This is a genomic window from Halonotius terrestris (assembly GCF_006861665.1).
Taxonomy (GTDB): Archaea; Halobacteriota; Halobacteria; order Halobacteriales; family Haloferacaceae; genus Halonotius; species Halonotius terrestris.
The window spans coordinates 1-55,897 of the sequence record NZ_RKLU01000003.1; the positions used below are offsets into that span (position 1 = coordinate 1).

General features: G+C 64.2%; 57 protein-coding genes and 3 pseudogenes (1 of these 60 cut by a window edge). 11 read left to right on the plus strand and 49 right to left on the minus strand.

The window, feature by feature from the left end; translation table 11 throughout:
• Positions 1-53 precede the first annotated feature (53 nt).
• Together EGH24_RS06645 and EGH24_RS06650 are read left to right on the plus strand one after the other, a co-directional pair.
• The gene (locus tag EGH24_RS06645; RefSeq protein ID WP_142979395.1) at positions 54-521 is read left to right on the plus strand and encodes an NUDIX domain-containing protein; all 468 of its coding nucleotides are present in this window, start codon (positions 54-56) and stop codon (positions 519-521) included.
• Positions 484-633 (plus strand): annotated as a pseudogene (locus EGH24_RS06650) (IS6 family transposase); the annotation flags it as partial. The gene EGH24_RS06645 and the pseudogene EGH24_RS06650, both read left to right, overlap by 38 nt.
• A gap of 12 nt (positions 634-645) precedes the next feature.
• Here the strand turns inward: EGH24_RS06650 and EGH24_RS06655 are convergent.
• The 11 genes from EGH24_RS06655 to EGH24_RS06705 all read right to left on the minus strand — a co-directional run bounded on the left by EGH24_RS06655 (position 646) and on the right by EGH24_RS06705 (position 11,185).
• The gene (locus tag EGH24_RS06655; protein ID WP_142979396.1) at positions 646-2,439 is read right to left on the minus strand and encodes a Na(+)/H(+) antiporter subunit D; all 1,794 of its coding nucleotides are present in this window, start codon (positions 2,437-2,439) and stop codon (positions 646-648) included.
• Positions 2,439-4,124, minus strand: coding sequence for a cation:proton antiporter (locus tag EGH24_RS06660; protein ID WP_142979397.1), 1,686 nt, complete (start codon positions 4,122-4,124; stop codon positions 2,439-2,441). Before EGH24_RS06660 ends, EGH24_RS06655 begins: the two co-directional genes overlap by 1 nt.
• Positions 4,121-5,689, minus strand: a complete 1,569-nt coding sequence (locus EGH24_RS06665; RefSeq protein ID WP_142979398.1) for a monovalent cation/H+ antiporter subunit D family protein — start codon at positions 5,687-5,689, stop codon at positions 4,121-4,123. The genes EGH24_RS06660 and EGH24_RS06665 overlap by 4 nt, the downstream gene beginning before the upstream one ends.
• Positions 5,682-6,056 (minus strand): cation:proton antiporter subunit C, encoded by a 375-nt coding sequence (locus EGH24_RS06670; protein WP_142979399.1) that lies wholly within the window; start codon positions 6,054-6,056, stop codon positions 5,682-5,684. The genes EGH24_RS06665 and EGH24_RS06670 overlap by 8 nt, the downstream gene beginning before the upstream one ends.
• Positions 6,053-6,670: an MnhB domain-containing protein gene (locus EGH24_RS06675; protein WP_142979400.1), complete on the minus strand. Its 618-nt coding sequence runs from the start codon at positions 6,668-6,670 to the stop codon at positions 6,053-6,055. The genes EGH24_RS06670 and EGH24_RS06675 overlap by 4 nt, the downstream gene beginning before the upstream one ends.
• Positions 6,667-7,278 carry a DUF4040 domain-containing protein gene (locus EGH24_RS06680; protein WP_142979401.1) on the minus strand — a complete coding sequence of 204 codons (612 nt, stop codon included), beginning with the start codon at positions 7,276-7,278 and terminating at the stop codon, positions 6,667-6,669. Before EGH24_RS06680 ends, EGH24_RS06675 begins: the two co-directional genes overlap by 4 nt.
• The gene (mnhG, locus tag EGH24_RS06685) at positions 7,275-7,595 is read right to left on the minus strand and encodes a monovalent cation/H(+) antiporter subunit G (RefSeq protein WP_142979402.1); all 321 of its coding nucleotides are present in this window, start codon (positions 7,593-7,595) and stop codon (positions 7,275-7,277) included. Before mnhG ends, EGH24_RS06680 begins: the two co-directional genes overlap by 4 nt.
• Entirely contained in the window at positions 7,592-7,897 is a 306-nt protein-coding gene (locus EGH24_RS06690; protein WP_142979403.1) for a cation:proton antiporter, read from the minus strand. The genes mnhG and EGH24_RS06690 overlap by 4 nt, the downstream gene beginning before the upstream one ends.
• Positions 7,894-9,039 (minus strand): monovalent cation/H+ antiporter subunit E, encoded by a 1,146-nt coding sequence (locus EGH24_RS06695; RefSeq protein WP_142979404.1) that lies wholly within the window; start codon positions 9,037-9,039, stop codon positions 7,894-7,896. The genes EGH24_RS06690 and EGH24_RS06695 overlap by 4 nt, the downstream gene beginning before the upstream one ends.
• 230 nt (positions 9,040-9,269) lie before the next feature.
• Entirely contained in the window at positions 9,270-10,442 is a 1,173-nt protein-coding gene (gene coaBC / locus EGH24_RS06700) for a bifunctional phosphopantothenoylcysteine decarboxylase/phosphopantothenate--cysteine ligase CoaBC (RefSeq protein ID WP_142979405.1), read from the minus strand.
• Positions 10,443-10,516: 74 nt separating this feature from the next.
• Positions 10,517-11,185, minus strand: coding sequence for a hypothetical protein (locus tag EGH24_RS06705; protein WP_142979406.1), 669 nt, complete (start codon positions 11,183-11,185; stop codon positions 10,517-10,519).
• Positions 11,186-11,304: 119 nt separating this feature from the next.
• Between EGH24_RS06705 and EGH24_RS06710 the strand changes: the two genes are divergently transcribed.
• Positions 11,305-13,407 (plus strand): minichromosome maintenance protein MCM, encoded by a 2,103-nt coding sequence (locus EGH24_RS06710; RefSeq protein WP_142979407.1) that lies wholly within the window; start codon positions 11,305-11,307, stop codon positions 13,405-13,407.
• 110 nt (positions 13,408-13,517) lie between these two features.
• Here the strand turns inward: EGH24_RS06710 and EGH24_RS06715 are convergent, their stop codons facing one another.
• The 4 genes from EGH24_RS06715 to EGH24_RS06730 form a co-directional block, all read right to left on the minus strand.
• A complete protein-coding gene (locus EGH24_RS06715; RefSeq protein WP_142979408.1) occupies positions 13,518-13,835 on the minus strand; it encodes a DUF7853 family protein in 318 nt (105 codons plus the stop codon).
• 111 nt (positions 13,836-13,946) lie between these two features.
• A complete protein-coding gene (locus tag EGH24_RS06720) occupies positions 13,947-14,159 on the minus strand; it encodes a UPF0175 family protein (protein ID WP_142979409.1) in 213 nt (70 codons plus the stop codon).
• Positions 14,160-14,469: 310 nt separating this feature from the next.
• Complete coding sequence (locus EGH24_RS06725; protein ID WP_142979906.1) at positions 14,470-16,257, minus strand: helicase C-terminal domain-containing protein; 1,788 nt, start codon at positions 16,255-16,257, stop codon at positions 14,470-14,472.
• Positions 16,258-16,366: 109 nt separating this feature from the next.
• Positions 16,367-16,612, minus strand: a complete 246-nt coding sequence (locus EGH24_RS06730) for a DUF7561 family protein (protein WP_142979410.1) — start codon at positions 16,610-16,612, stop codon at positions 16,367-16,369.
• A 145-nt stretch (positions 16,613-16,757) separates the two neighbouring features.
• Between EGH24_RS06730 and EGH24_RS06735 the strand changes: the two genes are divergently transcribed.
• Positions 16,758-18,119, plus strand: coding sequence for a hemolysin family protein (locus EGH24_RS06735; RefSeq protein WP_142979411.1), 1,362 nt, complete (start codon positions 16,758-16,760; stop codon positions 18,117-18,119).
• Positions 18,120-18,132: 13 nt separating this feature from the next.
• Here the strand turns inward: EGH24_RS06735 and EGH24_RS06740 are convergent, their stop codons facing one another.
• The 4 genes from EGH24_RS06740 to EGH24_RS06750 form a co-directional block, all read right to left on the minus strand.
• Positions 18,133-19,329, minus strand: coding sequence for an inorganic phosphate transporter (locus EGH24_RS06740; RefSeq protein WP_142979412.1), 1,197 nt, complete (start codon positions 19,327-19,329; stop codon positions 18,133-18,135).
• A 27-nt stretch (positions 19,330-19,356) separates the two neighbouring features.
• Entirely contained in the window at positions 19,357-19,503 is a 147-nt protein-coding gene (locus EGH24_RS15280) for a DUF7859 family protein (RefSeq protein WP_185903260.1), read from the minus strand.
• Between the two features lie 52 nt (positions 19,504-19,555).
• Positions 19,556-20,074 carry a metallophosphoesterase gene (locus EGH24_RS06745; RefSeq protein ID WP_142979413.1) on the minus strand — a complete coding sequence of 173 codons (519 nt, stop codon included), beginning with the start codon at positions 20,072-20,074 and terminating at the stop codon, positions 19,556-19,558.
• A gap of 89 nt (positions 20,075-20,163) precedes the next feature.
• Positions 20,164-21,351 (minus strand): CBS domain-containing protein, encoded by a 1,188-nt coding sequence (locus EGH24_RS06750; RefSeq protein WP_142979414.1) that lies wholly within the window; start codon positions 21,349-21,351, stop codon positions 20,164-20,166.
• 104 nt (positions 21,352-21,455) lie between these two features.
• On the opposite strand from EGH24_RS06750, the pseudogene EGH24_RS06755 reads away from it, so the two are divergent.
• Positions 21,456-23,514: pseudogene (locus EGH24_RS06755) on the plus strand (DEAD/DEAH box helicase).
• Positions 23,515-23,548: 34 nt separating this feature from the next.
• On the plus strand, positions 23,549-23,833 hold the full coding sequence (locus EGH24_RS06760; protein ID WP_142979415.1) for a DUF357 domain-containing protein: 285 nt from the start codon (positions 23,549-23,551) through the stop codon (positions 23,831-23,833).
• 75 nt (positions 23,834-23,908) lie between these two features.
• On the opposite strand, the gene EGH24_RS06765 is transcribed toward EGH24_RS06760, so the two are convergent.
• Genes EGH24_RS06765 through EGH24_RS06780 form a run of 4 tightly spaced genes read right to left on the minus strand, consistent with a single transcriptional unit; the run spans position 23,909 to position 27,698 of the window.
• Positions 23,909-24,739 carry a hypothetical protein gene (locus EGH24_RS06765; RefSeq protein WP_142979416.1) on the minus strand — a complete coding sequence of 277 codons (831 nt, stop codon included), beginning with the start codon at positions 24,737-24,739 and terminating at the stop codon, positions 23,909-23,911.
• Between the two features lie 43 nt (positions 24,740-24,782).
• Positions 24,783-26,261: a cysteine--tRNA ligase gene (gene cysS, locus EGH24_RS06770; protein ID WP_142979417.1), complete on the minus strand. Its 1,479-nt coding sequence runs from the start codon at positions 26,259-26,261 to the stop codon at positions 24,783-24,785.
• 56 nt (positions 26,262-26,317) lie between these two features.
• A complete protein-coding gene (locus EGH24_RS06775) occupies positions 26,318-26,845 on the minus strand; it encodes a DUF7523 family protein (RefSeq protein ID WP_142979418.1) in 528 nt (175 codons plus the stop codon).
• Between the two features lie 58 nt (positions 26,846-26,903).
• Entirely contained in the window at positions 26,904-27,698 is a 795-nt protein-coding gene (locus EGH24_RS06780; protein WP_142979419.1) for a CBS domain-containing protein, read from the minus strand.
• Positions 27,699-27,915: 217 nt separating this feature from the next.
• On the opposite strand from EGH24_RS06780, the gene EGH24_RS15285 reads away from it, so the two are divergent.
• Positions 27,916-28,059 carry a hypothetical protein gene (locus EGH24_RS15285; protein ID WP_185903261.1) on the plus strand — a complete coding sequence of 48 codons (144 nt, stop codon included), beginning with the start codon at positions 27,916-27,918 and terminating at the stop codon, positions 28,057-28,059.
• A 39-nt stretch (positions 28,060-28,098) separates the two neighbouring features.
• On the opposite strand, the gene EGH24_RS06785 is transcribed toward EGH24_RS15285, so the two are convergent.
• From EGH24_RS06785 to purK, 15 genes are all read right to left on the minus strand, one after another.
• Positions 28,099-29,553, minus strand: coding sequence for a DHH family phosphoesterase (locus tag EGH24_RS06785; RefSeq protein WP_142979420.1), 1,455 nt, complete (start codon positions 29,551-29,553; stop codon positions 28,099-28,101).
• Positions 29,554-29,658: 105 nt separating this feature from the next.
• Complete coding sequence (locus tag EGH24_RS06790) at positions 29,659-31,188, minus strand: NADH-quinone oxidoreductase subunit N (RefSeq protein ID WP_142979421.1); 1,530 nt, start codon at positions 31,186-31,188, stop codon at positions 29,659-29,661.
• Complete coding sequence (locus EGH24_RS06795; RefSeq protein ID WP_142979422.1) at positions 31,185-32,714, minus strand: complex I subunit 4 family protein; 1,530 nt, start codon at positions 32,712-32,714, stop codon at positions 31,185-31,187. The genes EGH24_RS06790 and EGH24_RS06795 overlap by 4 nt, the downstream gene beginning before the upstream one ends.
• Positions 32,714-34,744 carry an NADH-quinone oxidoreductase subunit L gene (gene nuoL, locus EGH24_RS06800; protein ID WP_142979423.1) on the minus strand — a complete coding sequence of 677 codons (2,031 nt, stop codon included), beginning with the start codon at positions 34,742-34,744 and terminating at the stop codon, positions 32,714-32,716. Before nuoL ends, EGH24_RS06795 begins: the two co-directional genes overlap by 1 nt.
• Before the next feature lie 3 nt (positions 34,745-34,747).
• Positions 34,748-35,050 carry an NADH-quinone oxidoreductase subunit NuoK gene (gene nuoK, locus EGH24_RS06805; RefSeq protein WP_142979424.1) on the minus strand — a complete coding sequence of 101 codons (303 nt, stop codon included), beginning with the start codon at positions 35,048-35,050 and terminating at the stop codon, positions 34,748-34,750.
• Positions 35,051-35,464: a hypothetical protein gene (locus EGH24_RS06810; RefSeq protein WP_142979425.1), complete on the minus strand. Its 414-nt coding sequence runs from the start codon at positions 35,462-35,464 to the stop codon at positions 35,051-35,053. It abuts the gene before it with no gap.
• Positions 35,461-35,727 (minus strand): NADH-quinone oxidoreductase subunit J, encoded by a 267-nt coding sequence (locus tag EGH24_RS06815; RefSeq protein ID WP_142979426.1) that lies wholly within the window; start codon positions 35,725-35,727, stop codon positions 35,461-35,463. The genes EGH24_RS06810 and EGH24_RS06815 overlap by 4 nt, the downstream gene beginning before the upstream one ends.
• Before the next feature lie 60 nt (positions 35,728-35,787).
• Positions 35,788-36,249 carry an NADH-quinone oxidoreductase subunit I gene (locus EGH24_RS06820; protein WP_142979427.1) on the minus strand — a complete coding sequence of 154 codons (462 nt, stop codon included), beginning with the start codon at positions 36,247-36,249 and terminating at the stop codon, positions 35,788-35,790.
• Positions 36,249-37,322, minus strand: a complete 1,074-nt coding sequence (locus EGH24_RS06825; protein ID WP_142979428.1) for a complex I subunit 1/NuoH family protein — start codon at positions 37,320-37,322, stop codon at positions 36,249-36,251. Before EGH24_RS06825 ends, EGH24_RS06820 begins: the two co-directional genes overlap by 1 nt.
• Complete coding sequence (locus EGH24_RS06830; protein WP_142979429.1) at positions 37,322-38,983, minus strand: NADH-quinone oxidoreductase subunit D-related protein; 1,662 nt, start codon at positions 38,981-38,983, stop codon at positions 37,322-37,324. The genes EGH24_RS06825 and EGH24_RS06830 overlap by 1 nt, the downstream gene beginning before the upstream one ends.
• Positions 38,980-39,684: an NADH-quinone oxidoreductase subunit B gene (locus tag EGH24_RS06835; RefSeq protein WP_142979430.1), complete on the minus strand. Its 705-nt coding sequence runs from the start codon at positions 39,682-39,684 to the stop codon at positions 38,980-38,982. Before EGH24_RS06835 ends, EGH24_RS06830 begins: the two co-directional genes overlap by 4 nt.
• Complete coding sequence (locus EGH24_RS06840) at positions 39,681-40,094, minus strand: NADH-quinone oxidoreductase subunit A (protein WP_142979431.1); 414 nt, start codon at positions 40,092-40,094, stop codon at positions 39,681-39,683. Before EGH24_RS06840 ends, EGH24_RS06835 begins: the two co-directional genes overlap by 4 nt.
• A gap of 109 nt (positions 40,095-40,203) precedes the next feature.
• The gene (locus EGH24_RS06845; protein ID WP_142979432.1) at positions 40,204-40,605 is read right to left on the minus strand and encodes a hypothetical protein; all 402 of its coding nucleotides are present in this window, start codon (positions 40,603-40,605) and stop codon (positions 40,204-40,206) included.
• A 277-nt stretch (positions 40,606-40,882) separates the two neighbouring features.
• Positions 40,883-41,506: a 5-(carboxyamino)imidazole ribonucleotide mutase gene (gene purE / locus EGH24_RS06850; protein ID WP_142979433.1), complete on the minus strand. Its 624-nt coding sequence runs from the start codon at positions 41,504-41,506 to the stop codon at positions 40,883-40,885.
• 270 nt (positions 41,507-41,776) lie between these two features.
• Complete coding sequence (gene purK, locus EGH24_RS06855; protein WP_142979434.1) at positions 41,777-43,120, minus strand: 5-(carboxyamino)imidazole ribonucleotide synthase; 1,344 nt, start codon at positions 43,118-43,120, stop codon at positions 41,777-41,779.
• Between purK and EGH24_RS06860 the strand changes: the two genes are divergently transcribed.
• On the plus strand, positions 43,069-43,395 hold the full coding sequence (locus EGH24_RS06860) for a DUF4870 domain-containing protein (RefSeq protein WP_142979435.1): 327 nt from the start codon (positions 43,069-43,071) through the stop codon (positions 43,393-43,395). The genes purK and EGH24_RS06860 overlap by 52 nt on opposite strands.
• A gap of 33 nt (positions 43,396-43,428) precedes the next feature.
• On the opposite strand, the gene EGH24_RS06865 is transcribed toward EGH24_RS06860, so the two are convergent.
• A complete protein-coding gene (locus tag EGH24_RS06865) occupies positions 43,429-44,538 on the minus strand; it encodes a DUF7544 domain-containing protein (RefSeq protein ID WP_142979436.1) in 1,110 nt (369 codons plus the stop codon).
• Between the two features lie 67 nt (positions 44,539-44,605).
• Positions 44,606-45,730, minus strand: coding sequence for a M24 family metallopeptidase (locus EGH24_RS06870; protein ID WP_142979437.1), 1,125 nt, complete (start codon positions 45,728-45,730; stop codon positions 44,606-44,608).
• Positions 45,731-45,834: 104 nt separating this feature from the next.
• Here EGH24_RS06870 and EGH24_RS06875 point away from each other — a divergent pair, with 104 nt between their 5' ends.
• Entirely contained in the window at positions 45,835-46,707 is an 873-nt protein-coding gene (locus EGH24_RS06875; protein WP_142979438.1) for a COX15/CtaA family protein, read from the plus strand.
• A gap of 21 nt (positions 46,708-46,728) precedes the next feature.
• On the opposite strand, the gene EGH24_RS06880 is transcribed toward EGH24_RS06875, so the two are convergent.
• On the minus strand, positions 46,729-48,243 hold the full coding sequence (locus EGH24_RS06880; protein ID WP_142979439.1) for a replication factor C large subunit: 1,515 nt from the start codon (positions 48,241-48,243) through the stop codon (positions 46,729-46,731).
• A 52-nt stretch (positions 48,244-48,295) separates the two neighbouring features.
• On the minus strand, positions 48,296-48,472 hold the full coding sequence (locus tag EGH24_RS15290; protein ID WP_185903262.1) for a DUF7534 family protein: 177 nt from the start codon (positions 48,470-48,472) through the stop codon (positions 48,296-48,298).
• A gap of 123 nt (positions 48,473-48,595) precedes the next feature.
• Here EGH24_RS15290 and EGH24_RS06885 point away from each other — a divergent pair, with 123 nt between their 5' ends.
• Together EGH24_RS06885 and EGH24_RS06890 are read left to right on the plus strand one after the other, a co-directional pair.
• Complete coding sequence (locus tag EGH24_RS06885) at positions 48,596-49,033, plus strand: pyridoxamine 5'-phosphate oxidase family protein (RefSeq protein WP_142979440.1); 438 nt, start codon at positions 48,596-48,598, stop codon at positions 49,031-49,033.
• A gap of 87 nt (positions 49,034-49,120) precedes the next feature.
• On the plus strand, positions 49,121-49,828 hold the full coding sequence (locus EGH24_RS06890) for a helix-turn-helix domain-containing protein (protein WP_142979441.1): 708 nt from the start codon (positions 49,121-49,123) through the stop codon (positions 49,826-49,828).
• A gap of 19 nt (positions 49,829-49,847) precedes the next feature.
• Here the strand turns inward: EGH24_RS06890 and EGH24_RS15295 are convergent, their stop codons facing one another.
• From EGH24_RS15295 to truA, 7 genes and pseudogenes are all read right to left on the minus strand, one after another.
• On the minus strand, positions 49,848-50,018 hold the full coding sequence (locus EGH24_RS15295; RefSeq protein WP_185903263.1) for a hypothetical protein: 171 nt from the start codon (positions 50,016-50,018) through the stop codon (positions 49,848-49,850).
• Between the two features lie 66 nt (positions 50,019-50,084).
• The gene (locus EGH24_RS06895) at positions 50,085-51,560 is read right to left on the minus strand and encodes a lipase maturation factor family protein (protein ID WP_142979442.1); all 1,476 of its coding nucleotides are present in this window, start codon (positions 51,558-51,560) and stop codon (positions 50,085-50,087) included.
• A 74-nt stretch (positions 51,561-51,634) separates the two neighbouring features.
• Entirely contained in the window at positions 51,635-52,003 is a 369-nt protein-coding gene (locus EGH24_RS06900; RefSeq protein WP_142979443.1) for a DUF5811 family protein, read from the minus strand.
• A 73-nt stretch (positions 52,004-52,076) separates the two neighbouring features.
• Entirely contained in the window at positions 52,077-52,556 is a 480-nt protein-coding gene (locus EGH24_RS06905) for a pyruvoyl-dependent arginine decarboxylase (RefSeq protein WP_142979444.1), read from the minus strand.
• Between the two features lie 117 nt (positions 52,557-52,673).
• Entirely contained in the window at positions 52,674-53,897 is a 1,224-nt protein-coding gene (pan2, locus tag EGH24_RS06910; protein WP_142979445.1) for a proteasome-activating nucleotidase Pan2, read from the minus strand.
• 95 nt (positions 53,898-53,992) lie between these two features.
• Positions 53,993-55,807, minus strand: a pseudogene (gene pepF, locus EGH24_RS06915) (oligoendopeptidase F).
• Positions 55,808-55,831: 24 nt separating this feature from the next.
• Positions 55,832-55,897, minus strand: partial view of a tRNA pseudouridine(38-40) synthase TruA gene (gene truA, locus EGH24_RS06920; RefSeq protein ID WP_142979446.1) — the end only. It continues 834 nt past the right edge of the window; the window shows 66 of its 900 coding nt (coding positions 835-900); the start codon falls outside the window, past its right edge — the gene reads right to left on this strand; the stop codon is at positions 55,832-55,834.

The window sequence follows — 55,897 nt, forward strand, 5'->3', positions numbered from 1 at the left end:
CGGTCAAGGCCGCGAGCGAGCGAACCGGTGTCGACGTCGAACTCCCCTGAGGGATGGAGAGTCTCAGTGTCACTCCCGAGGAACTCGTCGCCCGCTACGGCGGGAACGTCCACCGGCTGTCGAAGCGACAGGAACTGCCCCCGGAGCGGTGGGAACGCGCGAACGACCGCGACGAAGGCGGCAACTGGGGCGTGGGCGCGTACGTCGAGCGCGACGGACAGCTCCTCCTCGTTCGACAGGACGGTCAGTGGTTCCTCCCCGGTGGGATGTTGGAGCCGGGCGAAACGCACGCGGCCGGCGCCGCGCGCGAAGTCCGCGAGGAGACAGGTGTCGATATCGAAGTCACGGAGCTGCTCGCGCTCTCCGAACAGACGTTCGTCAACGCCGCCGACGGCCGGACGTTCGAGTTCACCTTCGCAACGTTCCACGGCGCTCCGCAGGGGGCCGGGCTGAGTGACGACCCCGGTCTCGACGACGAGGAGNCGCCATGGAAATCGGAATGCTGTCGAACGTGTCTTTAGAGAAATAAAACGTCGAACGTCTTCGTTTAGCAATAGTTTCAGCCATGTCGATCCAGCAACCGCAGAAACGTGGCTGCAATCGTTCGCCGTCTGGTGGAATTCGCTTAACTAAACACGATGGGCCTCAGCCGACCAACAGAATCGCCACGGCGAGACTCACCAAGGCGAGCAACACGAAAACGCTCCGACCGATTCCCGATCGGAGCACCGGCGGGTGGTCGTCGCTGCCGAAGCCGAGCCGCCGGGCAGTCGCCTTTGGGTTGGTGCCGACGGCTTTGGTGCGGGCGATAGTGCCCATCACGGCGCGGTCGACGGCGGCGTAGAATTCCGTGACGCCGACGATGACGGCGCGGCCGCCGTAGAAGACGGCCGGGTTGTAGATGGAGTCGATATCGGGAACGCGGCCGAGTTTCGAGAGCGGTTTCTTCGTGATGGCGAAACCGATCAACCCGGCGACGGCCAGCGCAAGCCCTTCGACGAGGTGGTCGACCGTGTAGGTCACGTAGACTTTCGAGACCACGGCCTTGCTGGTCACGTCGAACGGGAGGATGGCGAACAGCGCGCCATCAACGATGCCGTAGAAGACACAGAGCGCGGCGACAGCGAGCATGGCGACGCTCTGGCCGCGGTTGGCGTCGGCGACGCTGCCGTCGTAGTCGCCGTGGAAGAAGGCGTAGTAGCCGAACTTGATGAACGACATGAACGTGCCGACGCCACCGATCATGAGCAGCCATTCCAGCGTCGTCCGGCCGCCAACGCCCAGCGGTCCCTTAGCGAAGTCGTAGTGGCTGCCGGCGATGACGATGCCCTTGCTGACGAAGCCGTTGAAGCCGGGGAAGCCAGCGATCGAGAGGGCGGCGATTGTGAACGCGGTCGCCGTGATCGGCATCTGGCGGGCCAGCCCGCCGAGTTTCTTCAGGTTCTCCTCGCCCGTCCGGTAGATGACGACGCCGGCAGTCATGAACAGCAGGCCCTTGTAGAGGATGTGGTTGAAGACGTGGGCGAACGCGCCGGCCTGGGCGAGTGCCGAGCCGATGCCGACGCCGGCGATCATGTAGCCGACCTGCGACTGAATATGGTAGGACAGCAGCCGGCGCATATCGTTTTGGAACAGCGCGAACGTCGCCCCGAAGACGGCCATCCCGCCGCCCATATAGGCGATAGCGAGGTGGCCCTCGGGGAACGCCCGATACATCCCGTAAACGCCGGTCTTGGTCGTAAACACACAGAGGAAGACGCTGGCGGCGATGTGTGGCCGCGGGTAGGTATCCGGCAGCCACGTGTGCAGTCCGATGAAGCCGACGTTGACGCCGATACCGATTGCCGCGAGCGCGGCCGGCAGGCCGGCAGCGATGCCCGCCACCTCGGGGCCGCCAGGCACCGATGCGAAGAGGAAGGTGCCCTTGGCGACGTAGGTCTGGAGAATCGCGGCCATCAGTAGCGTCCCGCCGATCCCGTGGAAAATGGCGTAGCGGTAGCCCGCCCGCACCGCCTTCCCGCGATAGTGCCAGACGAGCAGCGTGCTGGTGACGGCCATCAGCTCCCAGAAGAAAATGAGCGTCAGCCAGTCGCCGGCGAACACCGCACCAAAGCTGGTGGCGACATACGAGAGCGCGAAGGCAGTTTGCAAGCTCTTGGCCTCGCTAGCGTAGGAGTACAGCACGGCGACGACGCCGATAAGCGCGAAGATCAGTCCCATCAGTCGGGAGAACTGATCGACGTTGAACAGGACGGCCTCGAACCCGAGGAACGCGGTCTGGAGGTACGCGCCGGCCGGAACCGTCCACACCCACGCCAGCGTCGCCGCCGAGGCAGCGATGCCGAGCGCGTGGCCGGCGCGCCGCGGGAGCAGCGCGACGAGAACGGCGACCGCCAGCAGGACGACACCCGGCGGCACCGCAGTCAGCGCGGTCGTCATCAGCCCATCACCCCCGGCAGATTACCGACAATGGTCTCGACGATCCGCAGGAAGACGGCGGTATGAGGCACGATCCCCAAGATCAGCGACAGCGTGGCCGCGGTCAGAATCGGCCCAAGCATGAACCACGTACTCTCACCGCCGCGCCAGTTGCTGGCCGTCCAGCCGCCAGCCGGCGGACCGCCGTGATGGTGGTCGCCGTGGTCAGAATCGTGATCGTCGCTGTGGTGATCGTCGACAGCGTGATCGCCGGCGTCGCCGCCGTCAGCAACTACGCGATCACGACCACCGTAGGGCCCTTCGGCGAGGGGTTTCTCATCGTGGTCCTCAGGCGTCTCGAAGAACGCCTGGTAGACGATAGGCCAGAAGTACGCGATATTGAGAATCCCCGAGAGTAACAGCACGCCAGCGAAGATTCCATTGCCGCCTTCGAACGCGCCGATCACGATGTACCACTTGCTGACGAAGCCGGCGACCAGCGGAATCCCGGCCATCCCCGCAGCGGCGACACCGAAGGCGACCATGGTGAGCGGCATCCGCTTGCCGATGCCGGCCATCTCGCTGATGTAGTCGGTGTGGGTTTCGACGTGGATGATCCCCGCACAGAAGAACAGGGTGAGCTTCATGAAGGCGTGAGCGGGGATATGCAGCAGCCCGCCGATCAGCGCGTCGCCTTCCAGCAGCGCGAGGCCGAGCACGATGTAGGAGAGCTGGCTGATCGTCGAATAGGCCAGCCGGCGTTTGAGGTGATCCTTCCGGAGGGCGATGATGCTGGCGACGGTGAGCGTGATCGCCGCCAGCGCGGCCAGCGGCAGCGCGATCCCGAGGTCGCCGAAGCGGTCGGGGCCGAGGGCGGCCAGCGTTTCGGGACCGAACACGTCGAGGACGACGCGGGCGATCCCGAAGACGCCGCTTTTGACGACCGCGACCGCATGGAGAAGGCCCGAAACGGGCGTCGGTGCAACCATCGCCTCCGGCAGCCACTGGTGGAGCGGCATCAACCCGGCTTTGACGCCGAAGCCGACCGCGAGGACCATGAACGCCAGCGTCGCGGCCGTCGGGTCGGCGTTGGCGAGGGCGGCAATCCCGCCAGGCGTGAAGTCAACCGTGCCTGTGAGCCAGTAGACAAGCGTCGTACCGGCCAACACCAACACCCCGCCGCCGAAGAAGGTGTAGGCGAGATATTTGCGACCGGCCGCCCGCGCTTCCGGCGTCTCGTCGTGGGCGACGAGCGGGTACGTCGCCACCGACAGCACCTCGTAGAAGACGAAAATCGTCAGGAGATTGCCCGAGAAGGCGATGCCGACGGCGGCGGCGACCGAGACGGCGAAGGAGGCGAAGTAGCGAGTCTGGTTGTCCTCGTCGAGACCGCGCATGTAGCCGATGCTGTAGAAACTGGTGACGATCCACAACAGGCTCGCCAGTGAGGCGAACAGCACGCCGAGCGGGTCGGCCCGGAGGGCGAAGTCGATGCCGGGGACGATGGTACCGAGGTTGGTAACGAGGATGTCGCCGTCGAGGGCGGCCGGCACCATGCTGGCGACGAGGCCGAACATCGACACCGATGCAAGGATCGTCCACGCCTCTCTGAGGTTCGGCCGGCGGCCGGAGACGAGGATCAGCCCGGCAGCGATGAACGATACAAGGACGGCAGCCAGTGGTCGAACGGCGGCGATTTCAGTCATTGGAAGAACCTCCCGAAGACAGGGTCAAGGAACTCTGCAAACAGGCCGGCCGCACCGAACAGCGCGACCGTCGACAGCGCGAGGACGACGACGACCACGATCCGTTCGGTGGCGACGGGGGCAACGTCGTCGATGCCAGCGGTCGCTCGTTCTGTGTCGCCGCCGTCGGCGACAATCGAACCGTCGTCCGTCGCGTCGCCAGCGTCGCCAACGACACCGGTCTCGTCGTCAGTCGTCGCGGGCTGATTGAAGTACAGCGTTTCGAGCAGCCGGCCGATGTACGTCAGCGTCAACAGCGTGCTGATGAAAATCACGGCAGCGACGCCCCATGAGCCCTCTTCGACCGCACCGAGGGCGATGAACCACTTGCCGAGGGTGCCGATCGAGGGTGGAATCCCGACGAGGGCGAGGCCAGCGACCGCCATCATCCCCGACGTGATCGGGGCGCGCTTGGCGAGGCCGGCGTAGTCGGCGACGGTCTGGGCTCCGTAGGCTGACGCGAGCACACCCGCGCCCATGAACAGCGTGGCCTTCATCAGCCCGTGGCCGACGAGGTGGATGACCGCGCCGAACAGCGCAGTCTCGCTCTGGAGGCCGATCGCCGCGAGAATCATCCCGAACTGGGCGACCGACGAATACGCGAAGACGCGTTTGAGTTCAGTTTGCAGCAAGGCCAGCAGGCTGCCGACGACGATGCTGACCGAGGCGACCAACAGGACGGCGTCGGTGATCAGCGGGTTCGCCGCGAAGAAGTCCACGGTGAACACGTCGTAGGCGATTCGGATGAGCGCGTAGGCCGCCGTCGTCGAGACGAGCGCGGAGATGAACGCCGAGACGGTATCCGGCGCGTAGGTGTAGGCGTCGGGCTGCCACGTGTGCAGCGGGAAGATGGCGATCTTCAGCATGAAACCGATGAGGATGAAGCCGAAGGCTGCCTGCACGAGCGGATCGGTGTAGCCGACGGCGGCGAGTTCGGTTGCCATATCGCCCATGTTGAGCGTCCCCGTCGCCACGAGCGCGTAGCCGACGCCGATCAGGTACAGCGACGCGCCGGTCGTCCCGAGGAAGAGGTATTTGAGCGCGCCATAGGCTGCTCTACCATCGTCGCTGCTAGCGATCAGCGCGTAGCTCACCAGCCCGACGATTTCGAGGAAGACGAAGAGGTTGAACAGGTCGCCGGTGAGTGCCATCCCGAGCAGCCCGCCGGTCAACAGCAGGTAGCCGCTGTAGAAGGCATTGGTCTGCGGGCCGGTTGTCCGGCCGTAGATGAGAACCGCGACGGCGACAACGCTAATCAGCAGCGCGAGGATCGCTGACAGCCCGTCACCGACGAGTTCGATGCCGTACGGCGCGGGGTAGCCCGCGAGGTCGTGGACGAACCGCTGGGGGCCGCCGCTCCACGGCGAGACGGCCCACGCGAGCCATCCAGCGAGGACGGCGACCGTCAGCGACGCCGTCATCGCCACTGGCCAACCAGCACGCTCGAATCGAAGTCCCAACAGCAGCGGGAAGATCCCCGCCAACAGCGGCAGCGCGATCAGCAGCGGAAGGAGCGCGTCACTCATCGGCGATCACCTCCCGGAGCGCGCTGGCCCGAAGAGTGCCGTACTCGGCGTACAGCCGGAGCGTCAGCGCGAGGCCGACAGCCGTGAGGCTGATGCCGACGACAATCGCCGTCAGGACGATCACGTGCGGCAGCGGGCTGACGTATGGGCCGCCGCCGGATTTGACGATCGGCGTCGAGCCGCCGACCCGATAGGCCGAGGTGATGAAAAACAGGAAGATACCGGTCTGGAACATGTTCAGCCCGATAACCTTCTTGACGAGGTTCTCGTTTGCGATCATCATGTAGAGCCCGATGGCGGATAGCAGGACGAACAGCACGTAGGCGTGCCGGGTCGTCAGCACGTCGATGAACGTCACGTCAGTCATTCGGCATCGACCTCCCCAGTAGCGTCGGTCGCCGCATTGGATGCGTCGTCACCGACAGCCTCGTCCGTGGGCGCATCGCTAGCCGCACCGGTCACGTCGAGATCGGCCGGTGTGAAGCCCGCGGCGAGGGCGAAGAACAGCCCCATCAAGACACCGGAAACGATGAAGGCGATCCCGCCGATTTCGACGGCCTCCATCCCGTATTTGACGAACTCGTACTCCTTGAGGCCGAGCGTGTCGCCGAGGACAGGATAGTAAGCGGTGTATTCGAGGAAGTCGCCGCCGAGAGCCATCGGGATGAGGGCGATGGCAGCGAAGATCGCCACGCCGACGGTGCCGAGGCCGACGACGAGCGTATTCGAGAGCCACGCTCGCGTCGACTCGATCCCGAAGGCGAAGGCGATCATCAACACCACCGACGCGATGAGCGCGCCGCCCTGGAAACCGCCGCCGGGCGAGCTCGTCCCGTGGAACGTGATGAACAGCCCGTAGGTCAACACGAAGGGGATGACGACTTTGACCGTCGTCATGATGACCTGGCTCTCGGTGTAGATCGGCCGCTGGCGAGTAATGGTTCCCTCGGCGTCGCCGTCGGCGGATCGGTCACTGCTCATGCGGTGAACACCTCCCGACCGAGCACCAGCAGGCTGGCGATCCCGGCGGCGAAGACGACAATCGCTTCGCCGAAGGTATCGAAGCCACGGTAGGCCGCCAACACGGCGGTGACGGCGTTTTCCGCGCCGGTCTCGTCGTAGGCGGTGCTGAGATAGTAGCCCGTGACATCGGCGTTGGTGAGGATCGGCGAGGACGGATCGCCGACCGCGGGAAACGCCGGCAGCGTCACGGCGACGACGCCGACGAAGAGGCCACAGACGCCGACGGCGGGCCAGTTGATCGACTCGAAGCGCGCATCGCTGGCAGGCCGGGTCGTCTTGGCGATGGTCAACAGCAGGAAGACGGTGGTGACGCCGGCTCCGATCGCCGCCTCGGTCAGTCCCACGTCCGGTGCACGGTAGAAGGTGTAGATGATCGCCAGCCCGAGGCTGTAGGCCGCGAAGATGACGATCGAGGCGAGTACATCGCGGAACAGCGCGGTGAGGACGGCCGTAATAAGGACGAACGCGAACAGCGACGCCTCGACCGGCGTAATGCCGACGCTCTGAAGCGGGAGTGCGCCGGCGACAGCGGGCGTCGCTGTCGTCGTCGTGGCAGCGACACTCATCGGCGATCATCCCCCGTTGTCCACGGCTCGACACCCTCCTCGTAGGCCGCCCGGGCGATGGCGTGAGCGGCCGTCGGGTTCGTGATGAAAATGAACAACAGCAGCAGGACAGTCTTGACCGCCGCCGACTGCCAGCCGAGCGTGAGTGCGACGGCCGCGAGCGCGAAGCCCGCGCCCAGCGTGTCGGCTTGGGAGGCGGTGTGAGCCCGCGAGAACACGTCCGGCAATCGGATCACGCCGACCGCCGAGACGAGCGTGAAGAACAGCCCCAAAACGAGGAAAACCCCGATGAGGCCGATCCGGGCGGTCGCCATCATATGACACCACCCCGCTCGACGGTGAACTTCGAGATGGCGATCGACATCAGGAAGTTCAACAGCGCGTAGACGAGGGCGATATCGAGGAACCACGACTCGCCGAGAGCCGCGCCAAGGAGGGCAAGAATGACGACCGTGTTGGTGCCGAGGACGTTGACCGCGAGCACGCGGTCCTGATTCGTCGGCCCGAGAATCGCCCGGTAGAGCATCAACACGGCCAGCGTGACGAACAGCGCGGCCGCGAGCAACAGCCCGTCGCCGACGGTGTAGCCGGCGACGACGGCGGTGTCGGTGATGCTCATTGGTCAGCCTCCTGTGAGTCGGCAGGATTGGGATCGACACCACCGTCAGCGACGGTCTCGGGGCCGTTGGTCGTCGGCTCGTCTGCGTCGGGATCCTGCAGGATCTCGGTGTCACCGCGGTCGCGCGGCGACGGGAAGCGAGCGGCCTCCCGGCCGTAGAAGACGAACCGGACCCACCGTTCCAGCGCGCCATCGAAGAGCCCATCGCGTGCGAAGGGCACCAGCGAGTGGACGTACAACTGCTGATTGTCGGCTTTGACTGTCAGCGTCCCCGGCGTCAGCGTGATGCTGTTGGCCAGCGTCGTCAGCGGGAGCCCCGACCCGACGAAAAACCGGACTCTGGTGAGTCGCGGATCGATCTTGCTGCGCGGATCGAGGATCACGCGGGCGACGACGAGGTTCGAAACGAGGATCTCGTACAGCAGATACGGCGCGTAGATCAGGCCTCGCGCCAGCCGTTTCGGCGACTCGGTCAGCGTCGGATCGCGGTAGAAACTCACGTTGTCGAGGGCGACAGCGACAACGAGGGCGGTGGCGAGGCCGGTAACGATATCGAACAGTCCGCTGAAGCCGCCGAGTATCTGATAGAAGAGGAAGGAACCGCCGAACAGCGCGAGGAACCGTGCCGGGCTGTCTCGTCGGACCAGCTGTCCGCGGCGCGTTGGGCGATCGACGGGTGCCTCTTCGACCGCGAGGTCGCGCTGCTGGAGTTCGAATTCGAACGGTTGCAGCAGCGTTGTGTGGCCGACAAGCGAGTACTCGGGGTCGACAACGACGTTGGTGATGCCGTGGGATACAGCGTACTCGGCGAGGAGGTCGGCGTAATCGGTCGGGCTGAAATGGTAGTCGTCGTCGCCGATGACCGCGGTTTCGATCGTGATTGAGTCGGGATCGACGTCGGACTCGTCGAGATCGAACTGCGCCCACGTTTCGACCTGTTCGAGGAGGTCGTCGGCCTGTCGGCGGTCGGCCGTCGAGCCTGGGTCGTCGGCGCGCCACGAGGCGATGACGACGAAATGGACGACTGGCTCCTCGCCGTCGGCCAGCCGGTCGAGGGCGCGCTGGATGACGTAACCGACCGTCTGTCGGAGGGTCACCGAGCGTTTGACGGGGACGACCACGCCCGCCTCGGAGGCCGTCATTGGGGGCTCACTCCGTCCGGCGCGTGAGGGGATTGTCCGAACGTCATACTGTCTTGTCTCAAGGCAGTCGGGGACGCCTCAAAACTATTCTTATCTCAGCCGTCTGCGGGCGGTGTGTTTCAAAATCCTGACGCACGGTTCCGGTTTCGGACGGGCCGGGCGGCGTGGACACGCAGCCGTTCAGTTTGACGACGGCGACAGTAGAAGCGGAGGCAGCCAAACCGGCGTGATCACGAGTCGAGGACGGCAGCAAGCCGGAGCGCGATCCGCTCGCCGAGCAGGGATTTCGACCCCTCAACGATTTCGCAATCGGCAACCGATTCGGCCTCACGATCGACCAACAGCGCGCGGGTGTCGGCTTGACCCATCACGGTCGCGTCGTTGGCGACGACGAAGGCGAGATCGACGCGGTCACGCAGCGCGACTGCCTGTTCGAGCAGGGCCTCGTCGTCGCCCGTCGTTTCGGCTTTGAACCCGATCAGCGGGAGGTCGGGGTGACCCTGCCGAATCGAATCGAGGACCTTGGGCGTCGGTTCGAGTTCGAGCGTGCGGGCCTCGCCGGATCGCAGTTTCGCGGAAGCCTCCTGGACGGTGTAGTCGCCAATGGCGGCCGCCGAAACCATCGCGTCGGCGTCGCCGCAGGCGGCGTCAGCGGCCGCCAGCATCTCGGCCGCGCTCTCGATTTCGACGACATCGGCGTAGTGGACCTCGGGCCCGTCGTGGATCAGCGTCACCTCGGCACCTCGAATGTGACAGGCGCGGGCGACTTCGCGGCCGGTCCGCCCCGACGCGCGGTTCGTCAGCACGCGGATCGGGTCGATCGCCTCGCTGGTCGCGCCGCCGGTGACGACGACGTGGCGGCCGGCGAGGTCCTGCGGCGTCGTCGCCCGTGCGACCGCGGTGACGATGGCCTCCTCGGTTGCGATCTTCGCTTTCCCCTCTTCGATTCTGGGATCGACGAAGTCGACACCCCACGACTCGACCTGGTCGATGGCATCGAGAACACCCGGGTGGTCGTACATGGGTTCGTGCATCGCGGGCGCGATGACGACCGGGACATCCGCGCCGAGAGCGGTCGTCGCCGTCGTCGTGACGGGCGTGTCGTCGACCGCGCCGGCGATCTTCCCGACTGTGTTGGCGGTGGCTGGCGCGATCAAGAGCACGTCGGCCCAGCCGTCGCGGCCGCAGAGCTCGACGTGTTCGACGCGGCCGGTGATCTCGGTGACAACGTCGCGTTCGGTGGCGAATTCGAGGGCCCACGGATGGATGATCCCGCGCGCGCTGTCGCTCATCAGGGCGCGAACCTCGGCTCCCTGTCGCCGGAGTTCGTGGGCGAGTTCAACGGTTTTCACTGCGGCGATACTCCCCGTGACGCCCAGTGCGACGTTGACGCCGTCAAGCATTATCTCGATGTGAGGGGTGACGAACGGATAGGCGTTCGGGGTTCGGTCGCCCCCGCGGCAGCCCGCGCGTCGGATCACACCGACAGCGACGTGTCGTCGGCAACGAGGGTGTAGCCCTGTCCCGCGAACAGGTGGCTGCGATAGCGACGACCGAACACGAAATCCGGCAGTCGTCGCACGCCGAACCGTCGGTCCGGAACCATCCTGATCGTAACGGCCGTGTCGCCGTCGCGCTCGTTGGCCGTGACCTGATACTGACCCCACGGTTTGTCGCCGACGGTGACGACAACGTTGATCGCAACGTCGGTTTCGGGTTCACCGCGGTCAGCGACCCGCTCCGTTTCGACACGCATCGTCGTCGATCTGAGCCCCAACGCGGAGGATAACTCGTACTCGGTGCCCGCGTCCGTCAGTCGGATGTTGTCAGCCAGTGCTGCTTGGAATCCCAACACCGGCGGCACACGCGTGAAATCGTCGGCGACGACATCGGGTGAGCGGTGGGTCGTTAGCTCGATCGTACCACGGTTTTTGAACACCGGGACCGCGAACGTCCCAAGCAGGACGGCGATGACGGCGAGGGCCGGAACGTACGGGAGCGTGAGGAGGATGGCAACGCTGACACCGAAATAACCGACGCCCAGAAGGCCACGCAGCGCGAGGGTTCGTCGCCAGTAGCGGCGGGCCGCAGTCTGAACCGCCGACGGCACAGCTACCGTCTCGCTTTCGTTGGAGTTGGAGGGCATCGTGTCATCGGGTCGATGCGTCACGCAAGTATTCGTTTCGGTCCCCCCACAGCATCGGGACGGTCGGCGGCCCGCGCGAACCAACATTTCATAACCGATGCCGACCTACGCCTCTCTCAATGGCGCAGGCCTCCAATCAGGAACTGACCGACCGGTTCATCCAGTTCTACCGCAACTACTACCGGGATGAAATCGGTAAACTGGCCCAGAAGTATCCCAATGAAAAGCGATCGCTGTATATCGATTACGACGACCTCTATCAATTCGATGCGGATCTCGCCGAAGACTACCTCTCTCAGCCCGACCAGCTACGTGAGTACGCCGAGGAAGCCCTCCGCCTCTACGATCTCCCGGCAGATGTCAAACTCGGCAACGCCCACGTTCGCCTCCGGAACCTCCCGGAAGCCGTCGAAATCCGCGGCATTCGCGTCCACGACAACCACATCGGCAAACTCGTCTCCGTCAACGGGATTATCCGCAAGGCAACCGATGTGCGGCCGAAGATCACCGACTCCGCTTTCGAGTGCCAACGCTGCGGNACGATGANNNNCATCCCNCANNNGGACGGCGAGTTCCANGAGCCACACGAGTGTCAGGGCTGTGAGCGACAGGGACCGTTCCAGATCAACTTCGACCAGTCGGAGTTCNTCGACGCCCAGAANATNCGNNTNCANGAGNNNCCCGANGGNCTNCGCGGTGGTGAGACGCCCCAGAGCATCGACATGAACGTCGAAGACGATATTACGGGGAAGGTCACGCCCGGCGATCACGTCACCGCCGTCGGCGTCCTCCACATCGAACAGATGGGCGACGGCAACGAGAAGTCCTCGTTGTTCGACCTCTACATGGATGGCGTCTCGATTACCGTCGAAGACGAGGAGTTCGAGGATATGGACATCGAGGAGACCGACATCGAGCGGATCATCGAACTCTCCAACAACGAGGAGATCTACGACAAAATGGTCGGCTCGGTCGCCCCGGCGATCTACGGCTACGAGGAGGAGAAGTTGGCAATGATTCTCCAACTGTTCTCCGGTGTGACAAAAAATCTTCCCGACGGTTCTCGCATCCGAGGCGACCTCCATATGCTGCTTATCGGTGACCCTGGTACAGGGAAGTCCCAGATGTTATCATATATCAAAAACATCGCTCCGCGGTCAGTCTACACCTCCGGGAAGGGCAGCAGTTCGGCAGGACTCACTGCTGCGGCTGTTCAGGACGATTTCGGCGAGGGCCAGCAGTGGACGCTTGAGGCCGGCGCGCTCGTGTTGGCCGACATGGGGATCGCGGCGGTCGACGAACTCGATAAGATGGACAGCGGCGACCGATCGGCGATGCACGAAGCTCTCGAACAACAGCAGATCAGCATCTCCAAAGCCGGTATCAACGCCACCCTCAAGTCCCGCTGCTCCCTCTTGGGCGCGGCCAACCCGAAGTACGGCCGGTTCGACCAGTACGAACCGATCGGCGAGCAGATCGACCTCGAACCCGCACTCGTCTCGCGGTTCGACCTCATCTTCACCGTCACCGACAAACCCGATCCCGAACACGACGGCAAACTGGCCGACCACATCCTCAAAACCAACTACGCCGGCGAGCTGAACACCCAGCGGTCCCGGGTCGCCACCTCGGAGTTCACCCAACAGCAGGTCGACGACGTGACCGAAGAGGTCGCACCGGTGATCGACGCCGAGTTGCTGCGCAAATACATCGCCCACGCCAAGCGGAGTTGCTTCCCGACGATGACCGACGAGGCGAAGGCGACGATCCGGGAGTTCTACGTCGACCTCCGCTCGAAGGGAGCCGACGAGGACGCGCCGATTCCAGTGACGGCCCGCAAGCTCGAAGCACTCGTCCGGCTGGCAGAGGCGAGCGCGCGCGTGCGACTCTCGGATACCGTCGAGGCCGAAGACGCCGAGCGGTCGGTCGATATCGTCCGCTCCTGTCTGCAGGACATCGGCGTTGACCCCGAAACCGGCCAGTTCGACGCCGACGTGGTCGAAACGGGCACCTCGAAAACCCAGCGCGACCGGATCAAGAACATCAAGGGCCTCATCAGCGACATCGAAGAGGAGTTCGAGGAGGGCGCGCCGATCGAGGAAGTGCTCGACCGGGCCGACGAGATCGGGATGGATGCCTCCAAGGCCGAACAGGAGATCGAAAAGCTGCGGCGAAAAGGCGAGGTCTACGAACCGACGCAGGATCACCTCCGGACGACCTGAATAGCGATTTGAGAAACGGCCGACGGACGACTGAAGGACGACGGAAAACGGCTGAAGGAACGGTCGGAGTGTGGGTGCAGCGCGGAGTACGAGTCCGGCGCGGAGTGCGGTTACGGTGCGCAGATCTCGTGTTGTTCGTCCGCGGCGTCGATCACGGCCCGAAGGGAGGAGTGATCCCGAGTCGGTGCGGTCGACTGTGCCAGTCGGTCTCGGCACAGGTCGGCAAGCAGTGACAGCTCCTCCGCTGTGAACGCCCCGTCGGCCTCGATCCGGTCAAGGAGCCCCGCCACGCGCTTGAGCCGCGCCTCGTCGACGGTCTCGCGCTCGACGGCATCACGGAGCCACTGTTCGACGGCCACATGGGCAGCCCACGCCTCAGCGTGCGCCAGATCGAGCCGCCCACAGGGATCGGGAACGGGTGCTGTCATACTGTTGCCTCCATATGTATCATGAACGTCTATGTAAATAACAGTGGGGGCGAGATTATCGAACCTGATACTCTGAGTGGGAATCAGCCGCCGCTGATTACTGGGCGAGTATCAGATCGGTTGCTCGGTGTCAACGAACTCCGATTCGGCGGGGGCAGCGGTGGCCGTCGGCGACACCGCGTCGCTACGGCGCGGAATGCCGTGTTGCTTCAGCGTTCGGGCGAAGGCCTCGGCGTTCTGGCCGGCGCGGGTCGCCGCTTGGGCGAAGGTGAGTGTGCCGCAACGGTACAGCGTCAACGCGGTCAGTAGCCCTTTGGTGGCCATACTACCCCTCTGTCTTCGAAGTATGTAAATCTACTGTGGCAATCTGTACCAGTACAACCATGTAAGATTCGAGATTAGTGGTTGTTTCAATGGTTTCTATTCACTTCTAGTTTCGAAATGTATTTTTATTTCTCGTGACGACGACGCCACGCTCAGACAGTGGAGCTAAGATGATCAAATCCAAACCGGTAGGTATGGACAGACAACAGATAATCGCCGTCGTCTTCGCGGTGCTGATGGTCGGCTCGATGGTCGTCTACGGGCTCGGCGCGTTGATCTAAGCGTTCCGCAGTCGCCGAAAAGGAGCGGCTCAGTTACCCCACACGTCCGACAGCGGGTGGTCGTCGCGTTCGGCGGCCTCGGCTTCGGTGCGGGTTTGGCCACTGCGCTGCGTCGTCGACGACCGACTGGTGTGGCCGCCGGTTTCTGCCGTCGCGCCGTCAAGCCCGGCGAGTGCGGCTTCGGGATCGAACGACGGCAGCGTCGGCCGCGAGCAGCGATCGACCTGCTCGCGGAACCACGGCGGCATGTCGGCGGCGGCCCGATCAAAGAGGTCCAGCAGGCTCGAATCAGCGAGATACGTCGCCCCGTAGTCGTCGGGCGCGCGGACGACGCGCCCGCAGGCCTGAATCACCGTTCGCAACGCGGTGCGGTGGTACCACGCCCATTGGTCGTCTTCGAGTCGGCGGGCGACACGGGAGTCGTTCGTGTTGAGATAGGGGGCCTTACAGAGCACCTGCCAGCGGGCGAGGTCGCCGTTGAGGTCGAGGGCTTCCTCCATTTTGACCGCGATGAAGACCTCGGGATCGTCGCTGGCTTTCCACGCCGCGAGTTCGTCGTCGCGGCTCGCTTTGGTGTGGGTCCGCACCCGCGAGCCGACACCGAAATCAGCCAGCCGGTCGGCGAGATCCTCCGCAATCGCGTAGGAGTGTGCGTGGATCAGCCCGTTCTCGTCGGGGTGATGCGCCATCAACCGGACGATCAGCCGGGCAATTTTTGGCAGGGTCGTCTCGCGGTGCTCGTAGGTCATCTTTCCCTGTGTCACGTCGTACAGCGGGCGGTTTTCGACCGGGAACGTGTGTTCGACATCGACGAGGGCGACGCGGTCGGGGTCAAGGCCGACCTGCCGGCAGAACGCCTCCTTGTTGAGAATCGTCGCTGACAACAGCGCGAAGGACTCGCCGCGGTCCCAAACCGTGTGGTGGAGATACCGGGCGGGATCGAGGGGTTTGATCGTGATCGCCGTTCCCTCGCCGCCGGGCTGGTCGACGACCCACGTCGTCTGGCTCTCTGGCTCGCGGTAGTCCTCAACGAACCATTTGAGCTCGGAGACGAGTTCATTGAGGCGGTCGCGGCGAGCGACCTCCTCGGGCGTGAGTTCGGGTTTCGCGGTCAGGTCGTCTTTCGCTTGCGAGCAGACGCCCGCCAGCGTCTCCGCGAAGCGGGCGGCGCGATCGAGAGGGCCGTCGGCACCGGCGATATCCGGCACGCCGACATCGTCCCACACCGGCACNCGNNCGGGNGANAGNTCGATNGTCGCGTACATCTCCGCCCACTCCGCGAGCCCGTGCGCCTCGTCGATGACGACCACGTCCCGCTTCCCGAACACGTCGGAGCCGGCGGTTCGCATGAAGTACGCGAGCGTCATCGCCGCAATCGACCGGTTCGCGGCGATGGACCGGTCGGAGAAGTACGGACAGCGGTGNTTGANNGNGCANTCGAANCCNGNCTCCCGAGCACAGGGTGCCTGATCGACCGGCGTGTCGTGTTCGCCGGGCAGCAGGCAGGTGTAGTTGCCCTTGCCGCGGATGATATTGAGGTCGTCGAGCAGCGAGTCGGCGGCGACGTCGTCGAGTTGGGAGACCTGCGGCGTCGTGTAGTACGCGCCGGTCGCCTGCGATGGCTCGGCGGTCTGTTTCGAGCGCGCACAGCCCATGATCGCTCGCGCCAGCAGGGATTTCCCGCTGCCGGTCGGCGCGCGGACCAACACCACGTCGTTGCCGGCCTCGTAAGCCGCGCGGATATCGCTGAGGGCTTGTTTCTGGCCAGCCCGGAACTCAGGTGCCGGGAAGGACTCGACGATGCGGGCGGGCTTCACGGCCATCGGTCGGGAGGCTGGAGAGAAAAACGTAGGGATTGCGGTGGGGTTGGCGGTGTCGTCGACGACGATGACATCGCAGTCGCGGAACGGTCGCCAACAAAAACGGCTACTCGTCGTCAGTCGGCGGCGCGTCCACATCGTCGGCGGTCGGCAGCGCAGCCACGTCGTCGGCGGTGGGATCGTGGTCGTCGGGCAGGCGATCGACGCAGTCGAGACAGAGGAAGTGCTCGCTGCCGTCGGCGAGTTCGAGGATCATGCCGTCGGTCGGTCCGAAGTCGAAACTCCAGAGGTCGCCGATCCCGCCGGCGATTTTGACTTTCGTGCCGCAGCCGTCACACCGCCGCGTCGTCATTGGTCACAACAGGCGGGCCGGCGGTTTCAGTCCACCGTTCGCGGTGCGTCGGTCGCCGTGAGCGTGGTCGGTGAGACCGACGGCGAGCGGGGATCATGTATCGAGGACAACGCTTAATTCCGGGGCGGAGGAAGCATCAGTGACAATGGGCTTATCGCTTGTAGGCATGTCTCTCGCCAGCGGGGTGCTCCAGCTGCCAGCCCTCAGTACGACGGCGATTACCGGCCTCGGGATCGTCGCTATCATCCTGCTGATCGGGCTCTCGGCGTTCTTTTCGTCCTCTGAGATCGCCTTCTTCTCGCTGCCACAACACCGGATCGAGTCAATGGTCGAGGAGGGCATCCCTAACGCCGAGACGGTCAAAGGGCTCAAGGACGACCCCCACCGGCTGNTNGTNACNATCCTCGTCGGCAACAACATCGTCAACATCGCNATGTCCTCNATNGCGACNGNGCTGTTCGNCNTCTNCCTCTCNCAGGGNCANGCNGTGGTNGCNGCGACGTTCGGCATCACCGCCNTCGTCCTNCTNTTCGGCGAGNNNGCGCCGAAGAGCTACGCCGTCGAGAACACCGAGTCGTGGGCGCTGCGGGTCGCNNGCNCGCTNAAGNTCNCNGAGTACGTNCTNTTNCCNCTGATCGTCNTCTTCGACCGACTGACCCGCATCGTCAACAAGGCGATGGGCAGCTCCTCGGCTATCGAATCGCCGTACGTCACCCGCGATGAGATCAAGGACATCATCGAAACGGGCGAGCGCGAGGGCGTCATCGACGAGGAGGAACGCGAGATGCTCAAACGCATTTTCACGTTCAACTCCACGATCGCCAAGGAAGTGATGACCCCGCGGCTCGACATCACCGCCGTCTCACAGGACGCTACGATCGAGGAGGCCATCGAGGCCTGTATCGGCCACGACCACGTCCGCGTCCCGGTCTACGACGGCAACCTCGACAACATCATCGGCGTCGTCAACGTCCGCGACCTCGTCCGCGAACACCAGTACAGCGAGGGCGACAGCGAGCTTCGAGATATCGTCCAGCCGACGCTGCACGTCCCCGAATCGAAAAACGTCGATGACCTCCTGGCCGAGATGCAGGAAAACCGCCTCCAGATGGTCGTTGTCCTCGACGAGTTCGGCACCACTGAGGGGATCATCACCTTAGAAGACATGGTCGAGGAGATCGTCGGCGACATCCTCGAAGGCGACGAACAGGAGCCCTTCGACCGGATCGACGAGCAGACGACCGTCGTCCGCGGCGAGGTCAACATCCACGAGGTCAACGAAGTCCTCGATATCGACCTCCCCGAAGGCCAAGAATTCGAAACACTGGCGGGCTTCGTATTTAATCGAGCCGGTCGGCTCGTCGAGGAAGGTGAGACCTTCGAGTACGACGGCGTCGTCATCGAGATCGAGGAAGTCGACAGCACGCGCATCCTGAAAGCCCAGATCACGGTGACCGACGAGTACCCGAAAACCGAAACCGAAGAAGAACCCGAGTTGACGGAATAGAAGCCACAGCCACTTAGAGGGCAAGCCGCACGCCGGAGTAGACCCCGTAGCCGATGACGAAAGAGCCGACCAGCGAGGCGATCCACGCCAGGACTGTGTAGCCCATTTTCCCACGACTCACACCCGCGTTGCCCGCAGCGTAGCCGCTGCCGACGATCGCGCTGACGATGATCTCATTGAACGAGACCGGGATTCCGAAGGCGACGGCGACCTGTGCGATAGCGAAGGAGGGGATGAGGGCCGCGATCGACCGCCGCGGGCCGAGCGAGGAGTAGTCCTGTGAAATCGCCTTGATCATCCGCGGCGCGCCGGTCCAGGAGCCAACCAAGAGCCCGAACCCGCCGCCGACGAGGACGGCCCACAACGGGATGTTGATCCCGCTGCCGAGCAGCGGCACCAGCGGCCCGATAGCGAGGCCGACCTGACTCCCGCCCGCCGAGAACGCGACCAGCCCGCCGAGCACGAGGAGGAACCGCCGTTGGCCGGTCGCGCGATCCTGCCGGAGCGCGGCCCAGAGCACGGCCGTCGCAGCCACACCGGCGAGTAGCGTCACGACCACGACGCCGGTGGCGACGCCGCCGACCGGCGGTAGCGGGAGGGAAGGGCCGAGCGATCCAGCAATCGAGCCCGAGCCGTCACCCGGGCCGAGCAGCGCGAAGTCGATCGTGACGACCAAGACACCGATCACGCCGCCGAGCAGCGCGATGAGGTAGTCTTCGTGGAACCGATCGCCGCGGAGCAGGCGGGCGATCCCGAAGGCGACCCCGCCGCCGACGAATGGGATGAGCGTCCACAGCGTCACGATCTCGATGTACTTCGCCCACGCCGGCGCGCCGCCCATGGCAAGGCCGACGCCGACGACCGCGCCGGTGACCGTGAACGACGTAGCGATGGGATACCCCGCAAACACGCCGACAGCGACGAGCGCGGCCGCGGTCAACAGACCGACGATGGCCGCGCCCGCGGTCAGCGGCTCGCCGATAATGAGTTCGGTGCCGACGGCCTCGGTGACATTCGCGCCCTGTAGGACCGCGCCGAGAAATCCCAACACGCCGACGATGAGCCCCGCCCGCATAACGGAGATGGCGTTGGCACCGACGGCGGGGGCGAACGGCGTCGAGCCCGAGGAACCCGCGCCGATCGACCACGCCATAAACAGGCTCGCTGCCGACGCCACGACGAACAGCAGCAGCGTTTCGGTTCCGACCATGATATCCCCACTGACAGTCGGAGACGGTTAGTTCCGCCGTTGGCCGTCGCGGTAGCCGTCCCGGAGTCCCAGCAGCGTGCGACGGACCAGCAGGTAGCCGAAGAAGACGAACAGCAGCAACACCGCCATCAGCCCGAGCCAGACCGGATCAGTAAGGAAAGCGGGAAGCGACATGGGGCTGGATTCCAGTGGGCGGGCCAAAGGCGTTTCGACGGCGAGAGACAGATTACGACTCGGGCGTCGGCAGGGTGAACCGCTCGAAGACCTCGCCCTCCGGCGTGACGAGTCGGCCGTCCAGCCCGTCGGCGGACGGTTCGAATTCGGCGTGGGCTTTGTGATTCCCTCGCGGCTGCGCGTGGCTGCCGGGATTGACGAGCGGGAGTTCGCCATCGAGATCAACCGTCGGCTTGTGGCTGTGCCCGAAGATCACGGCGTCGGCGTCGCGTTCGCGGCCGACCAGCGACAGCGCGGTCGCGCCGCCGCGGACGGTGTGGGTGACCGCCAGCCGGAAGCCCTCGTACTCGACGGTGCGGACTTTCGGGAGTCGGTCGCGGATCTCGCTGTCGTCGTTGTTGCCGTAGACGCCGCGGAAGGTTCGTGCTTCGTTCTCGAAGGCGTCGAGCACCGAGGCGCGCATGAAATCGCCGGCGTGGATGACGAGGTCGGCCTCGCGGACGGCTTCGAGCGTGCGGCCCCGGAGCTTGTGGCCGTCGGTGCTGTGCGTATCGGAGACGACGGTGAGCATGTCTTGGCCTATAGCGGCGGGGTACTGAAACCTACCGCTGGCGACATCGTCGACGTGGGTAAAATCAGGAAAACCGAACGCCGGCGACGTTAGCGAACCGACGGGAAGTCCGTACTCGACTGTTCCTGCTGGAACAACGTCGTCGTGTCGCCGCGGCTCTGGATGACGTTGAACGCGGTCATCAGATCCGTTTTCGAGACGATGCCGACGAGGTTCTCACCCTCGTCGACGACGGGTAGCCGCCCGGTTCCGTGTTCCTGCATCGCCTGCAACGCGGTGAAGGCGTCGGCCTGCGGCGAGATGGCCGTGATATCGCGTTCCATCACGTCGCCGACGGTGTAAGCGTCGCGTTCGACTTCCTTAATCGACCGAGCGTGATCCAGCGTAACCATGCCGATCAGCTCATCGCGGCTGTTGACGACGGGATACCCCGTGTGTCGCTCGGTGAGCATCCGGGTCAGCAGGTCGCTGATCGTCGTCTCGGAATCGACGGTCAGCAGGTCCCGCTCGGGCGTCATGATGTCGCCGACGGTGATGCCCTGGAACGCCGATTTGAGCACCGACTGCTGGGCCTCACCGGAAGCGGCCATGTAGATGAAGAACGCCAGCAGAATCATCAGCGGGCTGAAAGCGAAAAGCCCGAGCAGCCCGAGGCCGAACGCGAACGTCTTGCCGACCTCCGAAGCGATCTGTGTCGCCCGCGCGTGCGGCCGATTGCGAGCGAGCAGTGCGCGCAGCACCCGGCCGCCGTCCATCGGGAACCCCGGCAGCATGTTGAACACCGCGAGCGCGATGTTCATCAGCGCGAGGTAGCCGAGGACGAACCGCGCGGCGTCGAGACTCGACGGCAACACGAGGAAGGCGACAAATGAGAGGACACCGACCAGCACGCTGACAAGTGGGCCGGCGATAGCGATGTTGAACTCCTTGTGCCAATCCTCGGGGATCTCTTTGAAACTCGCCACGCCGCCGAGGAGCCAGAGCGTGATCGACTGGATTTCGAGATCATAGCGCATCGCCATCACCGAGTGCCCGAGTTCGTGGAGCAACACGCCGATGAAGAGCCCGCCGGCGGCCGCGAGCCCGAGCAGCCACGGCGTCAGGCCGATGGTAAGTGAATCGGCAACAATACTGCTGCCGAGGTAGTCGTTGACGAGTTCGGTCAGCCGAACGATGTCGGAGCCGATGATCCACGCGAAGATCGGGAGGATCAGCAGGAACGTCCAGTTGAGTTGGATCGGGATGCCGAAAATCCGACCGATATGGAGGCCACGCATACCGAACACTGGTCGCCCACGGGTATTAAATTGGCTTTCGGCAGCGGAGAGACAAACCGGGAGCAAGCGAACCGCTCAAATAGGCCGCTTCCCTACCCGCAGGCGTGTCCCAACAGGTCGCCGCCATCGACACGCTGTTTCTGCACGAAGTCGGCGACAGCTACCGCGTCGTCGCCCGCCGGGCCGACGAACGCGTCTTTCACGGTACCCTCGACTGCAAGGAAACCCACGCCGGCCCGCGGCCGGGGAAATTCCGCACGAAGAAGGGAACGAGCGAGGAGCCCCGCGACCCACAGGAGTTCGTCGAACTCGCCCGCCGCGCCAAACGGATTCGAATCTCCCAACAAACCTCGAAATCAGGTCGCCAAGAGCTGCAGGATCTGCTTGACGGCTACCAACTCTCGGCGAAAACCGTCCGAACGTGTCGGTACTGCGCCAACGACGGCGAATATTCGCCGATCACCGACGAAACGGCGATCAAAACCGACCGCGAGCACATCTGCCCGGACTGCGCCCGCGAGGAATTAGAACGCGAACTCGCATACAAGGGCCAGTTCACCGGACAGGCCCAAGAGCGATTAGAGGATCTCCTGCTCGAAGTGCAGGATCTCGACCGGATCGTCAACCTCCTCTCAGGCAACCTCGATCCCGACCTCACGAAGTTCGACACCATCAGCGCGACCGTCGACGACGTCGATCCCGTCGAAACGGCTGATCTCGGCCTCCATCCCCGGCTGCAGTCGATGATCGAGTCCCGATTCGACGAGTTGCTGCCGGTCCAGAGCCTCTCAGTCCGCAACGGGCTATTTGACGGCGACGACCAGCTCGTCGTCAGCGCGACCGCGACGGGGAAAACGCTGATCGGCGAGTTGGCGGGCGTCAACCGCGCACTGGAAGGCAAGGGCAAGATGCTATTTCTCGTTCCCCTCGTCGCGCTCGCCAATCAGAAACACGAGGATTTCCGGGATCGCTACGGCGACCTCGGCCTCGANCGTGACGATCCGGGTCGGNGCNNNCCGNATCAACGACGACGGNANNCGNTTCGACCCNNNCGCNGACNTNATCGTCGGCACGTACGAGGGGATCGACCACGCGCTCCGGACCGGGAAGGACCTCGGCGAGATCGGCACCGTCGTCATCGACGAGNTNCACACGCTCNNNGAGGANGNNCGCGGCCACCGGCTGGACGGCCTCATTTCGCGGCTGAAATACTACTGCGAGGAGCGCGCCGAGACGCGAAACGAGTACGGCGGCGCGCAGTGGCTCTATCTCTCGGCGACCGTCGGAAACCCCGAGTGGCTGGCCAAGCGGCTCGGCGCGACACTCATCGAGTTCGAGGAACGGCCGGTCCCCATCGAGCGACACGTCACCTTCGCCGACGAACGCGAAAAGCTGCGGCTGGAGGACAAACTCGTCAAACGCGCCTTCGACCAGAAGTCCTCGAAGGGCTACCGCGGCCAGACCATCATCTTCACCAACTCGCGGCGACGGTGTCACTCGATCAGCCGGAAACTGGGGTACGACTCCGCGCCCTACCATGCCGGTCTCGACTACAAGAAGCGCAAACAGGTCGAATCGAAATTCCNCGANCAGGAGCTNNCGGCCGTNGTNACNACNGCNGCGCTCGCCGCCGGNGTCGACTTCCCCGCCTCACAGGTGATCTTCGACTCGCTGGCGATGGGGATCGAGTGGCTCNCNGTCCANGAGTTCNNNCAGATGCTCGGNCGNGCNGGCCGNCCCGACTACCACGACAAGGGGACGGTCTACATGCTGATCGAGCCCGACTGCACCTACCACAACTCGATGGAGATGACCGAAGACGAGGTCGCGTTCAAACTCCTGAAAGGCGAGATGGAGGACGTGCGCAACGTCTACGATCAGTCCGCCGCCGTCGAGGAAACCCTTGCCAATATCACCGTCGCCGGTCAGTCGGCCAAGCGGCTCAATGACCGGATGCTCGGCGAGATCGACACCCAGCGAGCGGTCGGAAAACTGCTGGAGTGGGAGTTCATCCACGGCCTCTCGCCGACGCCGATGGGCCGAGCCGTCACGCGACACTTCCTCTCGCCGGACGACGCCTTCCGACTGTTAGACGCGATTCGGAACGGGCTGTCGCCCTACGAGATCGTCGCCGAGCAGGAGCTGGCCGACGAAGAACTGTAACAACGGTTTTGCCGCCGCTGGCCAATCGATCGGTATGGCTGCCGACCTCGAAGAGAAGACGGATCGCTACGAGCAGATGCTGGCGGACGCACTGGCGGCCGCGGAGACCGAACCGCCGGCCGACACCGCCCTTGGGGAGGCCGCCGCCGACTGCCGGGAGATGGCCGAATCCTACCTCCGAGACGGCCGGCACTTCCGTGAGGCCGACGACACAGTCAACGCGCTGGCAGCGTTTTCCTACGGTTACGGCTGGCTCGACTGCGGCGTCCGGATGGGCCTGTTTTCGGTGCCCGACGACACCGAGTTGTTCACGATGTAATTGGATATAGCCGCTGGGAGTTTATTACATATAACCCGGTGGCGGAGAAGTGAAAGACCACACAGCGAGACAGGGCTATTCGGTCGCCGTCAGCTCGACATCGTCCGCAGCGGCGAGATTCGGGAGATATTCAGCCAGTGCCTCGATGAAGGCCTCGTCGTCACCGATCTCATCGCGGTCGAACGTTCGCGTCGGACGGTACCACCGCGAGCGGTCGATCTCGATTTCGTCGTCAGTGACGCGGTAGCCGTCGAAGTCGTCCCACGGCGTGATCGAGCGATCCACTCGCAGGACCTCATCGGTGACAGCGAGTTCGTGGCCGTCGTCATCAAGGAGGAAGAACAGCGACGACAACCCGGTCAGCGAGGTGAACAGCGTCGTGTTCCCGTCGAAGCCGTCGAACAGCACGAGCGACGCCATGATGGCGACGACGATGAGACTCACCACGACAACGCCAGCGACTTTGATCCCATGACTGATCCCGGTATCATCGTCATCGTCGCCGGTCGTGACGACGATGTGTTCGGTGGCTCGCTCCCGCAGCCGGCGGGTTTTGAGCGTCGCGCCAGCAGCCGAGACGAGACCGCCGGGGACGACAGCGAGCAGGCCGACAACCGGGTACACGTCGGGGGCGGCGGCCGGCTCGCTGAGGAACATATACGGCAGAAACAGCAGCGGCGGCAGCGTCGTCGCGGCGACGACCGGTAGCGACGTGACCCGATCAGGGAGGTCCGGTATCGCTGTCGCAGCGAGGGCGACCGCACCGACGATAGCGAGGCCGACCGCGAGGACCGTCCCGAGCGAGGCCGACGCGACGGCGACCCAGCCGGCAACTGCGAGTGTTGGAATCAACAGCGTTGCGACGTAGACGCCGAGGAGGGCTTCGATGAGGCGGCGACCGTCCATATCGGACGCCAGAGGCCAACAAGACAAATGCGTGACGTTTCGGCTACTCGAAGCGGAACGTCGGCCCGTCGTCGCTGTCCTGTACCTCGATTCCGCGGTCGGACAACGCGTCTCGGAGGTCGTCAGCGCGGTCGTAGTTGCCGGCCTCGCGCTCGGCCTCGCGGACATCTAAGACGAGTTCGACCAACTCGCTTGCGAGGTCGACATCGCCGTCGGTGGCTTCGTCGAACTGCAGGCCGAATACCTCGCCGCCAAGCCCGTCGAAGGTCTCGATGGCGGCTTTGAGCCCCTGATAGTCGTAGGTAGCGTGGTCTTCGATGTGGCGGTTGACGGCGGTCGTCAGCGAGCGCAACGCAGCCATCGCCTCGCGGACGTTGAAATCGGCGTTCATCGCCGCGGTGAACGCCTCGGTAGTTTCGCTGACGGCCTCACGGAGGTCGCTGTCTTCGGTTTTTGCGGTCGCATCGACGGAATCGCAGGCCTCGACGGCGGCGTGGTAGGTGCGTTCGAGGCGGTCCCATCGCTCCTCGGCTTCGGCCATTGATTCCTCGGAGAAGGTCTGTTTCGAGCCGTATTCGGTGGCGAGATAGAACGTGCGGATGACGTTCGGGCCGTACTCCTCAAGGGCCGCCTCGACGGTGAAGAAATTGTCGAGGCTGGAACTCATTTTCTCGCCCTTTGTTTCGAGCAGCCCGGTGTGGAGCCAGTAGTTCGCAAACGTGTCGCCGGTGGCTGCCTCGCTTTGGGCGATCTCGTTTTCGTGATGCGGGAAGACCAGATCGTGACCGCCGACGTGAATGTCGATGGTATCGTCGAGATGCGTCATCGACATCGCCGAGCATTCGATGTGCCAGCCGGGACGGCCCTCGCTCCACGGCGAGTCCCACGTCTGTCCGGTCGGACGGTCATCTCCATGGTTGTGTTTGGCGTGTTCGTCGATTGCGTCGGGCGCAACGCCGCCTGCCTTCCAGAGGGCGAAATCCGCGGGGTTGCGTTTTTCGCTTCGTTCGTCGGGATCACCTTGGGCTTCGAGCTCGTCGAGCTGTTGGTTCGAGAGCTTGCCATAGTCCTCAAAAGTGGTCACGTCGAAATATACGGATCCGTTGGCCTCGTAGGCGTGGCCGGCCTCGATCAGCATCTCGACGAGGTCGATGATCTCGGGGATGTGCTCGGAGACACGCGGGTAGACCGTCGCGCGCTGGAAGTTCAGCCCGCGCATGTACTCGATGACCCGCTCGATGTAGTGGCGTGCCACGTCGGCTTCGGTCTCCCACTCCGGGCGTTCGCCGACCCGAGCGGCGATTTTCTCGTTGACGTCGGTGAAGTTCTCGACGTGTCGCACATCATAGCCCGAAAAGGCCAGCCAGCGGGCGATCACGTCGGCGTGCGTCCAGAGCCGCGCGTGGCCGAGATGCGGGTCGTCCGAGACCGTCAGCCCACAGACGTACAACAGGACTTCGTCGCCGGTCGGCTCGAATTCCTCGCGGTCGCCTGTCAGGGAGTTCGTCACGGACAGCACCATTGTTGTCGGAGGCTATCCCGGCGACCGCTTGAAGCCGTCGAATTTTTGTTGGGTGGTTACGCTGCCGCCTCGACGATCTGGAGGGCTGCCGCTCCCGACCGCCGGGGGACGAGAACGACCAACGACTCGCCGGCGACACCGGCCGCATGCACCGTGATCTCGGCGATCCGAAGCCGATCCAGCACCGTCGCCAGCAAGTCGCTGTCGACATCACCGGTCGCGTGAATCGCCGTCAGCGGCGACTCGACGGCGGCAGACGACCGCTCCTGTACGTCTGCGTCGCCCCCGAATCTGATCCCATCGACAGCGAGCAGCGCGCTATTCTCGCCAACGTGGTCGATGCCGCTTTCCATACGAACGGTAAGCGAGCGGTCAGCCTCGTCGCCGGCGTCGCTGTCAGCGTCAGCATCCTCTGCGGACAGCGACTCGGCGAACCGACGCAGCGCGGTCGCTATCGCCTCGCGGTCGCCGTCGATATCGAGAGTAGCGGCGGCGGCAGTGTAGTTGACGATCCCGGCGCGAAGCGCGTCGTAGAGCACCGGCCGCTGGCGGACGGCCTCGCGGGTGTCAGCAGCGAGTGACATAGCGGCTCTCGCGTGGCCGTCAGTATGATCGTTTCGGCAGCCAGCGGGAGCGAGTGCGTTACTGCAGTTGTGTCGTCGTCTTCACCAGCGGGTGGCGGCTGTGTTCGACGATGGAGACGTCGCTGATCGAGGACAACTCCTGTTCGGCGGCGGTGCGTGCGATCCCGAGGTCGATCGGCTCGGCGGGGACGATGACGTAGGCTTCCATCTGCTCGATGCCGAGCTGATCGGCCGCGAGTACGCGGTGGTGACCGTCAGCGAGATACAACCCACCGGCATCGCCGTCGCGGGTGTCGATGACGACCAGCGGCTCGGCCAGCCCGCGTTCGAGTTCATACCGCCGGCCTTCGAGTTCGTCGCCGTAGACCTCAGCCTGTGTCGGAATCAAGGCGGCGAGTTCGACCTGTCGCCGCTCGCGGGCGATGTCGACGCCGTGGAGTTCGGTCAGCGTCCGGCTGAGTTTGCCTACCTTTTCCGGTGTCGCTCGCTCGATCTGGCTGCGAATTACGTCCGTATTCGAGATGATGCCGATCAGCCGGCCCTCGTCGTCGACGACCGGCAGTTTCTGGATGTCTGACCGGAGAATGACGCGGGCGGCGTCGGTGATCGCCATCTCGGGGTCGGCGACAATGATATCGTCGCTCATCACTTCGGCGACCGTTGCCGTGTCCTCAGCCGCCAACAGGTCCCGGCCCGTGACGAACCCGACGACGATCCCCTCTTCACAGACCGGGAACCCGCTCGGCCCGTCGGGTTCGTTGATCCGTTCGGTCACCGTAACAACCGAGTCCGACGGCGACACCGTCGCCACCTCGTGGGTCATGTACTCCTCGACCCGCGGCTCGCTATCCATTATCGAGCCTACATCAAGCCAGTAAAAAAAGCTGCTGTCAGCACGATCGCCAAGCCGCGGCCCGATTCTGGTAGGAATTTTGGGACAGCTGTTCGCGGCTTCGACGAAAATTGGATATTCTTGCGAAAACGAGTTTAGGACAGAATATATATCGAGTTATAATATCTGTATTTGCAGTTCCAAACTATTATATTCCAAAAGACCGATGATTCTGGTGATGATCGACCAACTTACGCAATCGCTCGACGCGCTGCTCGGTGACGACGACAGCGACCAGCTCGACGCCTGTGTGGAGTGCAATAGCCCGGCCCCGCCAGGAGCCAACCGCTGTACGGACTGTATCGGCGTCGCTGCCGACTGACGGACTATTTTCTTCTTCTTTCGCCGCAGGTGCGCCCGGCTATTCGGGCGGAAACCGCGTCAGTGGATCGGGGTGTGAGGCGGGTTCCGGCGTCGTGTCAAGTGCCTCGAAGAACCGTTCGGCGATGGTGTCGTGGACGACAACCGAGAGCGTCTCCCAGTCTTCGACTGTGCCCAAAATCCCCATCGGGACCTGCGCGCCGGCCATCTTGGCGTGACCGCCCGCGCTACCGACCTGCCCGAGAGCCTCCCGCAGCGTTTCGCCGAGATCGACCGACGAGCCGCGGGTGCGGCCCGAGACGTAGATCGTCCCGTCGGCGTAGCCGAATACGATGACCGTCTCGATGCCCGCCATGTTGAGGAGTTCCTCGGCGGCCTGTGCGAGGGCGTCGCGGTCGCTGAGCGCGCCGACACAGCTGGCGGCCGCCGAGCCGCGGACCTCTCGCTCCTCGATCGCAGTCGCCAGCGTGTCCAGCACGGACGCGCTGACGTTCGGGGACTCGATCCGCGTGAGTGCCGATTCGTCAGCGTGCGCCGAGAGATCGGCAGCGGCCGTGAAATCGGCTTCGGAGACGCCGCGGGTGAACTGGTTCGTGTCGGTTTGAATCCCGTACAGCAGCGCGGTCGCCAGCGGTTCGTCGGGTGTGAGCCCCAACTGCCGGAAGTACTCGACCATGATCGTACTCGTCGAACCGACCTCCGGCCGGATGTCGAGATACCCCTGCCGATCATCGATCGGCTGGCGTTGGGGGTGGTGATCGACGACGATCTGGACCGGCGTCGCTTCGGGGAGGCTGTCGTTGACGCCGGGGCGGGCGTGATCGACGAGCGCGATCGCCCCGTAATCGTCGGGCGAGAACTCCTCAGTCGTCATCGACTGCAGCGGCAGCGAGAGTAGATTCAGTAGCGCGCGGTTCTCCTGATGGGTGATCTCGCCGAAGTAGTAGGCCTGGCTGTCGACGCCGACCCACTCGGCGATCTCGGTCAGGGCGATCGCGCTGGCAATGGCGTCGGGATCGGGGTTGTCGTGAGTAACGACCGCTAGCGGCTTCGAGAGTGGCCGGAGCGTCGCCAGCAGCCGCGCCATCCGGTCACCCACCTCGGGCCCCGCGGCTTCGAGCAGCCGAGTCGTCATTTCGGTCGTCGGATCAACGAGTCGGTCGGCGACGGCGACGAGCTGTTCGTCATGGCTCTCGGTCGCCGCACTGTGCCGAACAGATAGCAGCGTCGCGTCGGGGAACACCTCGCTGGCGATCATGGCGATCCGGCTGTGTCGTTCCGGATCGTCGGCGGCGACGACGACCGTATCGACCACATCGGGGTAGTGTGTCGCGTCGGTTGGATCGCCCTCGACGGCGCGGACGCCGGCATCACGGAGCGTCGTCACCCAGCCGCTGTCGTCGGTGACGACGTAGAGCGTGCCGGGCTGGGCGGCGGCGTGGCTGGCAACGGTACTGCCAACCGCACGATCACCGAGGACGAGCCGACGCATCATACTGAGGGTGTGGCGGTGATTCGGGAAAACACTGCCGTGTCTATGGTCTGTCGGGCTGACAACTTCGGTGGCCAAAAGGTGGTCGCGGCAGCCACCAGAGCCGCCTCAGGCGAACAGCGCGGCCGCGGCGGCTTCGGCGGTCTCGATGACCGGGCCGAAGCCCGGCAGCAGCAGGACGGTCACGACGCCGGCGACGATGACGGCGGCGTAGAGCCCGGTCGGCTTGCTATCGAGGGCATCGAGGCTGCCAGTCGCCTCCTCGAACCACAGGGCCTTGACGACNCGGCTGTAGTAGAACAGCGACAGCGCGCTGNTNACCGCGCCGACNNNNGCNAGCCACCAGANGCCGGCGTTGANNGCCCCGAGGAACAGGACGTACTTCGAGAAGAAGCCGCCGAAGATCGGCAGGCCGGCGAGGCTGAACATGAAGACCGCCATCGCCAGACTCGCCATCGGCGCCTTCCGACCGAGGCCGGCGTAATCCTCGAAGGTGCGGCCGACGCCCCAGTGTTCGACCATGGCGATGAACAGGAACGCGCCGGTGTTCATGAAGCCGTAGACGAAGAGGTGCGCCATCGCCGCGCCCATCACCGTTGCGTTCGAGCCGGCATCAGTCGTGATCGCGGCCAACCCGATCAGCGCGTAGCCCGCATGGCCGATCGAGGAATAGGCGAGCATGCGTTTGACCTCGGTTTGGGTTGCCGCCGCGAAATTGCCGAGCACCATCGTCACGACCGCGAGGATCCCGAACAGCAGCCCCCAGTCGATGGCGACATCGAGCGCGGGCTGGAAGGCGACCGCGAAGACACGGAAGGCGACGACGAAGCCAGCNGCCTTCGANGCCGACGAGAGGAACGCGNNNANCGGNGCGGGCGCNCCCTCGTANGCNTCNGGNGCCCAGAAGTGGAACGGNACNGANGCNGTCTTGAACGCGAAGCCGCCGGCGATCATCAGGATGCCGACGCCGAGGATGCCGCTGAGATCGCCGACACCGCTGATCTGGCCGGCGATCTCCGTCAGCAGCAGCGAGCCGGTCGCCGCGTAGACGAGGCTGATCCCGAAGGCGAAGACGGCCGCGGATACCGCGCCGATCAGGAAGTACTTCAGGCCGGCTTCGACGCTGCCGCGGTTGGTCTTGAGGTACGCGACGAGGGCGTACGAGGGCAGCGACGCCATCTCAAGGCTGATGAAGACGGTTGCCAACGAGTTGGCGACCGACATCAACGCCATCGCCGTCGCCGCGAACAGCAGCAGCGAGTAGTACGACGCTGGGTTGCTGTCGTTTTCGAGGTAGTCGTAGCTGGCGACGATCACCAACGACGCGACGCTGGTGATGATCGCCGTGAAGAACAGCGACATCCCGTCGACGATGATCGCGCCGCTGAAGAGGTTGATCGCACCGCCGGAGGCCGGTTGGCCGGTGCCAGCAGCGAGATACCACAGCGTCACGCCGAGTGCGGCCAGCGTGCCGCCGACCGACGTGGCCGCCAGCAGGCCGTTGGTGTCGTCGTCATCGGACCAGACGCTGTCGATACCGAGGACGGCCAGCGCGGTCGTCGCCAGCAGGACGACGGGCGCGAGCGCGCGAACGCTGAACAGCCACGCGGTCGGCTCACCCTGCAGGAGGAGGCTCATGCGCCCCCACCTCCCAGCAACTCAAGCAGCGGAACGGTTGCATCGAGTATCATATCGAAGAACAGCGAGGGAACGACACCGAGGACGATGATCGCCCCCAGCAGCGCGACAAGCGGGGCGATGTCGTGGATCGGTGCGCGGTCGAGTTCGTAATCGGTCTCAAGCCGGAACGGGCCGAACAGCGTGCCCTGCATCGCCNACAGCAGNTAGCCGGCGACGATGACGATGCCGAACATCGCNANCGCNGTGAACACNGGCGCGTACGGCAGCACCGTCGAGCCGAAGGAGCCNACGAANANGAAGAACTCCNCNGCGAAGCCGGCCATCAGCGGCAGNCCCATGTAGNCGAACGCGCCGGCNACGAGGATCCACACCGCGATCGGCATGCGATCCGCGAGGCCGGACATGTCGCCGACAATGCGGGTATGCGTCGCGTTGTAGATGACGCCGACCGCCATGAACATCAGCCCCGAGATCAGGCCGTGGGCGATCATCTGGAACGTCGCGCCGCCGAGCCCAAACTCGGTGAACGCGACCAACCCGAGGAGCACATACCCCATCGAGGAGACGGAGGAGTAGGCAACGATCCGTTTGAGATCTTCCTGGGCGAGGGCTAACATTGCGCCGTAGATCACGGAGACGACGGCGATGATAGCGATCGGCACCGCGAAATACTGTGCCTGNTCGGGCANCATCGTGNAGTTGAANCGCAGCAGNGCGTACGTCCCCATCTTCAGCAGGACGCCCGCCAGCATCACGGANGCCGGCGTTGGTGCCTCGACGTGGGCGTCCGGCAGCCACGTNTGNANNGGNACGACNGGCACCTTCACCGCGAAGCCGATGAACATGGCCACGAAGGCGACCAAGGCCAGCGTCTCGCTTGGCAGCCAGAAGAAGTTGCCAAGCTCGCCGGCGGCCAGCGATTGGGTGATCTCCGGCAGCCCGAAGCTGTTGACCGGCAGCCCGATCACCAACATCATGAAGCCGATGAACATCACCANNGAGGCGATGTTNGTGTANACGAAGAACTTGATCGCGGCGTACTTNCGGCGNGNNCCGCCCCAGATNCCGATNAGGAAGTACATCGGGACGAGAACGGCCTCCCAGAAGACGAACCAGAGGAAGAAATCCAGGGCGGTGAAAACGCCGATCAGGTTCGCCTCCATCAGCAACATGAGCCCGTAGAACTGGCTCTTCCGGTCGTCGATCGGTGTCCACGCGCTGACGATCGCCAGCGTCGTGAGGAACGTCGTGAGGATGACCAAGGGCAAGCTGATGCCGTCGAGGCCGACGTACCACTGCAGTTGGTAGCCGGCGACCTCCAGCCACGGCACGACCGTGTTGAACGCGATCTCGCCGCCGGTGAGGGCGTTGCCGCCGGACTCGAAGGCCGACCACAGATAGAGGCTGCCAACGATCGGCAGCAGACTGAGGCCGAAGGCGAGTTTGGGTGCGTACTCGTCGGGGGCCGCAAAGACGAGCAGGGCCGCTGCGAACGTGACCGCCAGTAGTGCTTCGAGTATCATTAGAACCACCCTCCGATGAGGCCGAAGACAACAAGCAGTGTCGTCAGCCCCAAGGTCAACAGCAGGGCGTAGTTGCTGACGACGCCGCTTTGAATCCGTCTGATCCGCTCGCTGCTCAGCAGGCTCACCGAGGAGACGCCGTTGACGACGCCGTCGATGACACCCTGATCGAAGGTGTCAGCACCCCCGGCGACCGCACGGGTGTTGTCGGCGACCCAGACCTGGAACTCATCCTGGTAGTAGTTGTTGTACAACAGGTCTTTGAGCCCGCCGAGCTTGTCGGTGTGCTCGTCGGGATCAGCCACGTTGTACAGCACCCACGCGAGAGCGAGGCCACCGATCGCCAAGCCCAGCGAGGCAGCCGCGCCGGCGAGGACTGTCGGCACCTCACCGCCGAAGAGGTACTGGCTGCTGTAGGGGTCGAGCTCGGCGTAGTGATGCGAGGAGAGCCCCTCGATACCTCCCCAGTTGTTGTCGAGCCAGAGATGCAGGTAGTCGATCCCCTCGATGTTGAGTACCTTCTGTACCGGGACGAGGTTGATGCCGCCGGTGACGACAGCCAAGATGCCGAGTACTGACAGCGGCCCTTTGACGTTCCACCGAACCGGGTGTGGGTCGCGGGCGAGGCTGCTCCGTGGCTCGCCGTGGAAGGTGAGGAACACCATCCGGAAGGTGTAGAACGCCGTGATGGGCACCGCGAGCAGCCCCATCACGTAGGCCCCGAGGATCAGCGGTTCGTCGAGACCGTGGATCAGGGCTTCATACAGGATCTCGTCTTTCGACCAGAAGCCGGCAAACGGGAAGATGCCCGCGAGTGCGAGCGAGCCCGCGAGGAACGTCCAGTAGGTGACAGGCATCTTGTCCTTGAGGCCGCCCATATCCCACATATCCTCGTTGTGGTGCATGGCGATGATGACCGAGCCAGCACCGAGGAACAGCAAGGCCTTGAAGAACGCGTGGGTCGTCAGGTGGAAGACCGCCGCAACGTAGCCACCCGAGCCGAGNGCGAGCATNATNTAGCCGTACTGNGAGATNGTNGAGTANGCNAGCACCTGNTTGANCTCGCGTTTNACGACGCCCATCGTCGCCGCGAACAGCGCAGTGAAGCCGCCGACGAANGCGATGANNGCNANCGNCGTCGGCGACAGCGCGTAGAAGCCGTACATCCGGGCGACGAGGTAGACCCCCGCCGCGACCATCGTCGCGGCGTGGATGAGCGCGGANACNGGGGTCGGACCNTCCATCGCGTCCGGNAGCCACGTNTGNANCGGGAACTGNGCGGANTTNCCNATNACACCGCCGAGAACGAGCAGGCCGACGACGGTGAACCACGTCGACACCTCAAGGCCACCAGGCGTCCAGACGTCGACGTTGCCTGCGAGTGCGGCTTCAGCGAGTGCGGGGAAGGATTCCGCGCCGGCGAAGGCCGCCGTTCCGAAGGTCGTGAAGACGGCGACGACGCCGANGAGGAAGAAGTAGTCNCCGAACCGNGTNACGAGGAACGCCTTCTTCGCCGCCGAGGGCGGGCCGGCCTCGCGGAACCAGAAGCCGATGAGCAGATACGAGCAGAGCCCGACCAGCTCGAAGAACATGAACGCCATCAGCAGGTTGTCGGAGAAGACGAANNCGAGCATGCTNGCNGTNAANAGNCCNAGNNCGGCGTAGTACCGCGGCAGGTCTTCCTCGCCCTCGTCGTTCATGTAGCCGAGGCTGAAGACGTGGACGAGTGTAGCGATCAGCGTCACGATCACCAGCATGAGCGCGGAGAGCGGATCGATCAGCGCGCCGAACGTCAGTGTCCAGTCTTGTGCGCCGGTACCCGTCGCCCACGTGTAGTATGTTTCCTGAAAGGCCGCGCCGTTGCGGACGAAAACGAGAACCCACAGCGAGAGCACCAGCGACCCCGCGGTCGCTGCGATGCCGGTGTAGGCACCGTCTTTCGGGAGTTTCTCACGGGCGAACAGTGCGACGACAAACGAGACGAACGGCAACAGGACGATTGCCGGAACGAATGTGGATGCTGCTGTCATTAGTTACCACCTCATTGCTGCGGCGTCCATCACGTCGATATCACCGAAGTTGCGGTACAGGACGAGGATGATCCCGATCCCGACGGCGACTTCGGCGGCAGCCAGTGCGATCGTAAACAGCGCGAACGTCTGGCCGGTGAGGTTGCCCCACTGGAAGGAAAACGCGATGAAATTGATGTTGGCGGCGTTCAGCATGAGTTCGACGGACATCAGGAAGTACAGCGCGTTCCGCCGAGTCAGGACGCCGAACAGCCCGATACAGAAGAGCGCCGACGACAGCAGGAGGTAGTATTCGACCGGGACCATCTATCGGTCACCTCCATGGTCGGTGCCACCGACACCACTGGTGTCGCTGTCGTCGTCTGCGGCACCAGCGACCTCGCCGTCGACGATATCGCGGCCACCGTCGGTCAACGCCGAGATGATGGTGCCGTCGGTTTCACGTTTGGCGAGGTAGACCGCGCTGTCGAGGGCGACATCGAGCGCGATAGCGATGATCAAAAACGCGGCGAGGAAGCCCTCCGCGGGCACGTCGCCGAGCTCGATATCGAACAGCGCGTAGCCGATGTTGTGGACGATCGAGGCCTCCGCCGGGAAGCCAGCCGGCTCGGGGAAGCCGCCGGCCGCGCCGGCGATAGCGGCCGCCAGCACGCCGAACAGTGCGACGGCAGCGATGCCCGGACTGATCGCCACGACCGAGTCGTCGTCGGCCTCGCTCATACGTTGCTCACCTCCGTCTCCGATTCGTTTCGCGTCAGCATCACGGCGAACGTAATGAGGATGAGAACCCCGCCGATGTAGACGAGGATCTGCATCGCTGCAAGGAACTCAGCCTGCAGCAGTACGTAGTGCACCGCGACGCTCAACAGTGCGCCGCCAAGCAGGAGCGAAGCGTGAAACACGTTCCGCACAAGGACGACGCCCAAGCTGAAGCCCACCGTCAGGAGGGCGAACAGCGCGAACGCGATGGTCTCATAAACCATTGTGTGTGTATCCTTAAGGTATCCCTTTGAAGATTTCGAGAACGATCCGTCAGGCGTCGGCTACTGGTAGTCGACTTCGCCGTCGCCCTCGCCGATCCAGGCGTCCCGGTCGGGGTTCCGCGAGTTCAGGGGGTCGATCCCTTTGTACCACGGGACGTTCTTGAGCTGTTCTTTGTTGTACGCGAGTTCGTCTTTCGTGTCCGCGGTGAACTCGAAGTTCTGNGTNAGNAGGATGGCNTCGACGGGACANACCTCCTCGCAGAGCCGGCAGTAGATGCACTGCCCGATGTGGAGGTTGTACTGTTCGCCGTTGCGCTGGTCGTCCGTCACGATCTGGATCGTGTCGTTCGGACAGACGTTCTCGCACTGNCGACACCAGATACACCGCTCNTGNNNGAACTTGTGGACNCCGCGGAACCGNGGNNTGACNTCCGGTGCTGTTTCGGGGTACTCGACCGTGAANGTCTNCCCGTCNANNGCGTGNTTCANCGTCGTNGCCATNNNTTTGAGNAGTCCGATCATTATGCGATCACTCCCACGATNANGGCCGTGAGNACNAGGTTAGCGAANGANANNACNAGCATNCCCTTCCANCCGATCTCGATNANCTGGTCGATNCGNACNCGNGGCAGCGCCGAGCGNNNCCACTGCGTGAACAGGAAGAACGCCCAGATCTTGATGATGAACCAGACGAAGCCAGGTAAAACGGGACCTGCAGGTCCCCCGAGGAAGATCGTCGCCATGATCGCCCCGCCGAGGAAGACGTGCANGAACTCNCCGAGGTAGANNAGNACNAAGTANACCGAGGAGTACTCNGTCTGGTAGCCGGCGACGATNTCGGTCGGTGCNTCCGGNNTGTCGAACGGGTTNCGGCCNANCTCCGCCATGTTCGCCACGAGGAAGAGGACGAACGCGAACGGGTTAACGAAGGCGTACCACGACGGGATCGCCACGCCCCCGAGCGAGAGCAGCGTCTCGCTTTGGGCGGCGACGATCTCGCCCATCTGCAGCGTCCCCGCGAAGACGACGACCGACATCGCCGTNANGANNAGCGGGATCTCNTANGCGANGTTNTGTGCNACCGCGCGNAGCCCGCCCANCAGCGAGTACTTGTTGTTCGACGCGTAGCCGNCCATCACNAGNNCGANCGANGCGATAGAGGCGAACGCGAAGACGAGCGCGAGCCCCGACTCGGGGTCGGCCAGCTGGATGTTGAACGGGCCGAGATTCCCCATCGGAATGACCGCGAAGCCGAGCATCGCCGAGGCCGGCAGGATGAGCGGCGCGAGGTCGTAGGAGGGGCGGTCGGCACCATCGGGAACGATCAGCTCCTTCGAGAGGAGTCGGACCGCGTCAGCGATAATGATGAACAGGCCGAACGGACCGATCCGGTTGACGGCGATTCGGTCAGTGAAGCTGGCCGTAATCTTCCGTTTGGCCCACGGGCCGGCGACGCCGGTTTGCGCCAACATGACGTTGCCGACGATGAACGCACCGATCAGCGCGCCGACGGCGGCACCGAGCGCGCCCTCAAGCCCGAGCAGCCCGGCGATCTGTTCCGGCAGCAACGCTTCACCCTGTAAGAGCCCAGCCATCAGCGATCCACCTCACCGAGAACGATATCGAGACTCCCGAGCGNNGCGATGNNGTCNGGGANGTACTCNCCNTNGGACATCTCCGGNAGCGTCTGGAGGTTCGAGAAGCACGGCGACCGGATCTTGAACCGGNCNGGCTTGTCCGTGCCGTCCGAGCGGATATAGATGCCGAGTTCGCCTTTCGCNCCCTCGACGGACNNGTANATCTCCGTGTCNNNGTCNGGNTTNANCGTNCGCGGGACGTTNGACTGGATGTNNCGNTCNTCNTCNGGCCAGTCCTCNAGCAGGTCGANACACTGCTCGACGATCTTCGCCGACTCCTCGACCTCCCGCATCCGGACGAGCAGGCGGCTGAAGTTGTCACAGCCGTCCTCGGTGACGACATCCCAGTCGAGCTNGTCGTAGTAGCCGTAGGGGTCGTCGCGCCGGAGGTCGTAGTCGATACCCGAGCCGCGGGCGACCGGGCCGGTCGCGCCGTAGCTCTTNGCGACCTCCGGCGGCAACACGCCGGTGTCGACCGTTCGCATCTGGAGGATCTCGTTGGAGGTCATCATGTCGTGGTACTCCTCCANCNNNGNCGGGAGNNCGTCGAGGAAGTCNCGNGTCTTCTCGAAGAACTCCTCGCGCGGCTCGGGGAGGTCCCANGCGACGCCGCCGAGCCGGAAGTAGTTGAACATCAGCCGCTGGCCGGTNAGNTCCTCCAGNANGTTCTGGACCNNCTCNCGGTCGCGGATGGNGTACATGAACAGCGCGGTGAAGTCGCCGTAGATGTCCAGCGCGAACGTCCCCAGCGCGAGGAAGTGCGCCGCCATCCGGCAGAGTTCCGCCCCCATCGTTCGGATGANCTGNGCGTACTCNGGNACNTCGATGTCNGCGAGGTCCTCGGCCGCCCGGGCGTACGCCCACTCGTTNAGCAGGCCNGCNNNGNTNNAGTCCCAGCGGTCGGGGTACGGCATGATCTGGTGGCGGTAGGTGCNCNGCTGGCACATCTGCTCCTCGCANCGNTGNANGTAGCCGATATCGGGCTCGACGTCGGCGACCTGNTCGCCGTCGAGNNNNGTCTTNANGTGGAGNACNCCGTGAGTCGCCGGGTGGTGCGGGCCGATGTTGAGGTACATCGTCTCCGCGTCGTTGTCGGCTTTCTGATCCTCCAACAGCGGGTTCTTGTGCTCCCGCAGCGGGACGACCTGCGGTTGGTCCTGATCGTAGGANNGCNNCAGCGGGTGGCCCTGCCACGTCTCNGGAAGNAGNATNCGNCGNANGTCNGGGTGGTCCTCGTACTCGATGCCGANGAGNTCGTANGCCTCCCGNTCGTGCCAATCGGCGGTGCGGAAGACCTCGTTGGCCGACTGACTGACCGGGTTTTCCTTGTCGGCTGGGACGATGATACTGACCTCTTGGGTGCGGTCGGCGTAGCTCGTCAGATGGTAGATCGACTCGTAGCGGTCCTCGTACTCCTNGGCGGTNACACACGAGAGGTGGTCGAAGCCGGCCTGATCGCGGAGCCGGGTAAGCGCGTCGACGACGGTGTCGGGTTTGATGACGAAGCCCGGCGCGTTCTCGTGGTCGTCGCGGCCGATGACGAGGTCGCCGAGGAGGTCCTCGATGGCCTCGGGTGTCGGTTCGGCGAGCTCCGGGGAGTCGGGGAGTTCCACGCTCATGGTGAATCAGCCCAGTTGTACCGCATCACCAGATCGTCCACGTCGATTTCCTGTGCGAGCTGGTCGATGATCTCGTCGCGTTCGAGATCGCCGAACTCCTCCAGCTCGTANGGNTTNACNGTCACCGGCGANGNCTCGCCGTTGGCGACGCGNTCCTGGAGCTTCGCGATGCCGTAGATGAGCGCCTCGGGGCGGGGCGGACAGCCCGGCACGTGGATGTCGACCGGGATGACCTCCTCGGCGCCCTTGATGACGTTGTAGCCCTCCTGGAACGGGCCGCCGGAGATGGTACAGCTCCCCATGCCGACGACGAACTTCGGCTCGGGCATCTGGTCGTAGACGCGCTTCATCCGCGGGGCGAACTTCGAGACGATCGTCCCCGGGACGATGATGACGTCCGCCTGTCGCGGCGACGCGCGCGGCACACCCGCGCCGAACCGGTCGAGGTCGTGTTTGATGGCGTAGGTGTGCATCATCTCAATGCTGCAGCAGGCGATGCCGAACTGCAGCATGAACATCGAGGAGCCCCGCACCCAGTTCATGAACTTGTCGAACTTNGTGAGGATGAACGGCGANGAGCCGAACGCCTCNCGNAGCNNGGANTTGAANCGGNTGTCCTGTCCCGCAAGCCGCGCCTCGCGGGTCTCTGTGCCTACCTTCGAACTGTCGGTGACGAACGGTTGTGAGTTGTCGCTGCTCATGAGTTCTGTCGCTCCGTTTTTCGCGTGGCCGCACGCAGACTCCGTGTCCACTGCACTGCACCGACACGCCACGCCCAGACGAGACCGACGACGAGGATCCCGACGAAGATCAACATCGGCAGGATGGCCTGCGATAGCGGGACGCCCGCATCCAGCGCGGACCGGTACATGACCGCCCACGGGAAGATCATCACCGTCTCGATATCGAAGACGACGAACAGCAGCGCGACCATGTAGTACTGGATATTAAGCTGGACGCGCCCCGAGCCGGTCGGGATCTCACCGCTCTCGTAGGTCGTTTTCTTACCGCTTTCTGGGACGGCTGGACGCAACAACGCCGACACCACGATCATCGCAAGCGGGATCGCAATGCCGACGACGGCCAGTGCCCCGATAGCTAACCATGACATTCGATATACTCCGTAACACACGAGCGTTTGCGCCCGCCCCTCATAAGCATTGATTTTCGGCCGACTGTTCAGCAGATACGCTCGAACGAGTCGGCCACAGCTACGGCATTCAGAGACAGCCCATCATCGTCGACTCGGTTGCTTCCTCGATAGTCCCGTCTTCAACCAACTGGATGAACTGGTGGGAATCGTTACAGTCGATAAGGTTGGCGTCAACATCCTTCGTGTCCGAATGCTGGGCCGTAGAAATCTCGATTACGAACTCACTGTACTGTCGGAACTCGTACACTGCATACGCCTCGGTCGACAGTGTGACTGTTTCGTTGTAGAACGGTGTCGCGTTCGTTCGACGTATCGTGACGGTCGTTTCGAGGGGCGATGAGGAATCAGTGAGGAGGATTACCTGATGTGAATCATCGCTCGCGCCAAACTGAACGAAGGCCGTTGCCGTCGCATCATCTGAAAGCGTGTCACGCCCGGGGAAATCCTGGATTTCTGGGGCTGCGTTCACATCACGGTTCACAACTGAGGGATCGCGTTCGACAAGCTGTCTTGTGTCACTCGTATTCGTCTCCCCATCGCTCTGCTCGCCTTCGGGCGGTTGCTCCGGCTGTCCAACACATCCCGAAACAGAGCCAACAAGAACGCAACCGACGCCGAGACCGAATTTTCGCCGATTCATATCAAACGAACACTAGTACACGCCTTACCTGTGGGTGGTGTCAGATAATACTAATGAAGACTCATGCGCGGAGCGACTCATACTCGAGGGAAAACAACCCGACGACCTACGCGTCGCGCTCGCGGAAGCCGTCGATCCCGAGGTCGTGGAGGGCTTTGGAGGTCTCACCAACATCACCCTGCAGTGAGTCGTGGTACTCGATCAGGGCCGCTTCGATTTCGTCGTGTTCGCGGGCGATGATCTGGGCCGCCGAGAGCCCGGCGTTGAACGACTTGCCGGCGTCGACGGCCGTGAGCGGCGCGCCGGTCGGCATGCCGATCACGCTGTCGACGGATTTCTCTTGGACCGGGACGCCGATGACTGGAATCGGGTAGGCGATCGAGGCTGTCATATTGGGGAGGTCGGCTGACTTCCCACCCGCGCCGGCGATGATCACGTCGAGCCCGCGATCGGCCGCGGTCTCGCCGTAAACGGTCATCAGTTCCGGCGTCCGGTGAGCCGAAACGACGTAGCTCTCGAAGGTGAATCGGCTTTCTGGGGGATTCTCGAAATCAGTCTGCTCGGCGAATCCGAGTTCTTCGAGGGCTTCGTACGCCCCGGCCATCACGTCAAGGTCGGAATCCGAGCCCATGATGATCCCAACGTCGGGCGTTGTCGCCGGGTCACGGTCCTGTGCGGCTTCGGCTTCAAGGCGGTCGATCAATTCTTGGACTTCGGGTGCGGTGGTCATTGGCTGTGGATGCTCCCAGCGGCGGCAAGTGCGTTGCGGTCTCGGTGGTAGTGTGCAAATACGACGTTGAGAGAGTCATGTTATTGTAGAAAGCCCTCGGCTCTCTCGGCTCCCGGGACTCGCTGCGCTCCTCGCTCACTTCGTTCGCTGCGGTGCTTGCGTCGTCCGGGTTCGCCGGGAGAGCCTCGCCCTTTCAGTCCGCCAGGAATTCGGTTGATACGCCGTCCAAATCGGAGTATGCTCGGTGCGTGTCTGAATGCCGCCGTCTCGCTACTCGCCGACGAAGGTGACGCTGTCGCGGATCGATTCCGCACGGTCGAGCAGCGCGTCGCGGTCGCTGGCGTCGTCGGCCCCCTCACCATCCGCAGCGTCCGGATCGGTGACGGTGATGTGGCCCATTTTCCGGAGCGGGCGGACCTGTTTTTTGCCGTACCAGTGCATGTGGGCGTTCGGCGAGTCCAGCACGCGATCGACGTTGTGGAGCGTCGCGGCCTCGGGTTCGGACACGTCACCGAGAATATTGACCGAAACCGTCGGCTCACGGAGGGCAGTCGGGCCGAGCGGCCAACCAAGAACGGCGCGAACGTGCGTTTCGAACTGGGAGGTGCGCGCGCCCTCGATCGTCCAGTGGCCGGAGTTGTGGGGTCGCGGCGCGATCTCGTTGACGAGGATGTCGCCGTCCTCGGTTTCGAAGAGTTCGATCCCGTAGACGCCGTAGCCGTCGAGGAACTCCAGCACGTCGCGGGCGACCTCGCGGGCGCGGTCACGGACATCGTCGTCAGTGCGGGCCGGCGAAACGCTGGCCCGCAGGATCTCCTCCTCGTGGATCGTCTCGGTGACGGGATAGGTGTCGACGCCGTCGGCTCCCTTGACGCCGATGACCGAGAGTTCGCGCTCGAAAGGGACGAACGCCTCGGCCATCGTGTCGACGCCGAGTTCATTGAGGGCATCGGCTGCGTCGTCGGGGTCCTGAACCGGCGTGTTGCCGCGGCCATCGTAGCCGCCCTCGCGGGCTTTCAGCATCACGCCGTCGAGTTCTTCGACCGCGAGCCGGAGGTCTTTCTCGCCGCCGATGCCGATGAAATCCGGCACCGGAATCCCGGCATCGGCGAGGGCTTCCTTCTGGACGAGTTTGTCCTGGATCGTCCGGAGGGTGCCGGGATCGGGATTGATCGGGATGTCGTACTCGTCGGCGACATCTTCGAGCAGGTCGGGGTCGGCGAGTTCGATTTCGAACGTGAGCACGTCGCTGGCGGCGGCGAGTTCGCGGACGGCATCGGGATCGTCGAACTCGCCGACGATCTGGTCGCGGGCGACAAGCGAGGCCGGACACTGTGGCGTCGGATCGAGGACGATGACCTCGACGCCGAGCGGCGCGGCAGCCTCCGCAAGCATGCGGCCGAGTTGCCCGCCGCCGACGACGCCGAGGGTCGGACCGGGGAGTGTTGTCATACGCGAGGGATTCCGACGGCGAAAAATAAGGGTTCCCACCTGTGGACGCGGGCTGTCGCGGCGGGATAGCCGAGCCGGAATTTTATGTAGGACTGCGGAGACGATTCGGTATGGTCTCCGACGTAGACGGTGATACGACACTGGCAGCACTGGCCCACGCATCAGCTCTCATCGCGTCGTTTCTCGGCCCGGTCCTGTTTCTGCTACTGGCCGATGAGGACGACGAGTTGGTTCGGGAAAACGCGAAAAACGCGATCAACTTCCAGCTCGTGCTGTTCGCGGCGACGCTCGTTGCGGTGCTGTTGGTCTTCGTCGGTATCGGACTGTTGTTGCTGCCGCTGATCGGGCTTGTCGATGTGATTTTCGTGTTGATCGCCACAGTCAGAGCCAACAGTGGCGAAATCTACGAGTACCCGTTGACGCCGAGCATCGTCTAAACCGAGCGGCTGCCGCGTTTTGTTCGAAACGAGCTATTCGACCACAGCGGCTGCGTCGTCGGTCCCGCTTGAATCCGACTCGGGACGCAAACGCAGGGCCTCGTCGCAAGCCGCCAGCATCGCCACCTCGTAGTTGGTTACGTAGGTCAAGACGACGATTTGGACCGGCAGCAACAGGAGCCAGCCGATCAGCAGCGTCAGCCCACCCAACACGACCAACACGGCGACCCCGGCGGTCGAGGCTGTCGCCGCAGCGAACCCACCGAACAGTCCGAAGACGACGACGAGGCCAATCACCGCACCGATGACGAGCACGAGCCCGAAAACGAGTACTGAGAGGATCGATTGGCCGATGCCGATCGCCAACAGCAGCAGGAAGTGGGCGACGAGATAGACACCGAACTGCGAAAGCTGGCCGCGAAGGACGGGCCAGAACCGCCGCCACCCATCGAGGACGCCGCTGTCGGTGATGACCATTGTCGGGACGACGAACTCGCTGGTGATCCGGCTCACGACCGTCGAAACGAGGAGGATCGCCGCCACGAGTAGGCCGATGAGGACGTACGCTCCCGGGCCAAGCGGTACGCTACCGGTAAGAACGACGTAGCCGATGAGCGCGAACGGGGCCAGCGTGAGCAGTTGGACGACGAGTTTGAAGCCGAACAGCCGGAGGGCTTGTCCGAATCGGCGTTTGGCGGGCTCGATGAGTCGCACCTCGTCGGTCTGGAGGTCGTCGTAGAAGACGAACCGGAGGATATCCGAGAGGAGCGCGACGGCCAAGCCAATGCCGAGCAGGACTGCGGCGATGGCGACGACAAGAACGAGTTCCTCCGACGCCATATGGAGGAGTTCGGACGGTGGAGGGAGTTCGCCGGAGGGGAACCCACCGGGAATCGTTTCATTCCCGCCGGCCATCGGCATGCCGCCGGCTGACTCGTTGCCGACGGCCGATCCATTGCCGAAGGAGTCGTCGGAGGGGATCGACGAACCGCTGTTGAACAGACTGAACACGGAGCCGCCGCCCGTCCCGACGAAGATCGAGATGAGGGCGAGTTTCAGCCAGCGGCGGAGGGTGAACGGGGACAGAAACGACCGAGTTTCCTCGATCGCTTCGTCGACACTATCGATCGCGTGCCATGACATATGAGTGACGAGTTCCGACGCACTCAAAGGGGTTTCGGAGGGTAAAAATTCGGCAGGGGTGACCGAATTAGTCAGAACCGCGGTCGAGCACTGCCGGCCGTGAGAGCGTGGCGTCGCCCGCAACCGGATCGACGGCTGAAACGTCGATCGTCGGCCACTCCTCGGTCATCGTCAACGGCTCGATGGTGTCGTCGGTGACCAGTACCGTGCCCTCGCTTTTCGCGCCCTGCACGGTAGGGTTCCACGCGTAAGCCATCGGCGCAAAGACGCGGGCCGCGTGGTCGGGCGTGGCAATCCACTCCCGGCCGGCGAAGCCAGCGGCTCCGCCCTGATGATGGTGGGTCCACTCGTCCGGATAGCCACCCGCCGCGTAGGCTTCCTGGATAGCGTCGAACACGTCGCCAGCGGGGCCGTCGCGGGCTGCTACCTCTTGTGTCGCTGCCAACGCCGACACCTCGACCTCGGCAGCGGTTCGGTGTCGTTCGGCGAGCCAGTCGGGCGCGTCGAAGGCGACCGTTCGAGTCGCACTCGCGTACAGTCCGCCGCGGTGAGCCGTCACGGACAGCAGCGCGTAGTCACCGAGGGTCGCGTCTGTCGGCGTGTAGTGGCGGTACTGCTGGGCGCGCTCGCTGCCGCCGACGAGGACGACCGGCGCGACGAGGTCCCGAGTTTCGAGTGCGGCTCGGAGGTCGGTGGCAACCTCGTATTCAGTCATGTCCGGGGTGAGCGTTCGAGCTATCAGTTCGAGGGCCTCAACAACGTCCGCACCGACCGATCGATAGCGATCGATATCGGCGTCAGCCAGCGGCTGGCGGAGCGACGTGGTATCGACCGACTCGAACCCCGGTACATCGAAATCGGCTGCGGCGGGCGTCGGCGACCGCTCGGCGACGGCCTCGGCCAGCGAGTCAGCGTACCAGTCGGCGGCTTCGATCGTGAACTCGGCGGGGACCTCCTCATCGCGGAGTCGCGGGGCTTCGATGGTATCGGTGACGACGCGGAAACCTTCCTCGCGGTCGTAGCCGGCGGCGGCGACGCCGACCGAGCCCTCGCGGTCAACGACATTGCTACCGCCGGTCAGCCACGTGAAACTGTTCGGACGGGCGAACCAGATGGCTTCGAGATCGCGCTCGGCGAGAGCGGCGTCGAGTCGCTCGCGCCGGTCGGCCAGCGGCGGTGTCGCAGGTGACATATCCCAGTCTTCGACCGCAGCCACTTGAAGCCGAAGCCCCCGAACGCAGTGGGTTCGGAGCCGTGTAAACAGGTCTAAATAGCCAGCAGCCCGACGTTCAGCCAATGGTTCGACGCCCGAACTGGCTCAGCTTTCGGCGGTTTGCGGCGGTGACGACGGCACTCACGCTGTCGCTGATTACCCTCGGCGTCTACACCTCCGCGACCGGCTCGGGGCTGGCCTGTCAGGCTCAGTGGCCGCTCTGTTCGGATCAGTTGATCCCCGCGCTGACGATCAATCCCGATTTCATCGAGTGGTTCCACCGCGTAGTGGCGATGATCACCGGCTTCTTCATCCTCGGGACGGCCGGCTGGGCGTGGCGGCGCGGCGACCGCCGGACGACGCTGGCGGCGACCGGCGCGGTCGTGTTGCTCCCGCTGCAGATCTCGATCGGCGCGATCACGGTCACGCTCAACGGGCTGCTCCCGTGGGGGTACGCCGCGCCGACGCACGCGGCGCACCTGATCGTCGCGCTGTCGATCTTCACGCTGCTGTCGCTGACGACGATCTACGGCTACGAAAAGCACCACCGGCGACCGCCGCGGCTGCGAAGCAAGCGCGCTCTCGGCGTCGCGCTGGGCGCGCTCGTGGTCAGCGGGCTGTTCAGCCGCGGCGTCCCACTGCTACAGTACTCGCCGGGCGCACAGGCGTGGTATTATGCCAGTTCGCTCGTCGCCGTCGTCGCGTTGTTGGCGACGATGTACTGGCTGGCGGATGTCGATCCGCTGGGTCGACGGCTGGCGGGCAGCGCGCTCGGCGTGGTGTTCGTGACAATGCTCATCGGCCGTGATCTCATCGTCTATACGCCTACCGTACAGCTCCTCAACTTCGGGCTCTATCTGGCCGTCATCGGCCTCGTCGCCGCCGGCCTCTGGAGACTGGTCGACACCGACACGCCGTCGGCGACGACGCGGCTCAGCAGCGAGCAATCCGAGTGAGCAACCCCGCAGCGGCGATTCTCACATGAAGTCGTTGAGCCCGGCCTGATCCTCGTCCTCGTCAGCACCGGGATTGTCATCGTCGCCGGTGTCGTCGGCAGCGACATCGCCGGCCGTGTCGCTCGCGCGGTCGTCGCCTGTCGTCTCGTGTTCGCGTCCAGCGTCGTCGCTACCGTCCGCGCCTGCTTTGTTTTCGGCGTCAACCTCTCGTGCGTCGCCAGCGAACGCGCCGCCGGAGTGGGCTTCGATCGCCTCTGCGCGCAACTCCTCGGCGTCAGCGACGATGGATTCGACCTTGTTCGTGGACTCGCCGCTGCCGGTGATGAAGGAGACGGCCGCCTCGTCGAGTTCGTAGGCCGCCGCCATCGCCACCGTCAGTTCTCGCGGTTTGCAGTGGTGGGTCATCGCCGACAGGAAGGGCAGCACATCGCGGCGCGCGGTGTCGATGCTCAGTCCGCCGCGCTCGGCGATCCGCTGGCAGACGTCGTCGGCCGTGTCGTTCGAGCCGGGCCAGAACTGCGGGCGGCTGTAGCGGGTCCAGCCGCCTTTGGTGCCGTCGCGGGCGGCGGCGACGCCGGCGGCAGCGTTGTCGGTCGCATACCGCCAGTAGCTGTAGTTCTGTGTGGCGCGCACGCGGCCCAGCCAGCGGTCGGCGTTGGCTAAGGCGTCGTAGGCGCGAGCGGCTTCGGCGGGCTCATAGACCGCAAGGAGGTTGTTCTCGATCCACTTCGTCAGGTCGTCGGGCGTCTCGTCGACGCGGTAGGCCGACTGGAGGGCCTCCTCGGCTGACTCCTCCTTGAGGACAGCGTCGAGAAACGGAAAGAGATCCATCGCGCGGTCGCGGCCGCTGGTGACGACATCTTCCTTCGTGATCGACTCCCGTCCCTCCGCGGCGGCCTGCAGGTCCTTGATCGCCCCACGGAGGTCGCCGTCGTTGGTTTCGGCGATCGCGTCGAGGGCGTCCTGTTCGTACTCGATGCCTTCGCGGCGACAGATATCACGGAGGACGGGGACGATAGACCGGCTCGACACGTCTCGGAACTCGATGTCCTCACAGGCGTTTCTGAGACCGCGGCTCATCTCGTAGAACTCGTTGGCGATGAGGACGATGGGTTGGCCGGAATCCTTGACCAACTTCGTGATCGCTGACGCGCCGCCGCGGTCGTAGTTGCCGTGGATGTTGTCGGCCTCGTCGAGAATGACCAGCTGGCGACTCTCGGTGTCGCCGCCGCGCGCGCCGCCACCGCTCGCGCTGCCGGCCAGCGTCGCGTTCTTCGCTGCGCGTCCGGCGAACCGCTCGATCACGTCGGCGGTCCGCTGGTCGGAGGCGTTGAGTTCGACCGTCTCCCAGCCCATGTCGTTGGCCAGCGCGTGGGCTGCGGAGGTCTTGCCGACCCCCGGCGAGCCATAGAGGATGACCGCCTGCCCGTGGTCGTCCCACGTTGTGGCCCACTCGTGGAAGGCGTCGCGGGCTTTGTCGTTGCCGCGGACCTCCGAGAGGGTCGTCGGGCGGTAGACTTCGGTCCAATCAGCCATTATCCGAGTGTGACCCGTCGCTCGCTTAGAGGTTGCGGGACTCGATTCCCGATCAATCTCGTCTGTAGGCGATCCAGTACGAAACCGGCAGTGTCACGACGAGGATGACGACAGTGCTCACGATCTGGCTGTAGACATCCGGCGGTGACACCTGCGCGGCAATCGCAAAGCCGAGGATGATCAGGAGGGACTGGACTGCCACGAACTGCAGTCGGGGGGACTCGTTCACGGATGTATCATACCCAACGACCGGAATAGTCCTGCCGGAAGTTTGTCATATCTGCCGTTGGAAGAACTGAGGACCGGAACACTGGCCGGTGGATTCATGCTGGCACCAACACAACGGTGAGGTATGTCCACCTCCAAGTCCGTCGCGCTCAGCGACGACGAGATCGACCTGCTGCTTGATACCGGCGGCGTTGGCGTGATTTCCTTCGCGGACGACAACGAACCCTACTCGGTGCCGATCTCCTACGGCTACGACAAGGACGTCGGCGACCTCTACGTCCGACTCGCTTTCGCGCCGGAAAGCGAGAAACGCCGGTTCGTCGACGACGGCGTCCGTGCATCGCTTGTCGTCACCGACGACGAAGGCGGCAAGTGGCGGAGCGTCGTCGCCCGCGGGCGGTTGACCGAAATCTCCGAGCCCGCAGTCGCCGGCACCGCCGCCCAGAGCATCCACCAGATCGACATCCCGTACGTGACGATCTACGACCGCCGGGCCGGCGAGTTGGAGTTCGAACTCTACCGGCTCGACCCCGAATCGATCACTGGACGCAAAGAGGCCTGACAGTACGACAACTGTCTATGCCGCTGTTCGACAGCCTTTTTTCGAGACCGCCGGTAGAAGCGGTATGACCCGGGACGTGCGTACGCGATGACGACGACAGTCCGTGAGGACCTCTCCCACCGGATCGCCGGGGAGATCACGCTGAGCGACGACCCCGGCGCGACGCTCAAGAAGTGGCGCACCGATTTCAACATCTCCCAGACGGAGTTGGCCGCCCAGATCGACGTCTCTTCCTCCGTGATTTCCGACTACGAGAGCGGCCGCCGGGAGAGCCCCGGAATCGGCATCGTCCGGCGTATGGTCACCGCCCTGCTCGATGTGGACGAGTCCCGCGGCGGCAGCCACATCCGGCAGTACGGCCGCGTGCTGTCGGCCGGGTTCGAGAGCGACATCGTCCACGACCTCCGAGAGTATCCGGCCGCACTCCCGTTGTCGGATTTCTACGACGCACTCGATGCCACCGAAGTCAGCGAAGGCAAGTGGGATTACGTCAACGGCCACACCGTCATCAACAGTATCCAGACGATCACCCGCCTGAGCAACGAGGAATTTTATCGACTCTACGGCCAGAGCACCGATCGCGGGCTCGTCTTTACCAACGTCAGTCGCGGCGAGGGGCCGCTGGTCGCCATGCGCGTCGTCACCCCGACCCCGAACGCGGTCGTCCTGCATGGGATCGAGGCCGACGACCTCTGGGAGCACGCCCCCGCACTCGCCGAGATCGACGGCTTCTCGCTGGCGACTTCGACCCGCGATCTCGAAGACGCCCTCGCTGATCTGCGAGAGTTGGCCTGAGCAAGATCGGCGACAACGCTCAATATTCGATCTGGCTATTGATTCCAACTGCGAGCGCAAGAACACCAACGACGGCGACAGCAACGCTGCCGAGCCACGCCTGCGAGGCTGGATCGGCGATCTGCCCGCCCCAGAGTCCGGCGACGAGTGCGAGGCCGCCGGCGACGATGAACAGGACGAACCGTTCCATCGCTTGCGTCGTTGTTGCCGCGGCACCGACGAGAATGTTATCGTTCCGTAGCCACGCGGCACCGACTCAGAACACCCGGCGGCGACGCCCGATGCCACCCGTACGCAAGTCGGCTGCCGACACCGGCATGACGTAGGTGCCGACTCGTTCGCGTCGCCACCAGTCGCCAGTCTCTGCGCGCTCGTCGCGGGTCGTGAAGCGGTAGCGGTAGCGAATCACGCGGAGTTGTTCCGGCGGCTCGTCGGGGAACGGGGTTGATTCCAGCAGCGATAGCGTCGCCGCGTCGTTCTCGAAGAGAGCCGCGAGGAAGGATTTGAACCACCGCTGTCGCGGGCCGGGTTGGGGCCGCATCGCCGCGAACCAGAGTTGCCAGTCCAGTCGCAGGTGGTAGGGCGCCCACTGCGACGGTCGCTCGTCGGTGCGGACGGGCTGGCCTTTGAACTCGTAGGCCTGCCAGTCGCCCTCGGTGGGATTGCTCGCCGTCGTCCCTTCGACGACCAGTTGGAAGCGGTCGGTCGTCACCGAGCCGAAGGCGCCGTAGGTGTTGACGAGTTTGAGCGGATCGAAGGAGGTGTTCATCACCTGCGTTTTCGAGAGCATGTTCGCGGTCGGCTGGATGCTGAGCGCGGCGACGACGATAGCGAGGAGGATCGAGGCCGCCGACAACCACCCGGGTGTCGCCGTCGTTGCTGGCGCGGTAATCGGCAACAAGGATGTCAGAACGCCATCGCTGAACAGCGCGACCGACTGGACGATGGTGAGCGCGTTCAGGAACGCGAAGTTGCCAGTGAGCATCAGCCAGCCCTGAAACCCGATGGTCGCTACGCCGGCGACCGCGGCGAACGGCTGCGGAGCAAAGTAGAGAAAGGGCACCGCGAGTTCGACGACGTGGTTTCCCAACGTTTCGACCCGGTGAAACCGATCCGGCAACCGATGCGCGAACCAGCTCAGCGGGTTCGGGATGGGCTGGGTCTCGTAGTGGTAATCGAGACACGTCAGGTCGCGCCAGCAGGCGTCGCCGCGGATCTTGATCAGGCCCGCGCCGAACATATTGCGGAACACCAGCCACTTCAGTAGCCAAATCACGACCACGGGCGGCTGGCTCGGACCGGCACCGAGGAAGACAGCGAGAAACCCGGTTTCCAGCAGCATCGACTCCCAGCCGTAGCCGTAGAACACGCGACCGGCGTTGACGAACGACTGGTAGAGACCCCACAACAGCAGCCACAGCAGCATCGACGCCGGCACGGCGTAGGGAGCCGGCAGCCAGTACGGCCCAGCCAGCAGTGCGACCGCCGAGAGGACAACACCGCTCCACGCCGCGAGACCGATAGCGCGGTCGCTCGGAAAGAAATAGAACAGACTGGGTCGCTCGCGGAATGTGGTTCCTTCGACGTACTCATCGATCGGGAGCAATCCATCCTCGCCGGCCAGCGGGCGGAACTGCGTGGCGGCGACGAGAAACGCCAGCAGGTAAATAAGCGCGAGCCCGCGCTGGAAGACGAAGCGGACAAGCCAGTAGCTCCCCGTCTCCGGCAGCATACGCGACGCTGGTGGCGTGACCGACAAATACGTACCGCAAAACCGTGACTGCGACCGTCAGAAAACCGCGGCAGCTATCGGGCTGTCGGCGTGATGCCGTCGCCGACGGCATCCATCACTTGGAGGACGGCACTGGCTGCCAACCCTTGGGCGACCTCGCGTTGGGTCTCGTCGTCGAGTCCGGCTTCGAGGTCGTCAACGTCCGGCGTGTAGCCGGCGGTCACCGGATGGCCGGCCGGCGGATCGACCGCGACGGTGGCTGCTGGGCCGCCGTCTTGGAGTTCCGAGCCGACGTGGTAGCCGTCAGGGAGATACGACTCGGTTTCGGCGACGATTGACGCGACGGCGTGTCGGAGGGCCTGCTTTTGGCCGACCGACAGCTCGACATCGGCGTGATCGTCGATAGCAACCCCGGCCCCCGACCCCGGATAGTTTCCATTCATTGAAAGACGCCCGTAGTACGGCCGGACGCGGTAAAAAGGCGTCGGCAACGGCGATGTTGCAGGCGGCCGAGGGTCAGCAGATCGGCTCGCTGTCGCCGTAGGCCGCCAGCACGACCGCGGCGGTGTATCCCTCGCTGTCGGCGGCAACCGAGGAGACAAGTACGTCACGGTCGGTGATCTCCCACTCGCGGAGTTCACAGCCGGCGTCGAGGCCGCGACGAGCCTCGCGTTCGACGGCCTCGGGATCGGTGCCCGAGGCCTCGTAGAACAAGCCCGGTCCCGGCCCGGTCGCCCACGCGATAGCGGTCGCAACTGTCTCCGCGTCATCATCGGGACCAGCAACCGATTTCCCTTCGACGACCGTCAGCCGGTTGCCGGCCGGACCGAGGTTGGGGGCGGTGTCAACGACGTCGATAGTCGCGTCGGCCGGAATCACCGAGGAGACAGCCACCAGATTGTAGTTGTGGAGGTTGGCGTCGGCGAGCGCGGCGTCGTAGGCCGCCATCGCCGTTGGGGCGCGGCCGATCCCGCCGGCGACGTGGATCGTCGTCATTACCCTACCACGGCGGCGACACGGGTAATCGGTTACGGATCAGGCTTGGAGACGGAGCGAACGCAGGGGGGGATCGCGCGTCGAAAACGAAAACGGGTCACGTAGCCGCGGCAGTCGTCAGTGCCGGTACCGCACGACGCCGTTGTCGGTCTCGTTGTCGTCGAGTTTCTCGCGGGCGGCGTCGATATCGGCGCGGGTGACGGTCGTCCGGTCGTCGCGGATGGCGAACATCCCGGCCTCGGTGACGAGGCTCTCGATGTCCGCGCCGCTGTAGCCCTCAAGGTCGTCGGCGAGATCGGCGAAATCGACGCCGGGATCGACGTTGATTGCCTCGCTGTGGATTTCGAGAATCCGTTCGCGGCCTTCGGCGTTCGGTTTCGGCACCTCGATNAGGCGGTCGAAGCGGCCGGGCCGNAGNATCGCNNCGTCNAGCATNTCGAAGCGGTTGGTNGCNGCNATNANNNNGATGTCGCCGCGCTCNTCGAAGCCGTCCATCTCCGAGAGCAGCTGCATCATCGTTCGCTGGACCTCCGCATCGCCCGACGTTTTCGAGTCGGTTCGGCGGGAAGCGACGGCGTCGATCTCGTCGATGAAGACGACTGCCGGCTCGCGTTCAGCGGCCAGCGNGAANAGNTCGCGGACGAGCCGCGCGCCCTCNCCGATGAANTTNTGNACNAGCTCGGAGCCCGCCATCTTGATGAACGTCGCGTCGGTCTCGTTGGCGACGGCCTTCGCGAGCATCGTCTTCCCCGTCCCGGGCGGNCCGTGCAGCAGCACGCCNGNNGGNGGNTCGATGCCGACNNNNTCGAACNGCNCGGGGTTTTCGAGTGGGTCTTCGACGGCCTCGCGGACTTCGGTGATCTGGTCGTCGATCCCGCCGATGTCGTCGTAGACAACGTCGGGGGATTCGGTGACCTCCATCGCCTGAGCGCGAGCGTCAGTCTCCTCGTCGAGGACCTGCTGGATGCCGAAGGACTCGTTGATGGCGACGCGGTCGCCGGATTCGAGTTCGTTCTCCAGCTCAGGGGTAACCTCGGTGAGGACCTCCTGATTGTTGCCGTGCTGTTTGATGACGACGTTGCCGTCGTCGGTTAGCTCCTCGACGCTGGCGATGTAGAGCGCGGCGGTTTTCAGCGTCTCGTTGCGCTCCTTGAGCCGGTTGACTTCGTCGTGGAGCTCCATCCGTTGGTCGGTCGCTTCCCCCAGCCGCGTTTCGAGTTCCTCGTTGACCGCCATCAGCCGTTTGAAGTGCTTCTGGAGTGCGGAGAGCCGCTCGGCGGGCGACATCTCCGGATCGAGATCCAGCCGGGGGCGGTCGGGAATCGACGGGCTACGTGACATTCAACACGTGATTTGGTCTACGCATAAATGTGCCTTTGGGTCCCGGGCAATGTGCCGTGGTACCACGGTTACTGTCAGACGCCCACAACGACAGCTCAGCGGAGGTCGTCGATCCGGTTGAGATACGTGTCGTAAACGCCGAGGGCTGATTCGATCGGTTCAGCGGTCGTCATGTCGATGCCGGCGAGTTCGAGGGCCTCGATGGGATAGACGCTGCCGCCCGCCGCCAGCATCTCGCGGTAGTCGGCGGCTGCGCCGCGATCGACGGCGTCATCGCTGGCATCTGCACCACCCAAAATCCGATCGACGATGGCGACGGCCGCGGAGATACCGGTCGCGTACTGATAGACGTAGAAGTTGTAGTAGAAGTGGGGTATCCGCTGCCACTCGCGTTGAATCCGGTCGTCGAGGACGGCCGGCTCGTAGTAGTCGGCTTTGAGATTCCGATAAAGCTCGTCGAAGACATCCGGCGTCAGCGGCTCGTCGGCCTCGGCGCGCTCGTGAATCTGCTGTTCGAACTCCGCGAACATCGTCTGCCGATAGAGCGTCGAGCGGAACCGTTCGAGGTACTCGTCGAGGACGTGCAGCCGGAGTTCGTCGTCGTCAACGGTCTCCAGTAGGTGCTGCGTGAGCAGCGTCTCGTTGACCGTCGAGGCGACTTCGGCGACGAAAATGTCGTAGCCGGCGTCGTGCCACGGCTGGGCCTCGTTGGCGAGCTCGGAGTGCATCGAGTGGCCCAACTCGTGGGCGAGGGTGAACATCGAGGAGATGTCGTCCTGATAGTTCATCAGGATGAACGGCTGGGTGTCGTAGGTGCCCGAGGAGAACGCGCCCGACCGCTTGCCGCGGTTTTCGTAGACGTCGACCCACCGGCTATCGAGTCCCTCAGCGAGTCGATCGCGGTACGGCTCACCGAGCGGTTCGACTGCCTCGATGATCCACTCCTTGGCCTGTTCGTATTCGACATCCGGCCCCTCCTCGCCGGTGATCGAGGTGTAGAGGTCCCACATCTGGAGGTCGTCAACGCCGAGGNNGTCGCGNTTNANNTCGNCGTGCCGATGGAGCACGTCGAGGTTGTCGTNCACCGTCTCCACGAGGTTGTCGTACACCTCGACGGGGACGTTCGGGCCGTCGAGNGCNGCCTCGCGGGCNGTNTCGTAGTTCCGGGCGCGAGCAACCTTGACATCCTTCCGCACTTGCTTTTTCAGCGACGTACCGACGGTGTTGCGGACGGTCTCCCACTCGTCGTAGTAGGCCTCATGCACTCGTTGGCGGAACGCCCGGTCTTCGTGTTTCTGTAGGGTGGTGAAGTTGGCCTGGCTGATTTCGATTTCCTCGCCGTCGGGGGCTTCGACGGTCGGAAACGCCATATCCGCATTCGACAACATCGAGTAGATCTCACTCGGCGACGACGTGACCTCGCCCAACTCCGCCAGCAACTCCTCGACTTCCTTCGAGCGCGTGTGTGGCTTCGCGCGGAGCACGTCGTCGAAGAAGTGCTCGTACTCGGTGAGGGCCGGCTCCTCGTCGATGAACGCCTCGATGTCGTCCTCGGTCAGCTCCTGCAGTTCGGGCTCGATGTAGGAGGTCGCGCTGGAAGCCTCCGAGGAGAGTGCTTCGGCCTTCCCCGAGAGAGCCTGATACTCTTGATTCCGTGTGTCCTCGCTGGACCGGAGATTCGCATAAACGGATAGCTGGGCGACCTCGCGCATGATCTCCTCGCGGAGCTGGAGGAGTTCCAGCAGCGTTTCGGGACTCTCGGTGACGCGACCCTCGTAGGCCGCGAACTCCTCGATCCGCTCGGAGACCGTTTCGAACTGCTCGGCCCACGCCTCGTCGGACTCGAAAATCGATCCGAGTGCCCACTTGTGTTGGTCAGCGATCTCGGATCGCTCGGGTACCGTACTCATACAGGAGGGTGGCCGACAGCGCGCCTAAAGCTTGTCCTCCGGTTCGTCCCTGAAACCCGCCGGCGACGACTCCGCGAGCCGGTCAGCGAT

Excerpts from the sequence above, each read along its gene's own strand:
- EGH24_RS06655 (WP_142979396.1), bottom strand. The coding sequence starts at position 2,439 with ATGACGACCGCGCTGACTGCGGTGCCGCCGGGTGTCGTCCTGCTGGCG.
- EGH24_RS06660 (WP_142979397.1), bottom strand. The coding sequence starts at position 4,124 with ATGACTGAAATCGCCGCCGTTCGACCACTGGCTGCCGTCCTTGTATCG.
- EGH24_RS06665 (WP_142979398.1), bottom strand. The coding sequence starts at position 5,689 with ATGAGTGACGCGCTCCTTCCGCTGCTGATCGCGCTGCCGCTGTTGGCG.
- EGH24_RS06670 (WP_142979399.1), bottom strand. The coding sequence starts at position 6,056 with ATGACTGACGTGACGTTCATCGACGTGCTGACGACCCGGCACGCCTAC.
- EGH24_RS06675 (WP_142979400.1), bottom strand. The coding sequence starts at position 6,670 with ATGAGCAGTGACCGATCCGCCGACGGCGACGCCGAGGGAACCATTACT.
- EGH24_RS06680 (WP_142979401.1), bottom strand. The coding sequence starts at position 7,278 with ATGAGTGTCGCTGCCACGACGACGACAGCGACGCCCGCTGTCGCCGGC.
- mnhG (WP_142979402.1), bottom strand. The coding sequence starts at position 7,595 with ATGATGGCGACCGCCCGGATCGGCCTCATCGGGGTTTTCCTCGTTTTG.
- EGH24_RS06690 (WP_142979403.1), bottom strand. The coding sequence starts at position 7,897 with ATGAGCATCACCGACACCGCCGTCGTCGCCGGCTACACCGTCGGCGAC.
- EGH24_RS06695 (WP_142979404.1), bottom strand. The coding sequence starts at position 9,039 with ATGACGGCCTCCGAGGCGGGCGTGGTCGTCCCCGTCAAACGCTCGGTG.
- coaBC (WP_142979405.1), bottom strand. The coding sequence starts at position 10,442 with ATGCTTGACGGCGTCAACGTCGCACTGGGCGTCACGGGGAGTATCGCC.
- EGH24_RS06705 (WP_142979406.1), bottom strand. The coding sequence starts at position 11,185 with ATGCCCTCCAACTCCAACGAAAGCGAGACGGTAGCTGTGCCGTCGGCG.
- EGH24_RS06715 (WP_142979408.1), bottom strand. The coding sequence starts at position 13,835 with ATGACAGCACCCGTTCCCGATCCCTGTGGGCGGCTCGATCTGGCGCAC.
- EGH24_RS06720 (WP_142979409.1), bottom strand. The coding sequence starts at position 14,159 with ATGGCCACCAAAGGGCTACTGACCGCGTTGACGCTGTACCGTTGCGGC.
- EGH24_RS06730 (WP_142979410.1), bottom strand. The coding sequence starts at position 16,612 with ATGACGACGCGGCGGTGTGACGGCTGCGGCACGAAAGTCAAAATCGCC.
- EGH24_RS06740 (WP_142979412.1), bottom strand. The coding sequence starts at position 19,329 with ATGGTCGGAACCGAAACGCTGCTGCTGTTCGTCGTGGCGTCGGCAGCG.
- EGH24_RS15280 (WP_185903260.1), bottom strand. The coding sequence starts at position 19,503 with ATGTCGCTTCCCGCTTTCCTTACTGATCCGGTCTGGCTCGGGCTGATG.
- EGH24_RS06745 (WP_142979413.1), bottom strand. The coding sequence starts at position 20,074 with ATGCTCACCGTCGTCTCCGATACGCACAGCACCGACGGCCACAAGCTC.
- EGH24_RS06750 (WP_142979414.1), bottom strand. The coding sequence starts at position 21,351 with ATGCGTGGCCTCCATATCGGTCGGATTTTCGGCATCCCGATCCAACTC.
- EGH24_RS06760 (WP_142979415.1), top strand. The coding sequence starts at position 23,549 with ATGGCTGCCGACCTCGAAGAGAAGACGGATCGCTACGAGCAGATGCTG.
- EGH24_RS06765 (WP_142979416.1), bottom strand. The coding sequence starts at position 24,739 with ATGGACGGTCGCCGCCTCATCGAAGCCCTCCTCGGCGTCTACGTCGCA.
- cysS (WP_142979417.1), bottom strand. The coding sequence starts at position 26,261 with ATGGTGCTGTCCGTGACGAACTCCCTGACAGGCGACCGCGAGGAATTC.
- EGH24_RS06775 (WP_142979418.1), bottom strand. The coding sequence starts at position 26,845 with ATGTCACTCGCTGCTGACACCCGCGAGGCCGTCCGCCAGCGGCCGGTG.
- EGH24_RS06780 (WP_142979419.1), bottom strand. The coding sequence starts at position 27,698 with ATGGATAGCGAGCCGCGGGTCGAGGAGTACATGACCCACGAGGTGGCG.
- EGH24_RS15285 (WP_185903261.1), top strand. The coding sequence starts at position 27,916 with ATGATCGACCAACTTACGCAATCGCTCGACGCGCTGCTCGGTGACGAC.
- EGH24_RS06785 (WP_142979420.1), bottom strand. The coding sequence starts at position 29,553 with ATGATGCGTCGGCTCGTCCTCGGTGATCGTGCGGTTGGCAGTACCGTT.
- nuoK (WP_142979424.1), bottom strand. The coding sequence starts at position 35,050 with ATGGTCCCGGTCGAATACTACCTCCTGCTGTCGTCGGCGCTCTTCTGT.
- EGH24_RS06810 (WP_142979425.1), bottom strand. The coding sequence starts at position 35,464 with ATGAGCGAGGCCGACGACGACTCGGTCGTGGCGATCAGTCCGGGCATC.
- EGH24_RS06815 (WP_142979426.1), bottom strand. The coding sequence starts at position 35,727 with ATGGTTTATGAGACCATCGCGTTCGCGCTGTTCGCCCTCCTGACGGTG.
- EGH24_RS06840 (WP_142979431.1), bottom strand. The coding sequence starts at position 40,094 with ATGTCATGGTTAGCTATCGGGGCACTGGCCGTCGTCGGCATTGCGATC.
- purE (WP_142979433.1), bottom strand. The coding sequence starts at position 41,506 with ATGACCACCGCACCCGAAGTCCAAGAATTGATCGACCGCCTTGAAGCC.
- EGH24_RS06860 (WP_142979435.1), top strand. The coding sequence starts at position 43,069 with ATGGTCTCCGACGTAGACGGTGATACGACACTGGCAGCACTGGCCCAC.
- purK (WP_142979434.1), bottom strand. The coding sequence starts at position 43,120 with ATGCGTGGGCCAGTGCTGCCAGTGTCGTATCACCGTCTACGTCGGAGA.
- EGH24_RS06865 (WP_142979436.1), bottom strand. The coding sequence starts at position 44,538 with ATGTCATGGCACGCGATCGATAGTGTCGACGAAGCGATCGAGGAAACT.
- EGH24_RS06870 (WP_142979437.1), bottom strand. The coding sequence starts at position 45,730 with ATGTCACCTGCGACACCGCCGCTGGCCGACCGGCGCGAGCGACTCGAC.
- EGH24_RS06875 (WP_142979438.1), top strand. The coding sequence starts at position 45,835 with ATGGTTCGACGCCCGAACTGGCTCAGCTTTCGGCGGTTTGCGGCGGTG.
- EGH24_RS06880 (WP_142979439.1), bottom strand. The coding sequence starts at position 48,243 with ATGGCTGATTGGACCGAAGTCTACCGCCCGACGACCCTCTCGGAGGTC.
- EGH24_RS06885 (WP_142979440.1), top strand. The coding sequence starts at position 48,596 with ATGTCCACCTCCAAGTCCGTCGCGCTCAGCGACGACGAGATCGACCTG.
- EGH24_RS06890 (WP_142979441.1), top strand. The coding sequence starts at position 49,121 with ATGACGACGACAGTCCGTGAGGACCTCTCCCACCGGATCGCCGGGGAG.
- EGH24_RS15295 (WP_185903263.1), bottom strand. The coding sequence starts at position 50,018 with ATGGAACGGTTCGTCCTGTTCATCGTCGCCGGCGGCCTCGCACTCGTC.
- EGH24_RS06895 (WP_142979442.1), bottom strand. The coding sequence starts at position 51,560 with ATGCTGCCGGAGACGGGGAGCTACTGGCTTGTCCGCTTCGTCTTCCAG.
- EGH24_RS06900 (WP_142979443.1), bottom strand. The coding sequence starts at position 52,003 with ATGAATGGAAACTATCCGGGGTCGGGGGCCGGGGTTGCTATCGACGAT.
- EGH24_RS06905 (WP_142979444.1), bottom strand. The coding sequence starts at position 52,556 with ATGACGACGATCCACGTCGCCGGCGGGATCGGCCGCGCCCCAACGGCG.